This is a genomic window from Rhodococcus sp. 05-340-2, assembly GCF_002258915.1.
In the GTDB taxonomy this organism is placed as follows: Bacteria; Actinomycetota; Actinomycetes; order Mycobacteriales; family Mycobacteriaceae; genus Rhodococcoides.
The window spans coordinates 57,672-115,342 of sequence record NZ_NOYU01000015.1 but is presented as its reverse complement, the minus strand read 5'-3'; the positions used below and the strand labels follow the sequence as shown (position 1 = coordinate 115,342).

At 61.2% G+C, this 57,671-nt stretch carries 52 protein-coding genes (2 of these 52 cut by a window edge); 6 read left to right on the top strand and 46 right to left on the bottom strand.

The window, feature by feature from the left end:
* The 5 genes from CH271_RS09335 to CH271_RS09315 form a co-directional block, all read right to left on the bottom strand.
* Positions 1 to 5,573 carry the 5' end (the start) of a non-ribosomal peptide synthetase gene (locus tag CH271_RS09335; protein WP_254923896.1) on the bottom strand. The gene continues 6,040 nt to the left of window position 1, outside the view, so the window shows 5,573 of its 11,613 coding nt (coding positions 1-5,573); the start codon lies at positions 5,571 to 5,573; the stop codon falls past the left edge of the window.
* Positions 5,574 to 5,681: 108 nt separating this feature from the next.
* The gene (locus CH271_RS09330; protein ID WP_015586168.1) at positions 5,682 to 6,866 is read right to left on the bottom strand and encodes an NAD(P)/FAD-dependent oxidoreductase; all 1,185 of its coding nucleotides are present in this window, start codon (positions 6,864 to 6,866) and stop codon (positions 5,682 to 5,684) included.
* 346 nt (positions 6,867 to 7,212) lie between these two features.
* Positions 7,213 to 7,875, bottom strand: a complete 663-nt coding sequence (locus tag CH271_RS09325) for an FMN-binding negative transcriptional regulator (RefSeq protein ID WP_202902192.1) — start codon at positions 7,873 to 7,875, stop codon at positions 7,213 to 7,215.
* Entirely contained in the window at positions 7,872 to 9,146 is a 1,275-nt protein-coding gene (locus tag CH271_RS09320) for a lysine N(6)-hydroxylase/L-ornithine N(5)-oxygenase family protein (protein WP_015586166.1), read from the bottom strand. The genes CH271_RS09325 and CH271_RS09320 overlap by 4 nt, the downstream gene beginning before the upstream one ends.
* Before the next feature lie 4 nt (positions 9,147 to 9,150).
* A complete protein-coding gene (locus tag CH271_RS09315; RefSeq protein ID WP_015586165.1) occupies positions 9,151 to 9,462 on the bottom strand; it encodes an MbtH family protein in 312 nt (103 codons plus the stop codon).
* 203 nt (positions 9,463 to 9,665) lie between these two features.
* Between CH271_RS09315 and CH271_RS09310 the strand changes: the two genes are divergently transcribed.
* Complete coding sequence (locus tag CH271_RS09310; RefSeq protein WP_080730065.1) at positions 9,666 to 10,619, top strand: UbiA family prenyltransferase; 954 nt, start codon at positions 9,666 to 9,668, stop codon at positions 10,617 to 10,619.
* A gap of 12 nt (positions 10,620 to 10,631) precedes the next feature.
* Here CH271_RS09310 and CH271_RS29250 read toward each other — a convergent pair whose 3' ends face one another.
* The 20 genes from CH271_RS29250 to CH271_RS09210 form a co-directional block, all read right to left on the bottom strand.
* Positions 10,632 to 10,892 carry a helix-turn-helix domain-containing protein gene (locus CH271_RS29250; protein WP_080730074.1) on the bottom strand — a complete coding sequence of 87 codons (261 nt, stop codon included), beginning with the start codon at positions 10,890 to 10,892 and terminating at the stop codon, positions 10,632 to 10,634.
* 611 nt (positions 10,893 to 11,503) lie between these two features.
* Positions 11,504 to 12,070 (bottom strand): peptide deformylase, encoded by a 567-nt coding sequence (gene def, locus CH271_RS09300; RefSeq protein ID WP_015586162.1) that lies wholly within the window; start codon positions 12,068 to 12,070, stop codon positions 11,504 to 11,506.
* A gap of 145 nt (positions 12,071 to 12,215) precedes the next feature.
* Positions 12,216 to 12,383, bottom strand: a complete 168-nt coding sequence (locus CH271_RS28785; protein WP_155289036.1) for a hypothetical protein — start codon at positions 12,381 to 12,383, stop codon at positions 12,216 to 12,218.
* 25 nt (positions 12,384 to 12,408) lie between these two features.
* Complete coding sequence (locus CH271_RS09295) at positions 12,409 to 13,299, bottom strand: hypothetical protein (RefSeq protein ID WP_015586160.1); 891 nt, start codon at positions 13,297 to 13,299, stop codon at positions 12,409 to 12,411.
* 168 nt (positions 13,300 to 13,467) lie between these two features.
* Positions 13,468 to 13,776: a hypothetical protein gene (locus tag CH271_RS09290; protein WP_015586159.1), complete on the bottom strand. Its 309-nt coding sequence runs from the start codon at positions 13,774 to 13,776 to the stop codon at positions 13,468 to 13,470.
* A 36-nt stretch (positions 13,777 to 13,812) separates the two neighbouring features.
* Positions 13,813 to 14,244 carry a hypothetical protein gene (locus CH271_RS09285; RefSeq protein WP_015586158.1) on the bottom strand — a complete coding sequence of 144 codons (432 nt, stop codon included), beginning with the start codon at positions 14,242 to 14,244 and terminating at the stop codon, positions 13,813 to 13,815.
* A gap of 78 nt (positions 14,245 to 14,322) precedes the next feature.
* Positions 14,323 to 15,072, bottom strand: a complete 750-nt coding sequence (locus CH271_RS09280; protein WP_015586157.1) for a hypothetical protein — start codon at positions 15,070 to 15,072, stop codon at positions 14,323 to 14,325.
* Between the two features lie 76 nt (positions 15,073 to 15,148).
* A complete protein-coding gene (locus tag CH271_RS09275) occupies positions 15,149 to 15,928 on the bottom strand; it encodes a hypothetical protein (RefSeq protein ID WP_015586156.1) in 780 nt (259 codons plus the stop codon).
* The gene (locus CH271_RS09270) at positions 15,918 to 16,598 is read right to left on the bottom strand and encodes a hypothetical protein (RefSeq protein ID WP_052049379.1); all 681 of its coding nucleotides are present in this window, start codon (positions 16,596 to 16,598) and stop codon (positions 15,918 to 15,920) included. The genes CH271_RS09275 and CH271_RS09270 overlap by 11 nt, the downstream gene beginning before the upstream one ends.
* A 727-nt stretch (positions 16,599 to 17,325) precedes the next feature.
* Positions 17,326 to 17,658, bottom strand: a complete 333-nt coding sequence (locus CH271_RS09260; RefSeq protein WP_015586153.1) for a hypothetical protein — start codon at positions 17,656 to 17,658, stop codon at positions 17,326 to 17,328.
* Positions 17,659 to 17,698: 40 nt separating this feature from the next.
* Positions 17,699 to 19,948 carry an FtsK/SpoIIIE domain-containing protein gene (locus tag CH271_RS09255; protein WP_052049378.1) on the bottom strand — a complete coding sequence of 750 codons (2,250 nt, stop codon included), beginning with the start codon at positions 19,946 to 19,948 and terminating at the stop codon, positions 17,699 to 17,701.
* A complete protein-coding gene (locus CH271_RS28780) occupies positions 19,948 to 20,376 on the bottom strand; it encodes a hypothetical protein (protein WP_015586151.1) in 429 nt (142 codons plus the stop codon). Before CH271_RS28780 ends, CH271_RS09255 begins: the two co-directional genes overlap by 1 nt.
* A 666-nt stretch (positions 20,377 to 21,042) precedes the next feature.
* A complete protein-coding gene (locus CH271_RS29245) occupies positions 21,043 to 21,642 on the bottom strand; it encodes a hypothetical protein (protein ID WP_015586149.1) in 600 nt (199 codons plus the stop codon).
* Positions 21,642 to 23,108 carry a peptidoglycan DD-metalloendopeptidase family protein gene (locus CH271_RS09240; RefSeq protein ID WP_072692242.1) on the bottom strand — a complete coding sequence of 489 codons (1,467 nt, stop codon included), beginning with the start codon at positions 23,106 to 23,108 and terminating at the stop codon, positions 21,642 to 21,644. The genes CH271_RS29245 and CH271_RS09240 overlap by 1 nt, the downstream gene beginning before the upstream one ends.
* A 119-nt stretch (positions 23,109 to 23,227) precedes the next feature.
* The gene (locus tag CH271_RS09235) at positions 23,228 to 25,345 is read right to left on the bottom strand and encodes a hypothetical protein (protein WP_141214634.1); all 2,118 of its coding nucleotides are present in this window, start codon (positions 25,343 to 25,345) and stop codon (positions 23,228 to 23,230) included.
* Positions 25,346 to 25,395: 50 nt separating this feature from the next.
* Positions 25,396 to 27,921 carry an ATP-binding protein gene (locus CH271_RS09230; protein WP_015586146.1) on the bottom strand — a complete coding sequence of 842 codons (2,526 nt, stop codon included), beginning with the start codon at positions 27,919 to 27,921 and terminating at the stop codon, positions 25,396 to 25,398.
* Positions 27,921 to 28,652 carry a hypothetical protein gene (locus CH271_RS09225; protein WP_015586145.1) on the bottom strand — a complete coding sequence of 244 codons (732 nt, stop codon included), beginning with the start codon at positions 28,650 to 28,652 and terminating at the stop codon, positions 27,921 to 27,923. Before CH271_RS09225 ends, CH271_RS09230 begins: the two co-directional genes overlap by 1 nt.
* 61 nt (positions 28,653 to 28,713) lie before the next feature.
* Entirely contained in the window at positions 28,714 to 29,046 is a 333-nt protein-coding gene (locus CH271_RS09220; protein WP_015586144.1) for a hypothetical protein, read from the bottom strand.
* 33 nt (positions 29,047 to 29,079) lie between these two features.
* Positions 29,080 to 30,189, bottom strand: coding sequence for a conjugal transfer protein (locus tag CH271_RS09215; RefSeq protein ID WP_015586143.1), 1,110 nt, complete (start codon positions 30,187 to 30,189; stop codon positions 29,080 to 29,082).
* Positions 30,186 to 30,467 carry a hypothetical protein gene (locus tag CH271_RS09210; protein ID WP_015586142.1) on the bottom strand — a complete coding sequence of 94 codons (282 nt, stop codon included), beginning with the start codon at positions 30,465 to 30,467 and terminating at the stop codon, positions 30,186 to 30,188. The genes CH271_RS09215 and CH271_RS09210 overlap by 4 nt, the downstream gene beginning before the upstream one ends.
* Positions 30,468 to 30,801: 334 nt before the next feature.
* Here CH271_RS09210 and CH271_RS09205 point away from each other — a divergent pair, with 334 nt between their 5' ends.
* Genes CH271_RS09205 through CH271_RS09195 form a run of 3 tightly spaced genes read left to right on the top strand, consistent with a single transcriptional unit; the run spans position 30,802 to position 33,724 of the window.
* Positions 30,802 to 31,647: a hypothetical protein gene (locus CH271_RS09205; protein ID WP_015586141.1), complete on the top strand. Its 846-nt coding sequence runs from the start codon at positions 30,802 to 30,804 to the stop codon at positions 31,645 to 31,647.
* Positions 31,648 to 31,693: 46 nt separating this feature from the next.
* Entirely contained in the window at positions 31,694 to 33,124 is a 1,431-nt protein-coding gene (locus CH271_RS09200; RefSeq protein WP_015586140.1) for a cutinase family protein, read from the top strand.
* A 39-nt stretch (positions 33,125 to 33,163) separates the two neighbouring features.
* Positions 33,164 to 33,724, top strand: coding sequence for a hypothetical protein (locus CH271_RS09195; RefSeq protein WP_015586139.1), 561 nt, complete (start codon positions 33,164 to 33,166; stop codon positions 33,722 to 33,724).
* A 48-nt stretch (positions 33,725 to 33,772) separates the two neighbouring features.
* Here the strand turns inward: CH271_RS09195 and CH271_RS09190 are convergent, their stop codons facing one another.
* From CH271_RS09190 to CH271_RS09095, 20 genes are all read right to left on the bottom strand, one after another.
* On the bottom strand, positions 33,773 to 34,975 hold the full coding sequence (locus tag CH271_RS09190; RefSeq protein ID WP_032365006.1) for a phthiocerol/phthiodiolone dimycocerosyl transferase family protein: 1,203 nt from the start codon (positions 34,973 to 34,975) through the stop codon (positions 33,773 to 33,775).
* A gap of 129 nt (positions 34,976 to 35,104) precedes the next feature.
* Positions 35,105 to 36,409 carry an NtaA/DmoA family FMN-dependent monooxygenase gene (locus tag CH271_RS09185; protein ID WP_015586137.1) on the bottom strand — a complete coding sequence of 435 codons (1,305 nt, stop codon included), beginning with the start codon at positions 36,407 to 36,409 and terminating at the stop codon, positions 35,105 to 35,107.
* 106 nt (positions 36,410 to 36,515) lie between these two features.
* A complete protein-coding gene (locus CH271_RS09180; RefSeq protein WP_202902193.1) occupies positions 36,516 to 37,097 on the bottom strand; it encodes a TIGR00730 family Rossman fold protein in 582 nt (193 codons plus the stop codon).
* A gap of 14 nt (positions 37,098 to 37,111) precedes the next feature.
* Positions 37,112 to 38,428: an FAD-binding protein gene (locus CH271_RS09175; RefSeq protein WP_032365005.1), complete on the bottom strand. Its 1,317-nt coding sequence runs from the start codon at positions 38,426 to 38,428 to the stop codon at positions 37,112 to 37,114.
* The gene (gene fas4 / locus CH271_RS09170; protein ID WP_015586134.1) at positions 38,425 to 39,192 is read right to left on the bottom strand and encodes an adenylate dimethylallyltransferase Fas4; all 768 of its coding nucleotides are present in this window, start codon (positions 39,190 to 39,192) and stop codon (positions 38,425 to 38,427) included. The genes CH271_RS09175 and fas4 overlap by 4 nt, the downstream gene beginning before the upstream one ends.
* A 28-nt stretch (positions 39,193 to 39,220) precedes the next feature.
* A complete protein-coding gene (locus CH271_RS09165) occupies positions 39,221 to 40,159 on the bottom strand; it encodes a transketolase family protein (RefSeq protein WP_015586133.1) in 939 nt (312 codons plus the stop codon).
* Between the two features lie 6 nt (positions 40,160 to 40,165).
* Entirely contained in the window at positions 40,166 to 41,080 is a 915-nt protein-coding gene (locus CH271_RS09160; protein ID WP_080730063.1) for a 4Fe-4S domain-containing protein, read from the bottom strand.
* Positions 41,081 to 41,093: 13 nt separating this feature from the next.
* The gene (locus CH271_RS09155; protein WP_015586131.1) at positions 41,094 to 42,293 is read right to left on the bottom strand and encodes a cytochrome P450; all 1,200 of its coding nucleotides are present in this window, start codon (positions 42,291 to 42,293) and stop codon (positions 41,094 to 41,096) included.
* 95 nt (positions 42,294 to 42,388) lie between these two features.
* Positions 42,389 to 43,240, bottom strand: a complete 852-nt coding sequence (locus CH271_RS09150; RefSeq protein WP_032365004.1) for an SAM-dependent methyltransferase — start codon at positions 43,238 to 43,240, stop codon at positions 42,389 to 42,391.
* A 39-nt stretch (positions 43,241 to 43,279) separates the two neighbouring features.
* Entirely contained in the window at positions 43,280 to 44,131 is an 852-nt protein-coding gene (locus tag CH271_RS09145) for an SAM-dependent methyltransferase (protein WP_015586129.1), read from the bottom strand.
* A gap of 610 nt (positions 44,132 to 44,741) precedes the next feature.
* Positions 44,742 to 45,050, bottom strand: coding sequence for a helix-turn-helix transcriptional regulator (locus CH271_RS29565; protein WP_368665489.1), 309 nt, complete (start codon positions 45,048 to 45,050; stop codon positions 44,742 to 44,744).
* A gap of 874 nt (positions 45,051 to 45,924) precedes the next feature.
* Positions 45,925 to 47,085, bottom strand: coding sequence for a bifunctional glutamate N-acetyltransferase/amino-acid acetyltransferase ArgJ (argJ, locus tag CH271_RS09135; protein ID WP_032365003.1), 1,161 nt, complete (start codon positions 47,083 to 47,085; stop codon positions 45,925 to 45,927).
* A 32-nt stretch (positions 47,086 to 47,117) separates the two neighbouring features.
* Positions 47,118 to 48,584, bottom strand: coding sequence for a class I adenylate-forming enzyme family protein (locus CH271_RS09130; protein ID WP_032365002.1), 1,467 nt, complete (start codon positions 48,582 to 48,584; stop codon positions 47,118 to 47,120).
* Positions 48,577 to 49,320, bottom strand: coding sequence for a TauD/TfdA family dioxygenase (locus tag CH271_RS09125; protein WP_015586125.1), 744 nt, complete (start codon positions 49,318 to 49,320; stop codon positions 48,577 to 48,579). The genes CH271_RS09130 and CH271_RS09125 overlap by 8 nt, the downstream gene beginning before the upstream one ends.
* Positions 49,317 to 50,372 carry an asparagine synthase C-terminal domain-containing protein gene (locus CH271_RS09120; protein ID WP_033188359.1) on the bottom strand — a complete coding sequence of 352 codons (1,056 nt, stop codon included), beginning with the start codon at positions 50,370 to 50,372 and terminating at the stop codon, positions 49,317 to 49,319. Before CH271_RS09120 ends, CH271_RS09125 begins: the two co-directional genes overlap by 4 nt.
* Before the next feature lie 101 nt (positions 50,373 to 50,473).
* A complete protein-coding gene (locus CH271_RS09115) occupies positions 50,474 to 51,298 on the bottom strand; it encodes an enoyl-CoA hydratase/isomerase family protein (RefSeq protein WP_052047791.1) in 825 nt (274 codons plus the stop codon).
* Positions 51,295 to 51,873, bottom strand: a complete 579-nt coding sequence (locus tag CH271_RS09110) for a formyltransferase family protein (protein WP_032364999.1) — start codon at positions 51,871 to 51,873, stop codon at positions 51,295 to 51,297. Before CH271_RS09110 ends, CH271_RS09115 begins: the two co-directional genes overlap by 4 nt.
* Entirely contained in the window at positions 51,870 to 53,057 is a 1,188-nt protein-coding gene (locus tag CH271_RS09105; RefSeq protein WP_015586121.1) for an argininosuccinate synthase, read from the bottom strand. Before CH271_RS09105 ends, CH271_RS09110 begins: the two co-directional genes overlap by 4 nt.
* Entirely contained in the window at positions 53,054 to 54,571 is a 1,518-nt protein-coding gene (gene argH / locus CH271_RS09100) for an argininosuccinate lyase (protein WP_052047792.1), read from the bottom strand. The genes CH271_RS09105 and argH overlap by 4 nt, the downstream gene beginning before the upstream one ends.
* Positions 54,572 to 54,775: 204 nt before the next feature.
* Positions 54,776 to 55,399 carry a LysE family translocator gene (locus tag CH271_RS09095; RefSeq protein ID WP_032364998.1) on the bottom strand — a complete coding sequence of 208 codons (624 nt, stop codon included), beginning with the start codon at positions 55,397 to 55,399 and terminating at the stop codon, positions 54,776 to 54,778.
* A 75-nt stretch (positions 55,400 to 55,474) separates the two neighbouring features.
* On the opposite strand from CH271_RS09095, the gene CH271_RS09090 reads away from it, so the two are divergent.
* On the top strand, positions 55,475 to 56,437 hold the full coding sequence (locus CH271_RS09090; protein ID WP_015586118.1) for a LysR family transcriptional regulator ArgP: 963 nt from the start codon (positions 55,475 to 55,477) through the stop codon (positions 56,435 to 56,437).
* Positions 56,438 to 56,759: 322 nt separating this feature from the next.
* Here the strand turns inward: CH271_RS09090 and CH271_RS09085 are convergent, their stop codons facing one another.
* The gene (locus CH271_RS09085) at positions 56,760 to 57,398 is read right to left on the bottom strand and encodes a TetR/AcrR family transcriptional regulator (RefSeq protein WP_015586117.1); all 639 of its coding nucleotides are present in this window, start codon (positions 57,396 to 57,398) and stop codon (positions 56,760 to 56,762) included.
* Between the two features lie 98 nt (positions 57,399 to 57,496).
* Here CH271_RS09085 and CH271_RS09080 point away from each other — a divergent pair, with 98 nt between their 5' ends.
* Positions 57,497 to 57,671, top strand: partial view of an MMPL family transporter gene (locus CH271_RS09080; RefSeq protein ID WP_052069823.1) — the 5' portion only. 2,027 nt of this gene lie beyond the right edge of the window; the window shows 175 of its 2,202 coding nt (coding positions 1-175); the start codon lies at positions 57,497 to 57,499; its stop codon lies beyond the right edge, outside the window.

The window sequence follows — 57,671 nt, the reverse complement described above, 5'->3', positions numbered from 1 at the left end:
AACAACGCAGTGCCGGAGCCAGCGGCACCGATCGGCACTGCCCCTGTAGGGACTAGCGGTTCGGTCATCGAAACGTAGACGGTGCACTCGGTCGGGCCATAAGCATTGATCACGGCTCGCTCAGGCGTCACCCATCGCTCGATTAGCTGGGCTGGGCACGTCTCTCCCCCGAGTAGAAGTAGCGCGATCGACGGTAGCCCCTCGGGAGACAGCCGTGCCAACGCCGACGGTGTCTGGGTCAGCACCGTTACTTCTTCGTTTACGAGCAGGTTATGGAAATCGGAAGGAGAGTAGGCAACCTCTTCGGGAACCACGACCAGCCGTCCCCCGTGCAGAAGCGCGCCGCACATCTCCCAGACCGCGAAGTCGAATGCGTATGAATGGAACAGCGTCCATACGTGGTGGTGGGGTTCCAGAGTGCCGGTGGTCGGGTCCTCGACATTGGCGAGGCGCGCGATGTGGGTAGCGATGAGGTCATTGACGCCGCGGTGGGTGACCGAGACGCCTTTGGGTGTGCCTGTCGTTCCTGAGGTGTAGATGATGTACGCGAGGAGGTCAGCATTCGGCACCGGCAACGTCGTCGTCGGCTGTTCAGCGACCTTGGGATCCTCGACATCTATCAGTGGGACCCCGGACTTACTGACGCGACCAGCGAGGCTCACCGTGGTCAAAATCGCGGCCGGCGCAGCGTCTTGTAGAACGAATGCCAGGCGCTCGTCAGGGGTGTTGATGTCGATCGGCAAGTAAGCAGAACCCAGCTTCAGCACCGAAAGTATGGCTATCACAGTGTGTTCCGAACGTGGCAGCAACAGTGCAACAACGTCCTCTACTCCCACCCCACGCCCAGCCAACAAATGAGCCAACTGCGTCGATGTGTCGTCCAACTCCTGATACGTCCACGACCGACCCTCGAACACCACCGCTATGACGTCCGGCCGCACCCTCACCTGCTCGGCGAACAACTCCGGAATCGACACGCCAGCAACGGACTCCGTCACAGCCGACCTGTTACCCAGTACGTCCAGCTGCGTCAGCTCATCCTCACCCAGGATGTCGAACGAAGCCAAAGGACGATCCGGGCCCGCCGCCATCGCAATCAATAGCTGCTGCCACCGAGCCGCCATGCGCTTTACGGTCTCGGCGTTGAAGATGTCGGTGCGGTACTCGACGATTCCGCTGATCCCATCGGGCTGACCGTCCGCAGTGAACCGCTCGCGCAGGCTGAATGCCAGGTCCATTCGAGCGGCTCCGATGTCGACTGACGCCGTCTCCACGTCGAGACCCGGCACCGAGATGTCGGGGACCGGGTCGTTCTGCCAGGCGAACAGGATTTGGATCAACGGATGGTGAGCCTGCGTACGGACCGGATTGAGGCGCTCGACAAGCGCATCGAACGGCACATCTTGGTTCGCGAACGCGTCCAGGCTCCGCTCCCGTACCTCCTCCAACAAATCACCGAAGTTCATCTCGGCTGAAACCCGCGTACGCAACACCAGCGTGTTGACGAAAAACCCGACCATGCCGTCAAACTCGGTTCGCCCCCGCCCCGCCGTCGGCACCCCGAACGCCACATCCGCGCTCCCGCTCAAACGCGCCAACAGCACCGAAAGCGCCGCCGACATCACCATGAACGTCGTCGCATTGCGTTCCCGCGCGATCCGCTGCGCCAATTCATGGAAATCCGCGGGCAGGTCGACGACGACTCGACCCCCATTCGTGTCGGTCTCCGCCGGGTACGACCGGTCCGTGGGAAGCTCCAACCTGCTGGGTAGATCTTTCAGGGCGTGTTCCCAGAATTTCAACTGCCCGGCGAGCACGCTTTGCGAATCCGCTTCGTCACCCAGCAGAGCGTGTTGCCAAAGCGTGTAGTCGGCGTACTGGACGGGAAGTGGCGACCAGGAAGGCGACTCGCCCGCAGCGCGGACTCCGTAGGCGCTCCATAGGTCACGCAGGAGCGGAGGAAGTGACCCCCCGTCGACTGCAATGTGGTGCATGACCACGACCAGACGATGGTCAGTGGCAGACACGACAAACAGCGCCGCGCGGAAAGGAAGGTCTTCGGCTAGGTCGAAAGCATGCTGACCCCGAACACGCGCTGCGTCGGATATTTGAAGTTCCGTCCAGGTGGTGGCGTCAATGATGTCCCAGTCGAAGTCAGTCTCAGCTGCAAGGACACGCTGCTCCGGCACACCAGCCACCGCTGGAAACACTGTCCGCAGACTCTCGTGCCGCTCCACAACATCAGCGATCGCCGCGCGCAGCGCACAGACATCCAAAGAACCGGTAATCTGAATCAGTAGCGGTATGTTGTACGTCGCCGACTGCCCTTCCATCTGGTGGATGAACCACAGCCGACGCTGAGCGAACGACAACGGCAATCGCTTGGGACGAGCTACTGGGACCCATGCCACGCCGCCACCCGGCGATCCACCCACCAACCGTGCGAACCCCGATACCGTTGAGGCTTCCCAGAGCGCCTTCACGCCGATCGATGAATCAAACGACTCCTGCACGGCCGCGATCACTCGCATCGCCGATAGCGAATTTCCGCCGAGGTCGAAGAACGAGTCGTCCACCCCTACCCGCGGTAGGTCCAGCACACGCGCAAAGATTTCAGCCAAAATTCCCTCAACCAAGGTCGACGGATTTCGGTAGGATCCGCCTGCGAACTCTGGATTCGGCAATGCCTGCTTGTCTAACTTGCCGTTGACCGTAAGCGGTAGGTCATCGACGATCATCACCACTGTGGGGACCATGTACTCCGGTAGGTGCGCGGCCACATCACCACGCACCACAGCACCATTTACTTTTGGACCGGTCTCCGCAGGTACGACGTAGCCGATCAGCTGCTTGCCCGAACTCGAAGACCTCACCACGACCGCGGCGCGCTCCACCCCCGCGACACGGGAAAGAGCAGCCTCGACCTCACCCGGTTCAACACGAAAACCACGGATCTTCACCTGGTCGTCCGAGCGGCCCACATACTCCAGCTCGCCCTCGCGGTTCCACCGCACTACGTCACCCGTCCGGTACATCCGCGAGCCCGGCGGGCCGAGCGGAGAAGCAACAAACCGCGACGCCGTCAGCCCCATGCGTTTCAAGTAGCCCAGGCCGACACCATGACCTGCCACATACAACTCTCCGACTACTCCTACCGGCACGCGGCGGAGACCGGTATTCAATACGAAGAAGGCAAGGTCAGCAAGCGGACCGCCCACGGGACTGACATGGCTGTCGAGGTCAGAAGAAACGATCCTCCGGAACGATGCGTGGACGGTGGTCTCTGTGGTGCCGTACATGTTGATCAGGTGCGGCCAGGAATCCAGCTGATCTAGCCAAGGTCGCAACTTCGACGGTTCGAGAGCTTCGCCTGCGAAGACAATCGCTTCTAGACCGCTCAGCCGAGACTCGCCCGGCCGGCGCATGTCGACTGCCTGCAGAGCATAAAATGCTGACGGTGTCTGACTCAGAACGGATACGTTCTGGTCTCGCAGTAGTTGATGAAAGTCGTTGGCGGACTGGGCAATTTCTCCAGGTACGACAACCAGTCGGCCACCGTGTAGCAGCGCGCCCCACATCTCCCATACCGACACATCGAACGCGTAGGAGTGGAAGAGTGACCACACCTGGTTTGAGGACGGCACGAACCCCGGAGCCGTCGAGCTGAACAATCGCGTGACGCTCGCCTGGGTAACGGCAACCCCTTTGGGGACACCGGTGGTACCGGAGGTGTAGATGATGTACGCGACTTGGCCGGCCTCTGGCGCAGGCAGAGCCGTAACCGGCTGCACGGCAATCGCGTCGTCGTCGACATCCACAACTTCGATACCAAAACAGTCTACCCGGCAAGTCAGTTCGGCAGTGGTCACGAGGGCAGCTGGAGCGGCATCGCCCAAGATGAACGCCACCCGCTCATCGGGGTGCTTGATGTCAATGGGTACATAGGTTGCGCCCAGTTTCAACACTGCCAGGATCGCGATTACTGTCTTGTTGGAACGCGGGAGCATGAGAGCAACAACTTCTCCTCCGCGTACCCCACGAACGGCTAGTAGATGTGCCAGTTGCGTGGAGGCCTCGTCAACTTCCCTGTAAGTCCATACCTGATCCTCGAAAACCATGGCGTGCGCTTCCGGCGCTCGATTCGCCTGTGCTGCAAACAGTTCGGCTATGGATATACTGGCGGCAGTCTGAGAGTGCGCAGAACGATTGCCCAGGCGGTCAAGATGAGTGTGTTCGTTTCTGTCTAGTACGTCGATCGAGATGACTGGCTGGTCGATCACGGCGATCATCTCGGCGATGATTCGCCCAAGCCTGACGATCATGGTCTCGACCGATGCAGCGTCGTAGACATCAGAGCGGTACTCGACCACTCCGTCGATTCCCTGCGGCTCGCCGAACTCGGAGTACCGCTCCCGGAGACTGAAGGTCAAGTCCATCCGGGCCTGTCGAGAAATGGTGGGTACCGCCTCTGCCAGCACCCCCGGCAAGTCCAACTCCGTGGAGATCTGGTTCTGCCATCCGAGCATGACCTGGACCAGTGGGTGATGCGATTGTGACCGAGCAGGTTTGACGAGATCCACCAGCGCGTCGAACGGGACATCCTGGTGGGCCAATGCGTCCAAAACCGCGTCCCGTACTTTTTGCAAGAGGCGACGGAACGTCGAACTGGCAGACACATCAACGCGGAGCACTACTGTGTTGGCGAAGAAACCGACCATCTCCGCAAGATCAGCGTCACGTCGGCCCGTAGTTGGAACACCGAAAGCGACATCGGAGGTGCCGCTTAGTTCGGACAACAGCACCGCCAGCGCCGTCGAAATCACCATGAAGCCGGTAGAACGATGCTCCCGGGCCAACTGTCGCACCTGCTCTTGCATCGACACGGGCCATTCGATGGGGATTCGATTGCCTCGATAGTCGGCCACGACCGGATAAGGGCGGTCGGTTGGGAGCTCAAGCCGCCCCTCGTATCCGGCTAGCGTGTTCTTCCAGTAAAGGAGGTGCCGGCTCAGCGCACTGTCGGGGTCGGACTCGTCGCCGAGCGACTCACGCTGACGGAGCGTGTAATCCCGATATCGCAATGGCAACGGCACCCAGGCAGGCACCTCTACGCCCACATGGGCCCTGTACGCCAGCCCGACGTCGCGTACGAGGGGCGTGAGGGACTGGCCGTCTGACGCGATGTGATGCATCAGGAGCACCAATACATGCTGATCGGCCGATAGTCTGAAGAGCTGCGCTCGGAACGGAATCTCAAAGCTGAGGTCGAATTTGTATCCCACTGCCTGTGCGACTGCATCGTTCAACGCGTCTGTCGACCACCCTGACGCTTCGACTACGTCCCAGCCGAAGTCTGCGTCGGCCGAGCCAAGAACACGCTGCTCCGGCACACCCTCATGGGAGGGGAAAACAGTCCGCAAACTTTCGTGTCGACTCACGACATCGCCGATTGCCCTGCCCAGCGAATGAACACTGAGCTCACCAGTCAGGCGTAAGACCAGAGGAATATTGTAAGTTGACGACAATCCCTCCAACTGGTGGATAAACCACAGCCTACGCTGCGCAAAAGACAACGGGATCAATGCTCAACCCTTTCAGCGCCCAGCAAAACACTTCCTTGCGAACCACTCGGGTGACCACCCTCAGCGTTAGATTCAGACCCGAAATATTTCATCAGCAAGCTACAACAAGTCGACGAGCTCGGCCGACATAAATTCGCGCATCCCGATGGCCCCCGAAACCAAACCGAAGTACCGAGATGTAAGTTCGGGCGAATTGGCAATGGCATGCAGCATGCGCAACCGGGACTTCGTCGGTTGAAGCTTCGCCAGGGCGAGAGTACTCATGTACGGCTCCTCTAGAACAGCTCCTGTCGACAGTGCAAAGTGCACCATCGCCTCATCTACTGCGACCGAGTTCCCGACATCCACCCCGGAAATAGAATCGGTGAGCAGGTCGGCTTGAATCAGCGCATTGGTGATGCCGCGGGCGCTGATCGAGTCAAGGTGGTGAGCCGCATCCCCCGTCAATGCCCAGCCCGGACCGTGCGATTTACGGAAATAGTTGCGTTGGTCCCCCGTACCCCACCACCGATCCACTCGGTCGAGTGCCATAATTTGTTCGTATAAATCCGGCGCTGTCGATTCGATCGCGGACAAGTACGCCCTCTGCGGGTCCCGCCGAACGACCGAGAATTCGCTCTGCGGCAGGTAAGCTGCCACAATTGTCAGGTCGTCATGTGTTGGAATACGGGCTATCCAGCGGCCGACTCGCTCATGGAATCCGAATCCTGTTCGCAAGCCTTGCCAGAAGGTGTAGTACACGCAGCTTGCTATGGGTGCCGATCGGAGGATCGGTGCCTGAACAAGTTCCGCGACCTTTGATCGCATACCGTCGGCCCCAATAACCAATCGAGCAGACACCGATGTGGTCGAATTTCCACTCCGGAGGCGAACTCCGGCGACGCGTTCGTCGTGCCAAATCAATTCTAGGACCGACGTCCGATCCGAGAACTCCGCGCCCGCTGACACGGCAGCTCGAATGAGTAGATCGTCGAGTATGTACCGCCGTGGTGCGTAAGCGGCATTAACACCGTCCTTCGCCGGGGTAGCAGCGATCAGACTCAGTCCATCCACATCGTGACTAATAGTGCCCAAAGGCGGACAACCGGAGGCCACAACATCATCGAGCATCCCCCACTGTGCGAGTCTCACGACCCCAGGGTGCTGGATATACAACGTGGACATGGTGTCCGCCGGAAAGGAGGCCCTATCGACCAGCAGAACACTTCGCCCCTGTCTGGCTAACAGCAGTGCCACCGAAGCGCCGGCACATCGCGCCCCAACAACAACAACGTCGTAATCCATTACCAACCTTCTGGCTTTCTCTGGCGATGACACCGACTTGGTCACGTTCGCCGGTCGGCTCTTTTGCCGGATTTTGGTCCGGAAGCAATCCCCCGGAATCCCAACTTCATTCCGAAGGTAGAACGATTGACCTGCTCGACGAGTCGGAATGGCGGCGGACAAGGTGCGTGAGAGCAGTAGCACAATTTATAAACTCCGCTTGCATCCGTAAACCGATGAACAGACCAGGCCGAAATGGCTGAGCCGGTGCGAAATTGAAGGTTTACAAATGGCGGGCACGGAATGCTCTTTTGGCGCAAAAGGCTCCCGGGCCGTGGGTTCCGTCGGTGCGTCCGACATGTCCCCATCAGAAGTTGTTGTAGTCACCATGGCTGTACTCCCGCATGAACGAAGCTAGTTCTTTGCCTCGCCCGGCGTGGTTCGCGCTGAAGTGGTCCGCCACCCGTCGCCTGGTCTCGAGGTTCTGCTCCTGGCTGAGCTTGAACATGCCATCCGCCGATTCCACCTCAAAACTGAATGCACCCACAGCCGGACCGATCCTTCGGTAGTGGTCCAGCGAACTGTCCATCTCCCACCCGCTGCCGAATTTCTGCTCGTACGTACTGACTGTCAATTGAACGACCTTGAGCGTCTCCTCGAAATCGGCAACAGGTTGCAGCTTTCCTCGGAGATGTACCGAGACGTAGTTCCAGGTCGGTGCTACAGAATCGCGTTGGTAGACACTTGGGGTGACATACCCATGAGGCCCGGTGAAAATAAGTTGGGCATCCGCACCGTCGACGAGCGAGTCCCAGTGGGGATTGGCCCGGTTCATGTGCCCAAACAGTGTCGATCCTTCTAAGTCCTCGCTCTCTGAAGGGGCGCAGGGAGCACAGATGACTGGCAAATGGGTGGCGTACGGGGCCTTGGGGCCGTTTGAGATCAGAGCCGCAAAAGGGTACTGCGCAACCACGCGGCGCAGCCATGTCCGATCACTTGCCTTGTAGATCCGGGGGACGTACATGGTCATCTCCTGAGAATGGATTGGGCGATTTCACCGGATCTGACTGCAGTGTTGGACAGGAGACCAGCAGAAAGTCCATGGCTGTGTTCGGTACTGGCACCGTGCACATAGATACCGGCGCGCACCGCATCCGACGTCGTCACTCGGTAGTCGCGTCCCACGCTGAGCCGTCCCTGCTCGTCGTGCTTACATTCGCGCATCAGGCCCTGGAGTAGCGGTGCCGGGTCACTTGGCCGGTAGCCGGTGGCGTAGACGATCACGTCTGCTTCGATGGTATGGGTCAGACCGGTGGCCGAGGATGTGACCTCGACCCGTACGCCGTCTGTGTCCTCGTCGACGGATGTGACGCGCGAGGTGTTGATCATCCGTAACCGCTGTTTGCCCAGGACCTTCTCCTGGTAGCTCTTGAGATACAGCGACTGTGAAATATCGAGATCGACCACTGAGTAATTGGTGTTGGCGTGGTATTCGAGGAGCCTCTGCTTCTCGTCGGTCGGAGCGGAGAAGAACCGGTCAACTCCCTCCGGATCGAAAATTCCATTCGCATACGGGCTGTCATCGGCGACGCTGTAGCCGTAGCGGGACAGGACGGTGTGCACATTGGCGCGAGGGAAAGTCCGATGAAGGTAGTCAGCAACTTCGGCGGCACTTTGGCCAGAGCCCACGACGACAAAATTTTGAGGGACGTATGTAACTGCGGCTGCTCTGCCCAGCAGTTGGGAGCTGTGCCAGATCCGCTCAGATCTGTTGACACCATCGGGAAGTCGAGGCGTCAAACCCATTCCGATCACGATGTTCCGCGCCCGCTGAACAACGTCATCTGGGCCGACTACATCGACGTACTCCACCACGCCATTCTCGACTACTGGTCGGATGTCTTTGATCTCGGACCCGTACGAGACGTTTGACTGAAATTGGCTAGCTGCCCACTCCAGGTAGTCATGAAACTCCACCCGCAGTGGGTAGAGAGTTTTGCTGTTGATGAACTCAGCAATTCTCTCTTTCTCTCGGAGGTAGGACACAAACGTATACCGACTCATCGGATTGCGCATGGTGGCAAGGTCTTTGAGAAAAGAGACCTGCATGGTCGCATCCTCCATGAGCATCCCACGGTGCCAGCCGAAACGAGGCTGGAGCTCGTAGAACTTCATGCTGAACTTTGCCGGCACCGGTCCGGGCTGGATGGACTCTTGAAGAGCTATCGCGAGAGCGAGGTTGGAGGGTCCAAAACCGACCCCAACAACGTCCGCGACGGACGAGCCTGACTGTGCTCCCATCGAGCTACGACCTAATTTCGTTGTGGTAGGCATCGGCTGGGATGCCCTCAACCGAATTGGTCGTTCCCGGCCGCATAGTTGGTCCGACATTAGTTGTCTGGCTGCGGTTTTCGGCCTGAGCAATGGCGAGTGACTTGGGGCGCAAATCGGTCCAGTGGGTGTCGACGTACTCCAGACAAGCAGTCCGCTTGGCCTCGCCGAACACTCTTGACCAACCGGCCGGGACGTCGATAAAGACCGGCCAGAGAGAGTGCTGCCCCTCCTCGTTGGTGAGAACGAAATAGCTGCCGTCTTCATCGTCGAACGGATTGCTCATGGTCCTCGCTTACTCGGAGAGTTGCAGTACGCCTGCTGTGCATTTCGGTACCAGTCGAGTCTGCCTAGCAGCGAATACGTTGGTCCCCTTTGTGGCACGAAGGGAGTAGGTAATACCTCAGAAAACTACAACTTTGGATGTAGTTTTAGCGAAGACAAGTCCGGGCAGAAACCTTCGTGCACTGCGACAGCTAGGCTCCGGCTGTGTCAGATGGGTGGTCGTATCGGTGTGAGTCGGTCAAGCACGGCACACAGGTAGGTCGTCCTGGGGGCGCGTCGAGTCCCGCAAGAAATGCATGGTTGTGCTTCGTGGAGGCCAGACCGCAGGTCCAAGGTGTCTATCTGCTTCGATTCGCGGTTGGAATTGCCGGCGTATCAGCGACTGCAGGGCCTGTCGGTGTCGGACAATTAGCGGCCGGCGCGTTGACCTGGTGGGCCGTCGTGATATCGACGTACTTGTTCAATGGTGTGACTGACGTCCTTGAGGATGTGGCAAACGCGTCGCAGCGACCGATTGCGCGGGGGGAACTGGCAGTCCGTACAGCCCGGTGGGTCAGCGTGGCTACGGCGATCACAGCCCTGCTGATGGCTGCAGTTGCGGGGCGCGAGATGTGGTGCTGGACCTTCGCCTTCCTGACGCTTGGGTGGGTGTACTCGGCACCGCCACTGGCTGCCAAGCGTTGGAGTTTGTCTTCTTCTGTAGTGATATTCGGCCTCGGCTGGGCAAGTTATGCTGCCGGAGCGGCCGCCGGCGGCGGAGGATTTGGGCGTACGGAACAAGTCTTCTGCGCATCGATGGCAACATGGATGGCGTTGGTGGGAGCGGTCGTGAAGGACCTATCCGATGCCCACGGGGACGCCATTGGTGGGAGGCGCACTCTGGCAGCGCAACGTGGACTCAGCTCTGCACGGCGGCTGGCCATATTCGGAACGACTGTCGTTGGAGTATGCGCACCGATCGCCTCACTGCTATGGGCACCGCTCGCACTGTTCGGAACATTGCCGTTGACTGCTGGAGCTCTCTGGGTGATGGCGCTATGCGCGCGGGCGAACGACTATGACCTGAAGGCACGGCGCTGCGGGTACCGCGCTTTCATGGCCACCCAGTACGCAGCAAACCTCGCGATGCTCGGCACCCTCCTGGTGCGCGCGGTATGAAATTGCGGGCCGCTAGATGCGGCTGCCGAATAGCCTGTGCAACGCGTCCATACGGGACGACGCCCCAAGTTTCAGATAGGCGTTGGACAGATGCCGCTTGACTGTGAGCTCTGAAATATTCAGAGTGCGAGCGATCTGCCGGTTGGTCATCGCGAACGCCACAGCCTCCAAGACTTCAAGCTCCCGGTTGGTCAAAGATGCGTCTGACGCGGCCTCAAGCACTCGAAGTTGCCTGTCCCTCAAATGGCCTCGGGTCTCCTCGTAGCTGAGCATGCCCGTGTGAAGGCGGCCACCGGCAGCAAGGCGAAAAGCGGCGTTGATGCGTCTCCAGACCCCAGGTCGGTGTGTCAAGGGTGCCTCTTTGGCGGCCAGCTCTATTGCAGGCTCAAGGGATGACCACAGAATCTCCACAGCTCGCACGGACTCCGAAGCCGGTATTGCCTGTAGGGCTCGATGCGAGCCGAGCAACCGGGTGTACTCGTCTGGAATCGCCGACCGAGTAGTCGAAGACGTGGGAAGGCCTAATGCATCTACGCACTCGTTGAGGATTGCCAGTGCTTGGCGGCGGCACTGTGACCACACCCCCGGATTGATCCCGAGGGGACTATTCTCGCGTAGCAAAGTGGTTCTGTACGCCGTCACTACCTCTGGAATCGCGGCCCGTAGCGACGCCGCAGCCATTGCGTAAGGCATATGTTCCCCGAACTCCTGTTCCCTAGCCCAGGATACAAGACCATATGGTCCGTTGCCGTGCAATAGCGAGCCATGGATGCGTTGAGGGTTCGACCTACTGTTTCGTGTAGATGAATGTCAGGCTTCGTGAAGGTCTTGACGTCACCGGGTGGGTAGGCGGAGCAGAGCGGTCACTGCTTCCGGAGCAGAATCTATCGTGTTGGCCAATCGTTGCTGTACTGCTCAGAGACCGTCTCGTGGTCACGATAGAGCTGTTTACGTTTGCGCTTCGAGAGGCGGTCGCCGAAAACGATACCGTTGATGTGATCGGTTTCGTGTTGGAAACAACGCCCGAGCGTGCCGCCTGCGTTGAGTTCGATCTGGTTACCGTACTGGTCCTGTCCTCGACAGATAGAGAACTCTGGCCGTGCGAGGTCGGTGTATGCGCCGGGGAGGGACAAGCATCCTTCACCGAAATCGATGAGGTGTCGATCGTTTCCTTCGGCGAGTTCGACTACCGGATTGCAGACGACACCAGTTCGCCGTGTCCCGGTCTCGTCACTGCAATCGTAGATGAACACCGCAAGGTCGATGCCTACCTGCTGAGCGGCGAGGCCGGCACCGTCCGCAGCAGTATTGGTCGCGAACATATCGGCAAGCAGACTTTGCAGATCAGGACCGAAGTCGGTCACCGGTCGAGCCGATGTGTGCAGGACAGGGTCGCCCCATCGGACGATTGGTCGAGCATTGCCGAGGCGCAGAAGTTCAGAGACAGGCATGACTCGTATGCTCCACCCTGGCTACGTTAGAAGCAACCGATGAGGTTTGTTTTGGGCGCGTATCACGTTTTGTGGCCGTCATCATGGTGCGGAGTGGCTCGACGAGAGCATCCGATCGCGCAGGGCCCATGACAAGTGACCGTCTCTATTCCGATTCTTCGCCGGTGTCGATGGCTCCGTCGATGGGTCCGGTCTGGGGGTCTTCGGCTTGGACGGCGCGAAAGTCGGCGCGCGGCATGATGTCTGGATGAAATTGCCATGGTGCGCGGCGTTCTCGTCGGTGTGGTGGCGGTGAGGCCTTTTCGGTGGGCATGTCTGTTTGTTCCTTTCGCTGATGGTCAGTCCGTGTCGATGTCTTCGAGTTGCACGACGAGCCTTTCCCTGACCCTCTGACCTGGTCGCTCGTAGGGGACGAAGTGCGAGTTGACGACTCGGTAGCGGGTGCCCCGTGGGAGGAGGTGGCTCGTGTCGTCGCCCTTGTCCGATGCTCCGAGGTACAGCCCTCGTGTTGTTTGGATCTCGAATACGGCGTCCGTCGGATGGCTGTGTGCGTCGAGTTCGTGGATCGAGTGGCGGGCGCCGGTGAAGCGGTCGAAAGCTATGACCGAGCCGGGTGAGAGGGTCTCGGGTAGCTCGGATGGATGGATGACGGCGTGGGGCAAGCTCACAACGGTGTAGACCAGGTGTCCACGTCCGGACTCACGCTCGTATCGCTGGATTGCGCGGTCGACTCTCTGGATGTGGCGGCGCTGGTCGTCGTCGAGCCGAACTGCATCACCGTTGACATCGGACAATGCGTCGTTGGTGCGTTTCCAATTTTCTGGATCTCCGATCAGTGTGCTCATCGCACGGTGCTGGGCTCGGGGAACGCTCTGCTCGACAGTCCTTTTGGTGGCTGATCGCGCATTGCGCTGGCGGGCGCTGAGGCTTCGACGGAGTTCGATCGCGGCCGGCAGCGAACGTCTTTTTCGTTCGTTCGTGATCGGCGCGGCGGTGTTGCGGGGGAAGGCGCGTTCGAGGTCGCGGCGCGCGCGTGTCAGACCGGGCAGTCCTTCGATGTCGGTATCGAGGCCGCGGGCATGCTCGCGATTCGCGGCTCGGTCGGCGAAGGATGCGTGCGGGAGCACCACCCCTTGCTTCTTCTCCAGCTCTCCGCTGGATCCTCGATCGGGGTCGAACGCGCCCCCGTCTGGGGTGACGCGGTTACGACTACGGCGCGCGGAGGACATCGGACCTCACCCGGAGGGGGTCTTGCGGTCCCGGATACAGAGTCGGTACTGCGGCCCCGCGGGGGGCGGCGGTACCGACTCGACCTGCAGCGCCGCCGAAGTATTCGACAGCGCTGCAGCAAGTGCACGCTCGGCGGACGCCTCCACCGAGCAGTGCGACAGCTTGGGTCATCGTCCCGGCCGGCCGGGCAGGTCGGTTCCGGTTCCTATCGTCCATGCGACATCGACGACGTCGGACAGGGTCCGGCTCAGGTGGCCACAACTCGTGCATACGCCGGGCAGCTTCTGTGAAATCAGATCGAAGAAGTGCTCGTCGCACGCGAGGTGGGCCATGAGCTGTCCGCCGGCGCAGCAATCTTTCATGGCCACCGCCCACCATGCGCCCCGCGGTCCCGCTCCCCCGTCCCTGGGTTCCAGCGCGCAGACGTCGCAGGCCAGCTCGATATGGGTGATCGCGTCGGTTCGGTCGGTGCTCATCGCACAGCCCCCTCTGGTTGTCGACGGGATGTCATGTCAGCTCGCCATGGCGTCGTGCTCGCCGTGCTCGTTGTGGTGATCACTCCGGTGTTCCTCCGACGCCGGTGCGGCATGGTTCTGCTGCCCACTGTCGTGCCCGTGGGGTTCGCCGCCGGTGGCGGCGGTTTCTGCCGGCGGGGTCTGCGTGGGTTCTTTCTTGCTGGTGGCCGGTTTTGCGACTCCCTTCAGTGATGGCCGGACGTAGCCGCCCTTCTTCAGTTGGGCGGTGGTGAAGCCTGCAGCTTTGGCGGCGTCGTAGGCCACGATGAATTCGGCGGTCGAGTCGACATGTTCGGCCTGCGCTTTGGCGACTGCTTCGGCCTTCTGCCGGCTGTTCTCGGCTGCTTCGACAAGGTTGCGCATTGCGGTGAACTGCGGGCCGAGGATCTCGCGGGTGGTTGCATCGGCCTGGTCGGCGGTCTTGGGCATGAGATTCCTTCTTTCATGTTGTGTGCGAGGGACTTTCATTTCCTCTTGGGGAGGAGATTTGTGTGGCCGATCGTGTGGTCAGTTCGCCGGTTCGGTCTCGCCCGCAGTTGTCACCGCGGTGTTGCCGAGACCGCAGAGTTGCGTGGCCGCGACAGCATCACCGCGGGTGATGGGCAAGGCGTATGTCTGCGCCACACGAAGATATTTCGCCGCAAATGCACATGCGAGGTCGTCGTTGCTCGGATGCCACTGAGAAAGCCCACGTTGGGCTCGATGTTCAACTGCCTGCGCGCTGGCGACGATGATGTTGGTCTGTACGTCGCTGACAAAGCGTTGCTGCTGTTCGGGTGCCCATGCAGCAGCACCCAACGCCCACGCCGCGTCCAGCGGGTAGACGTAATCGCTTGCTGCAGCATCTTTCTCAGATGCTGCATCGAATTCGACGGTGACACCGGTGTATGGATCATTCAACACGCCCTGTGCCACAACGCAATTGTCCGTTCCGGCAGCGAATGTGACGGCCTCGAGCTCCGCTGCCAATGCGATGTTCCTGGTGTCGCATCCGTGATCGCTGCCTGGCGGCCGCACGAGAAGTTCCGCCAAGCGCTGACCGTCGGGCCACCTGGCCGTGCTGTCGATATCGTCGACGACGGGCAGGGCGTCGAGAAGGCTCGCAACGGTGATGACGTCGTGGAAGACCTGGGGTGGTGGTGGCGCAGTGTCGGCCTCGTGGTGATCCGTCGTGATCACCACGGCAGCCGCGGCCGCCACAGCGACCATCACGGCTGCGGCAATGGCTGTCCATGCGGTCTGATGTGTCTTCGCCATGATGGCAATCACCTCTTCGGGAGCTGTCGAGTTCGGGGAGGGAAGAAAAAGCAGGACGCAACTGCGCGCAGGCGGATCAGGATGCGACGAGAGTGAGCGCGGTGCCGAGTGCGAGGTACGGGCCCAGCGCGATATGCGACCGTGCAGGCTCGGATCTGATCGCTCGAAGGACCCGCACGACTATCACTCCGACGAAAGCCGTCAGGATCGAGAACACCAGCGCCGCACCGAGGGATGTCCAGCCGACGTAGCCTAGGACCATCGCGAGCGAGACCACCAGTCGCGCATCGCCGATACCGATTCCGCCGCGCAGAAGCACTGCAAGCGCGAAGAACAATATGCCGGCGGCCAGGCCGGCCAGAAGGGCGCGACCGACCGCGCCCCAGGTGCCGTGAACGACACCGGTGAGCAAGATCATTGCTGCAGTTCCGCTGGCGGCCAGATACGCAAGAGCAGTCGGAATCCGTTGCACGCGTTGGTCGATCCACGCAATCCAGGGCACTACCAGAGCCAAGAACAGCATTGCCGCCGGCGGCGCACTCGTCGGAGTACTGACGAAAGCGGAGATGACGCCCCACACGACACCGGAGACGATGACGGGAATTTTCGTCCCCAGCGCCGCCTCGTCGACGGAGATCTCGACCCGTGCACACACCGCGATGACGGTGGTCCGCAGCGCGGCCGACAGAGCTACCCCGACGATCACTGCTATCGCGACAATCGAGACGCGGCCGACAGTCGCAGCAGTTGATGCCTGAGTGCTGGCCCAGGATGCCGACGACGCCTCGATCAAGGCCCATAGGACGCCTGCCGCCAGAGCGACCACGACACTTCTGACGTAGTCGCTACGCAACATCGGCTTCTCGTTCACCATCGGAGCGAGCGGCGTGCACGGCCATCCGGGCACGGTAGCGGACCTTCTTTTTCACCGCTGAGTCGAGATCGATTCCGAGTACGTCGGCCAGGTGCTCGGTTGACCACCGCCGACGGAGCGAAATTCCTACGATCTCGGCTTGCTCTGCAAGAGTGAGCGGCAGTCTCCATTCGCCGCACAGGCGACGGTAGACGGCCGCCTCGTCCACGCCGCGGATGCCTCGGGGCGAATGTGGACGTGCTCGGGGGTCGTCGATTTCGTCATCGTCCCAAGCAAGAGGCGTCGCCCATCCCTGCTCACGGGCTGCATTCCGGACCTGCTCGTCGGGGCCGGGTGTCATGGAGATCTGGTCGTAGACGTCGTTGATGACGGACCAGAGTTCACTGGGGACAACTTGATCCGATGGCAACGTCGAAAGCTTGGGCACCGACAGCCCGGTCAGTTCGGACAGCGCTTGCACCGAGTAGCCCATCGCGACGAGGGCCCGGATCCGTCGCTGAGCTCCGACACCTAAGGTCATCGCCCGTCCCCGGGTGGGGTGGAAGGTGACGTCGAGAATAGCTTTCGAGATGCTTGCGGTGGTCTCGAAGCATTTGTGGTTGGCGACTGTCTCCACATCACTGAGGCTGAGCTTCGTGAGATCGAGGATCATTTGGTCGGGCATACCGCCGAGCCGCAACGACAGCAGGTGGCGGCGGGCGGGTCCGGAGGGTACCGACGAGGCACTCCCGCGGCGGGATGTTCTGTTAGATCCCGCCGCGGGAGTGGAGCGACGTCGCGCACGCGCAGCGTCACTGCCGTCGCTCGTCGGGCCGAAGGAACCACCCCTCGACGTCGTCGAGCGACTCCATGAACCGGTATTCCGGTCAGGATTCATTGTATTGCTATCGGGCACTGCATCACACAGTGCGGGGGAAAGATTGTTTTGCGTACGCGAAACCACGTCGACGTCAGTCATGGTGCATCCCTTTTCAGTTGATGCGGTTGGTCAGACCGCACATCAGATGTTGGGGACACTACCTCGCGGGAGTGCATCGCGTCCAGACCGTCGGGTCGTTTTTCTTCGGTGATGAGAGTTCCTCGGTCGTACAGTCCGCCTGCCGCGACGCCGGTATAGCTATCTGCCTCGGCTCTTGTGCGGCATGCGACGAAGGCCGCGAGCGGGCAGGTCTCGCACGATTCGAGGAGATGCGCTGCAGCGACGGTTGCTTTCCGGCGCCGTTCGAGACGTGGGATCCGTGACTGCAGCAGCTCTGCGACCGCCGTTTCGCGGGCGGCCCAGTTGCTGTCTCGGACACACTGACCGAGCGGCATCGTGAACGATTCTCTGCTCGCGATCGCGCGTAGTTCTGCGCGGCGACCACTGGTGGCTTTCGTTCTCATCCCCGGTCTCCTCGGTGCAGTCGAGCCTGTCGGGCTGAGTAGGCCGAGCGGCCGGCGCTGATCGCGACGGCACCGAGGGCGACGACGACGGCGAGAGCGATGATCAGTCGTCGACCGTCGAGCCCGGCACCGTCCGATGCTGGGATCTGCACCATCGGGGATGCCTCGCTGGCGATCAGAATGGAGTGCTCGACCAGCCAGGCGATTGCCGTCGACCACCACAGGCCTGCGGATCCGAGAGCCATGGTGGCTGCGAGTGGGGCGATCCAGATCAGCGCCATCTGATCGTCGTCGGAGAGGGCTTTGCTGTTGTTGCCGTGTTGGGACATGTGGTTGTTCCTCTTCTGATCGTGTGTGTCGCAGAGTGATTCAGGTGGCGAGGGCAAGGGGGCGACGAACTTGAACAGTCGCGTCGAGAGGAATGTCGAGCACCCCCTCGTCGTCGCCGTCGCCACGCCAGGTCAGCCCGACCATGTCGTCACCCGACTCGTCTCCGTAGATGTCGGGTTCGTTGTCGACGACGACCCAGATCCCGGCGTCCTCGTCGAGGAGAACTAGGTCGCCGGCAACGAGGTCGACCGGAGCAGTGTCTTCGGATTCGCCGTAGCCCTCCCAGTCGTCGACGTCGGTACCGGCGTCGGGGACCACCTGCAGGTGCGGGCGGTCCTTGTGCATCGGAGAGCCCGGGACGCCGGACACGGCTTTTTCTTTCGGCGTCTGCGCGTCGGGCTTGGGCTGGCGAACGGTGGGGGTGTCGAGATTGAGCATTGCCATCGGCGACGATGCGCGACGAGCTGAATCACTGTCCGCGCGCGTCTTTCGCCTGGCGACGGGATCGAGATTGGGATGGTCCGACGCGCGCGCCCAGGGCGCGCCGGAGACGTGATGGAAACGGATCTCTTCGTCGCCGTCCACGGTGCCGCCGGGATCCGGGTCGAGGATCACCAACCGCTCGTGCCGCACTTCGAGAGGACGCAGGCGGTCCAGCACCGCTGCGTCGTCGGCCCCGGGCTCAGTCTTGCGGGGGTCGGGAGTGAAGTAGGTCTGAATTTCGACCGCTTGGTTGTGGTCGTTGACACTGGTCGCCCGCCCACGACATCCGCGCGGGATACCGACTCCAGTGGTTGCCGATTCCCACATCATCAACGCGCCCTGCGGACTCAGACGGCCCATCGATACGCGCTGGCGAAAGTTGTCTCGCATGTCGCCGCCGAAGTACTCGGCATCGGGTCGCTGCGTTCCCAGCACCATGTGGCACTTCGCTGTGCGGCCTTTTCGTCCGATCGACGCCACTTCCTGGAGGGTCTTCGGCTTGGTGGGATCACCCTTACCTTTGATGCTCGAGTACCAGTTGAGCAGGTTGCCTCGGAAGTCGGCGTACTCGTCGATGAACAGAACGACGGGCTCAAAGTCGGCCTCGGTAGCTTCTCCGTTGACGATCAGCGAGTACCGGGTTTCCATGAGATTCCAGAACCGATAGATGACCGCGACCTGGTGCTCCATGTGGCTGGCGACGATCTGTACATTCGGCCAGTCCTGGAAGCCCAAGAACTCGACCCCTTTTCCGTCGACGACCCATACCGGCCAACCGTGCGCGGTGAGCTGTGTCAGCAGGGTGTGTGCGGTGACGGTCTTTCCGGTTCCGGATGCACCGACGAGCATGAAGTGTGGGTCGATCGCCGGCCGCCACACCATGGGGTTGCCGTCCTCGTCCTCGCCGTACGAAATCGCGACCGAGTCGTAGTCGGAGTGCGCGAGGTCGCCGAGATCGGTCGTGGATTCCGCGTCGCCGAGGCCGGCCGGGTTGTAGAGCTTCTTCGGAAAGGTCGGGCGCACCTCGAAACGCACCCAGTCCGTTTCGAGGTTCCAGCGAGCACGCCACCGACCGGGCAGATTGACGCTCACTACTCGTTGTACTCGGGCCCGATAGCCCTCGGACTCGAGTCGATGTCCGACCTCATGGGTGGCTTCGACAGCTACAAGATCCCCGGTGCTCGGGTCCGTCTCGTGTCTGGTGATCTTTCCGGTCGGCCCTAGCAGCGCGAGAATCGTGCGCGTGGCTTTGACGAGTTCGGGCGAGACATGCGTCTCGGAGACGGACCGTGTGTCCGGGACGAGAACGAGACGGCGTTTGCGTGTGTTGTGCTTCTGGATCCGGTACCGGCCCCAGCTCTGCTGGGAGAGCAATTCGACGACGCGGGGCTCCCACTGTTCGTCGAGAAGGAGCGCGGCCGACTGGTAGCGGACGGTGATTCTGCCCGGACGGCCGGGCCACTGGCCGCTCCACCGAGTCGCCGTCAGGACATCACGGGTCGGCGGTGACGCGGTCAGCCGGCAGAGCTGCTCGATCGCACGATCGGTCTCTTCGGCTCGGATCGTGGCGCGATAGCCGTTGTAGCTGACGGCCGCGCCCGCGCCGACGCCGAGTGCTGCTCCACCCCATGCGATCGCTGTGTCGAGGTTCAGGATCGGGCCCAGTGCTGCCGACACGACTCCACCGGCAACGTAGAGCACACAGTTGCGGATCCACGGATTGTTCTGGGGGTCGAGCGAGGGTGCATCACGTAGCGACCGGTATCCGTCGAGGGGTGCCTGAGTCGGGTTGGGTAGCGCGCACATCATGCATCCCGGGTGATCGTGATCAGGATCCCGTCACCGGAAGTTGGGCGCATCGTTGCGGTCAAGGCCACGCTGCGTCGGCCGACTTCGTTGTTGAGATGGGTCGGGTTGTAGTCGAGGGTGAAACGGCACGCGGCGTGAGGCTGGCAGTGCGCAGCGCGGAGAGCCGCATCGACAAGTCTGATCAATCGTTCGTCTTCGGTGTCGACGAGCAGGTTGCTCGAATTCCACTCGACGACGAGCGACCAGACCTCGTCGGTGGTTGCGAGGGTCACGATCCGGTTGGTGGGATCGTCGAGCCTGAGGGTCTCGATCCGAGCGAAGTTCGGCAGCGCTCCTCGATCGATGACAGGACTCAGGGGGCCGGCCGTAGATCGACTGCTCCTCGAACGTGCCCTCGCTACGTGTAGTCGTGTCGGTGCGCTCATGGGGACTCCCTGTCTCGTCGTGCCTTCTCGAGAACAGGTAGATCCAGGTGCGTCGACTTCTGTGACAGCCGCGGTGAATCTTTTTCCGACAACCTTTCATCTCGCGCTGCAGCGCATGCGTTCATGGCCCCATCAGTGGCGCACCGATCGGTCACCAGTGCTCTATCGGTGAGGGTGCGATTGGGGACGGGCAAGTCGCGTTCCGTGTTGCGACTGACCGTCGCGGGAACAGCTATGTGCGCTCGACACCCCTTGACATGGGGGGTACGCTGCAAACGGCGATGCGAAGCGAGTAAGGCTTGCAGCGACCTTCCCACATCCGGGGCATATAACCACCAATTCGCGGCAGCATCGGCGCCTCATCAACTGCTCATCGGATGCGGTTCGATTCCTCTCTTACGCACCCTCGGGCAACGTCCATCCGCCAACCCCAGCGTCGGCGTGACTGCCACGAGATTCGGTATACGCAAGCCACCCCGACCGGCCTGGGGTGGGGCTCCTCCTCGCGGATCCGCGAGCTAAGGGCCGACGGAAGCCGGTTGTCACGTAGCGCGACAGGGCTATGAACGGCGGCACCGATCACGGGAAATAGTGCGTTCCATGTTGCCTGTACAGGGCGATCGGTTCAGTGGCCGGCGACCCTCTCCGGGTCATGTGCGGCGAGGGTCAGAAATCGAGAGTGTCCACACTCCACCCGGCTGCGGTCGGCACTGCCGATACCCACACGGTCGTGGTGGAGTCGACGGGGACCGTGGCATCCGAGGTGACGGCCGATTGCGTTATCTCCGCGACTCGATAGATGCGCTCGGCGGTATCTGCCGGGCATCCGGAGCAGCCGATCGAGACGGTTGCGGTGATTTCGGCGTCTTCTTTCTTCCACTGTTCCCACTGGGCACCGGGGCCTCGCTCGGTCGTTGCAGGGGTGGAGAGTTTTGCAGCGAGGTTGTCGGTGAACCATCGGCGGGCGCGTAGAAACGCGTCGGTCGAGCTCGTGTCGGTGCTGGGGTACCAGGTGAAGGCGGTCGTCAGTGCTTGACGGATTGCGGTCTCCGCGTCTGTGGCGGCGCTGCTGATCGGAGCGGGTACAGCGGTTGTCTCGGTTGGCTGTGTGTTGATTTCGGGTAGCGACGGCGCGGTTGGCGCGCTCGTTGTCTCCGGTGCCGATTCCGGCTCATCGGTGGCGGGTGAGCTGCAGGACCAGGCGATGGTCACCACGGCTACAACGACGAGGAGGACGGCTATAAGACGTCGGCCGGCAAGGGACATCAGATCCTCCGGGCTTTCATTCCAGCCATGAGTGGAGCTTGTTTGACGACGTCTCCGGTGGTGGGGGCGTGGATCATCTGACCGCCGCCGATGTAGATACCGACGTGCCCAGGGCCGTTCGCCTCGAATGATCCGAAGACGAGATCACCGGGCATCGCTTGATCGATCGGGATCTCCGAACCCACTCCCCATTGGGCCTCGGATGTGCGGGGCAGGGTGATGTGCTTGCCCGCGAAGTAGGCGAAACTGGTCAGTCCTGAGCAGTCGAATCCTCCTCGGGAGGGGCCGTTGATATCTCCGCCGCCCCAGACGTAGGGGGTTCCGAGGTACTGGCGTGCAGCCTCGACGACATTGTCTCCGTCAGCTCCGGTCGGCACGAACCGGCCTGTGGAACCTTCGGATGTGTACTGCGCTTGGCCGGCCAGAATCTTCGCCACATAGGGCTGTGTTTGTGTGGTGTAGTCACCGCCGGATGGCATTCCACCGGCTGCGAGCACCGCGGCGGGGCCCGCGTTGTAGGCGGCAATCGTCAGTGCAGTTGGGTCGCCCTTCACTTTTCTCGCGGCGATGGCTGCGGTGATATCTCCGTTGATGGCGCACATGAAGTGGGCTTGTGAGATCACTGCATCTCCGATGGAGTTCGGGTCGGCTCGCCCGTCTCCGTCGTAATCCTTGCCCCACGTTGCCCAGGTTCCCGGCATGAATTGTGCGGGCCCCAACGCTCCGGTGCTCGATACCGGAGCGGACGGGCCGTAGCGGAAACCGTTCTCGGCGGAGAGTTGGGATGCGATCAGGGGAGCACCCACGCCTGGGCACACGGCTCCTGCTTTGCGGATCCACGGCTCGAACTCCGGCGGCACGGATCCGGTTCGGAGATCTCCGCCGGCCGTGCCGAAGCCACAATCGACAGCGGTACCGGCGCCGGTCGGTGAATCAGCGCCGGACGATTGGGGGCTTCCCGCCTGACCGAGTTTGCTCATCGGGTCGATAGCGGTTCCGCCCTGTAAACGGCCGCCTTCCCAGTACTCGAAGTGCAGATGTGGTCCGGTGGAGCCGCCGGCGTTGCCGATGTCGGCGATGTGGTCGCCGACCTTGACCTGTTGTCCCTCCTTGACGAGGACGCCGTTGGGATACATGTGCCCGTACACGGTGGAGACCGGTTTTCCGTCGACGATCGAGTCGAGGACGATCCACATTCCGAAGCCTTGAGCGGGTCCGGCTTTGACCACAGTGCCGTCGAGGGCTGCGTAGATCGGGGTGCCGATCGGGCCCGCGAAGTCGACGCCTTGGTGCATCGTGCCCCACCGCTGCCCGAAGGGGGACGTCATCGTGGTCGTGCCATCGCGGGTCGGCTTGCCGATGGGACCGGACGGGGTCAACGGCGATGCATCATCACCACCGGTACCGGACGAGACCGTGGGGGCACAACCGCTGGAACCTGACGATGTGACGAGTACGACGACCATCAATGGAATGACGACGAGTACACCGAGAGCGGCGATACCGACCGCCAGGGCGAGTTTCCACCATCGACGTGGCGCTTTCGAGTTCGGCGACACCGCTGTCTCAGGCGGGGCCACCAAGGTCATCGCCGTGCGCCTGACGCAGCTCGATGGAGGATTTCCGTCGGATTCGTGGTGGCACCTGGTTGGACGGTCGGTCGGGCACGACGCGGAGCACTCGACGGCCGCGTGGACCGGTCGGGAAGCAGAAGCGGCGAGCCCTCATCGGTGGAGTACTCACGGAATCGTCCGCCTCCAGGGCCGGTCACCGTGGCGCGGCTGGCCCGAACTTCTCGGTTTCCTGGAGTCGACAGTGCGGGAGCGGTGGCCACCGGCCGCTTGATACCGGGTGCGTTCGTTGTCTTGTCGCCGTGAGAGCGGACCGCCGATCGGTCTCCGACGGGGCTGGAGACCGGAGTGTGGGAGTGACCGGAGCCGACGACCGACTGCGTCGGGGGAAGGTCGATGTTGATCGGTTTGCGAAGGCTGGGGTGGGTTTCGGAAGCATTGGTGGTGTCGGTGGCCGCCTGGGTAGCTTTGGCGTCGCTCCGTCGACCGACGACCTTCTTGACGCCCGCGGTTGCAATCTTCCCGGCCGAGTAGACCACGGCAGCAGTTCCAAGTGTGGCTGCGCTGCTGGCGGCTGCCGTCCCGTCGACGAGAGCTTTACTCGCCTTGGCGGTTCGGGCCGTTGCATGGCTGGCTGTCTTGGCCAGTCCCTTTCCACCTTGATAGGCCTGGCGGGCCACTTGTCCGGCGTAGGCAGCTTGGGCGAGGGGGCTGGTCGGTGTCTTGGTCGATATCGCGGTGGGCGCGGCTCCTGGTCTGCTTCCGAGCTTGCGTGCGAGGGCGTCGGAAGCTTTGCGTAGTCCTTTCACTGCGCGGCGGTAGAGAATGATGCCCGCGATCAGAACGATGTCGGTCAGGATGAATTTCATCATCAGCGGAGAGTCGCCGTCTCCTCTGAACAACTGTCCGATCACGATCATGTATCCGACGAGGAACACCACCGCGAAGATAACGATGACCATCGACATCAGCACCGCGGCGAGGGTTTTCCACAATGCTCCGCGGCCGGATCCGGGCAGAATTCCAACGACGGTCACCACAATTCCCTTGACGGCCGATGCGAGGGCGGTGAGTACCGCGAGGATGAGGGTGAACGCCAGAATTGTGGCGAATCCGAGCAGGATGACACCGGCCAGTAGCATCGCGACCCCGGACCCGACCTGTCCCGGTCCGGGGTGATCGGCGAAGTCCTTCATCTGTTTTGCGCCTTCGCCGCCGCAGCCTTTGATGTTGTCTTTGAGGGTGTCTCGTGTGTTGCCGTCTGCTTTTTCGTGGCCGGCGTCCCAGGCTTGAGTGCAACGTTCTCCGTCGGGCGAGCCGTCGATGACTCGGCCGAAGTTCAGCAGTTGGGTGGGTTGCCTGATGAACGTGTCGGCCATCTGTTCCGAGATCTGGTCGATGAGTTCGTCGGAACTCGACGTCGTGTCTCCCTTGTTGGCCAGGCCTGCCGCAAGCTGCACGCCGGCGTCGCGCGCCTGCATGATCAGGCCGTCTTGTCCTGCGACCCGTTCGACTGGATTGGACAGGATCCCCACTGCCGCAGCGGCGATCGCTGCTGCCATCAGGAGTTCGTACACTCCCGTCGTCCACCGTCCGCGAATGACCCACCACGCTCCGATGCCTGCAGCAGCGGTGAGAAGAAGGCCCGTGAGCTGGAACTGATCGGTGACCGTTTGCATGGCATCGCCGATCGAACGGAACGGCGCAGTCAACAATTCGAGCCACTCGAACCGCAAGGCGTAGGTGACGAACCAAATCGCGAAGCCGGTCACCCCGCGGTACACCTCGTACTCGAGCATGATGAAGGTGGAGAACACGGTGTACATCGGGTGCCCGACCGAGCCTTCGTCGATGGACATGAAGTAGTCCCAGACCAGAATTCCGTGAGAGTCACGGACTTCCATCCAGCTGAATGTGCTGTTGGTGGGCAGGGTTTCACCCGGGTCGGCATGAGCCGGTGACGCCAGGGCGATCGCCAGCAGACCGATCATGTGCCAGACAGCGACACCTGTGACGATCGCGCGGCGGATTCGAGATGCCACTACCCACTTGAAGACAGGGCCGAGGAAGCGAGCGAGAACACTGCACCACGACCGCGGGATCCACGACCACAGCACGAGCTCGAGAACCATCTTGACGCCGCCGCCAATCGAACCTGGCCGGCGCACAACTCGTTTCGACATCACCATGTCGCCAACTCCGCAGCGCGCTCGGTAGTCGATTCTTTCGGAGTCGTACTCGCCGCTTGGTATCTCGCTTCCGATGCCGGAAGTAAGACCTTGATGCGGCCGACGTTGCCGGCGGGATCGCGCATGTAGCCCTCTCCGCGGCGATGCGGTGCGACGTATCCGTCTTTGCCTTCGACGGGCGATGTGTTCTCCATCAGCTCTTTGAGCAGTCCGAGATCGTCTTCCCCGACGCCGAGCCACTTCAACGATTTTTGCGCTAGTCGTCGATCCGTCTGCCGGAACACGAGCCGGGTGGGGATGAGCCCTCGCAGCGTCTCGGAGCCGAAGTCTGCTTCGGGGTCGTGCGATCCGAGCATCACCGCGGCGTCGTGTTTGCGGCCGTCTCGAATGAAGTCGATGATGATCTCGACACCTTCGCTCGAGCGCGTCAGGTGATGGCATTCGTCGAGCAGGAAGACCGCGAGGGTGTTGGGGTCCGCGAAGCAAATGCCGCGGGCGATCTGCGCGATGAGGGTGTACATCATTCGCCCTACCCGCTTCTGGAGCGACATCTGCTTGAACAGATGCTCGTTCTCCACTTCTCGCTCCGAGGGCAATTCCAGTGTGTGAGTGCGGAAGACGATGGCTCCTGCGCGTGGATTGAACGGCTCTAGGTCCGGCCGAAACAGCGCTGCTGCATAGGATTTGGTCGCGTAGACCTTCAACTTTCCGGCAAGCTCGGCAGCTCCGTCGAGGGTGCAGTCCTTCTCGAGGTGCGAAACCAGGCCTGGGGTAGTGAAATTGCCGAAGCGAGCGCGGTATTCCGGCTCGAGCACTTGAGACAGCAGTACCCCCAAACGGTCGTCGGGCTGAAGTTGCAACAGCGGCAACAGAATAGACACCGCAACTTCCCCTCCTCGTGCGGGCGAGAACAGCCGAAGAGGGTCCATCGTGACGTCCGGTGCTGCGGTATCGACGACCACCGCGTCGGTGATCGCTTCGGCCCACAGTGCGTATTCGCCCAGAGGGGTCCGGTCGACCACGATGACTTGGCCGCCGCGGTCGACGACCTGGTTACCGGTTGTTTTCAAGTAGCCGGACTTGCCTGATCCCAAGTTGCCACACACTCCCACCGAACCCGAAACGTCACGTGACGCTTTCTTGGCGATGTCGTGGTGCACGACGCCAGTGCGGGCCGAGGAAATGTTGAGTGCGATCAGCGGGCCGTCTCCGTCGCCGAGATCGTTGCGGGTGACCGGTACGTACGCGGCGAAATGTTCGGATGTGGTGATCTGCGCGAACTCGTTGCAGATCGCCGGCGTCGGCACGCCGGGTGTCATTGCCCAGAACAGCTCCTCCTGGAATCCGATCGGTGACTGCAACCTGTAGGTCGAACCCTCGAACTCCTTCGCCAGCTCGCGCTGATATGCGATGGCCGTCTCTTCGTCCGCGGCGGCGACACAGAAGACGGTGGTGGATTGCACTTCCATCTCCATTGCGTCCGCCTCCAGAAGCGCGTTGTATTCCGCGAGGGCGACGGCAGCGTCGTCGAGGACGCTGCCGGTGCTCAATTCGTCTTCTCGCTGGGTGTATTGATCGTTCATCTGCACCAAGGCGCGGCGGTTCTTCTTCAGAACCTCCGATGCAGCGGAGTTCTTGAACCGAATTGCCCAGTCGACATCGACGCCGCCCAGGTTGTCCGCGAGGGTCAGGTACTCCGAGCCTGGAAACAGCGTGCCGCCCGAAGGAGTGGCGGCGAGCACCAGGAAGCACTGATAGCTGGCCGGCGGTGGCGTTACCTCCCACGGCTGGTCGACTTTGAGCACACGCGACAAGGTCGGCGCCTTGGCCCGCCAGCCCGATTCGGGGCGATCGCTTTGAGCCCCTTCGTCGAGCCGCGCGGCAGTGAAGGATCCTCGAGCAGTGCCTGCCGGATGATCTAGAGCGGTGGGCATGTCGGTATCGAGGCCGAGGCCGCGCTGCAGAGCATGTTGGTGCAGCCACACCATCTGGGAGGGGGTTGCGGGGGTCGCATCGTAGAAGGCAGGGATGGCCGCGGCGATCTGCGCGGCCTGAGCTGCGCGGCGTTCTCTCTCCTCGACGGGAATCGACGAGGGCGGCATCCCCAGCAGATCGGCCACCGAGGACCATGCGGCGGACGTTGCGGCCTTGACGGTGTCACCGAAGCCGTGGTTGGCCAGGGGGATGGACAGCCAGTAGATTCGCTGGCCGGGTCGGATCTCCTCCAGGCGGTCGATCGTGGCGTCGCATTCGTCTGCCCACGCGGGATGGAGATCGAGATCGACACCCCGTTCCATGCGCTCGACGATGGTCATTGGGTCCAGACTGACCGCGACACTGAGCAGGAGAGATTCGCCAGGAAGAGCGCGCAGCAACATCTTGTGCATCGCCCGCGCGGTCTGTCGGTCTTCGATCGGCCGGTACCCGTACGGGATTCCGGTCAGGACGTAGTCCGCCCAGACGACTCCGGAGCGGGTCCAGCGCAAGTTCGAGGTGACGAGCCGGTTCGGTTGTTGCATTACGCCTTCTCTCGGGTCGGGGTGGGGGCCGCTGCAGCCATGGCAAGCAGCTGCTGAACGCTGCTCGCCGGTGCCAGGTTGGCGACGCCGAACGCTTCGGCCAGGGCTGGACTCTGCGAGCGCTGGCGTTCGCCGTCCGATCGCGGCCGGGCTGGCGCTGGTGCGATCTTTCGCTCCGGCCGCGGTTGGGTCAGAGGTCTGAATGCTGGTGCGGCCGGCGCTGCGTTGTCGTCGAGCTCCACCGGTGCCGCGGCGTTCTCTACTCGATCGCTGGATGCTCTGATGACTGCTGGTTCACTGATAGCAGCGTCGTGGCTTGGCGGGGTGTCGAGGATGATCACCGACCCCAGTACCGCGTGAGGGCGTTTGATCCGGATCGGCTCGCCATTGATCCTCGACGGTGACATCGCCCCGGTAGCCGCGCGCCCGACACCCCGGACTACTGAGATCGGATTCCGTGCTCCCTGCGGCAGCCTCCCCAACGCCCACAGGGTGCCGCCGGTGACACCGAGGAAGATGACACCGTTGGTGATGACACTGCCCTGCGCCCACAGCGACTGGGTCAGCCACAGCAGTCCGCCTGCAATACCCGCGCCGACGAACTGGGTCAGGGTGTAGGGGCCACCGGGGATCTTTCGGCCGTCTGGCGCTTTGCCGATCAGCTGCGGAAAATTGCGCGCTTTGGTGAACATCTTGACCACGCTCCGCGAGGAGGCCTGCTGTTCGGTCATGGTCGGTCACACTCCTGCGGGGGTCGTTGAATCGAGGTGTTCGTGAGTTGGCCGAGCAGTGTCAGATGAACGCCGCGATCGGATCGGGCACCACGACGACCTCGCTGCTTTGTGGCGAGGCGGAGCCGGGAAGCTCGTCGCCGACACTGTCTTTGACGGCGGTGATGTTCCACATCACCCAGATCAGTGCCCCGCCGACCACGATCGCCACCAGTGTTTTGGCAATGGCGAAGTGACTTTTGAAAGCAATCGCGGCGATGAACCCGGCGACGCCGACGCCCACGAGAGTGCGGATGAGGCCCTGCACCTCCGCACCTTTGTTGTTGGCCCATTCGATGATTCCTTCGGCGACGACGGTCGACGACGGATCGGCCAGGATCGAGGTAATGGTCATTGTTCGTACCTTTCGGATAGGGGGAGCAGAGCGTCAGTTCGGTTGAACGGGCGCTGCGGGAACGGAGGAGGTAGTGCTGGCACCAGTCGAGGTCGGCACCGCAATGGTTGGGGTTGCTGCGCTGAGTCCGGTCGAGTTCGCGAGCAACGGCATCGGGTCGAGCGCGGATACTTCCCACCGGCCACCCCGGGCGATCGCTGTCAGCGGGTATTGCACGGTCGAGGTCTGCGCTCGGTCCGTGGCTGTGACGGTCGCGGTGGCGAGCACCCGTACCGTCGCACCATCTGCCGGGGATCCGGACGCACCCGCCGAGAAGTCGGTGTCCGAGACGAGGTCGGTGATCTGGACACTGGTGTACGGCGCGGGGGTGACGGCACGGATCGGTGTGCCGGGTGAGGTGTAGCGAGAAATTTCTCCGGCACCGGCAACCATTGCCGAGAGGAACTGGCTGATCGACTGGGTGAGCGAGTGATCGAGGCCGACTCGGAATCGGTAGCCGAGTGTGAGGTCACCGCCGGTTGCCGGGGCCGCCACAGCAGCAGGGACTGCTGCAGCCCGCGCGTCGTCTCCCACGAACACGACAGGGACCGAGAAGTATCGACGTTCCGGCTTCGTCGCCGGGTCTGCCCCGATCGGAACCACCGAGACCGACACAACGATCGCGTAGTTCTGGCCGGCCGCCTGTAGCGGTCCTCCTTGCGATGTCGATCCTGTGGGACCCTGATTTCGCGCCGGCGGGTCGATTGCTTTCACGCTCGCGATTCGAGGTTCGGACGCGGTATAGCTCGCCTGAGCCGGAAGCGACATGCCGTCGGTGCGGACGAAGCGCGCGAGGGCTTTCTCGTCTCCTCGCTTGGATTGCAACCACGTCAACACGAAGTCCTGCGCGAGGTCGGTCGCTGCTGCTTCGCGGGCTGTGTCGATGACCGTCTGAGGGTTTGCCTTGCTCTGGATCGGCGTCGTGGACCCGACGCCGGCCAAGACGAGAACCAGTGCCACCACTCCGGAGCCGATCGCCGCGAACAGACCCCACTTCATCGCCTTGGTCGCGACCGCTTGCTTGCCGGCCCACTGATGAAGCTCGGTGGCCGGCGCAGCTTCTGTCGGCTTGTTCGAGCCCTTCTTACGGAGATGGATCTTCATGAGATCTCCTCGTGCCGAGACGGCTCGACCGTGGCGGGTACGAAGCCCTCGTCGACCAATCGCAGAGCGCCTCGACCCCGGGTCGCCATCATCCGTTCGAGCGCTGCCCGCGCCTGCTCGGCCGGCTCACCGAGCACGACCTCGCGGACGCGGCTGGCGATCTCTGCGCTGAGCGGATTGTCGCCGAGTTGCGCCGCGAGGCCGCGGATCTCTTCGGACACCGAGTGCACGCGAGCGGTGTCCGAGAGCAATGCGGCCGACGGATCGTGGTCGTCCATCCGGGGTCCTCCTGTCGGTAGCCCGCCGTGTACGGGCTTCTGAGAACAGGTAGATCCCTTCGCGGGCGGGTCTGTGACAGAGGCGACCGGAAATTTCTCGAACTTTTTTTCACCGCCCCGCTGCGATTCGTCGGGCTGTTATCACCGTCGCCGTGTAACCGCAGGTCACAGCGGTCTATGTCGAACGCGGGGCGCTGCCGTTTTCTGGTTCCGCCGGACCCGGCGGGTATAACAGCTCCGCCTTTTCGAGTAAGAATCCGCAGCTCAGCGGATATAAGGCGCTGTTTGTGTCAGAGGCGATCGAACTTCAGTTGCCTCTATCAGGAGCGCCCCAGTGACCTCGCCGCAGCCTTCCTCGCATTCCTCCACCCCACTCGGATACAGCACATCGCTGTTTACGACGATCAACGCCGAGTGGACCAATCTCTGTGTCGACGCTCTCGCAGGCCGCGAAGTCCGCACGTGGGCCGATCGACACCCCGCATGGTCGTCCGCTCGCTCCGTGGCCGACATCGCTGAGCTTGCCGCTCAGGACAGTGACGCCACCCTGTCCCTTCTGCTCACCGAGCACAGTGCAGGCAGCGCCCTCGCCGGCACAGTTTTGGTCCGGTTGATGCTCCCCAAGCTGGTCCGAATCCATCGCTACGCGCGGCTGGACGGAACCGATCACAGCCGCGAAGAACGTGCCTCGCGTACCATCGCCGCGTTCTACGAGGTGATCGCTTCGCACCGTCCCGGCGGCACTGGGATTGCCGGGGCACTCTCGCTTCGGACGCTGGGTCTGATCACCAAGACCTGCGAATCTGCGGTGGAAACGCCGGCCGAACCCGACCAGCTCCACCGGGTTGCCGACGGATCCGATGACCGCACGACCAGCAATCCGGGGGAGGTATCGGCACGGGAATTGCATTCGGTTCTTGCATGGGCAGTGCAGTCCAAGACCATCACTGCCGACGAGCACTCACTTCTGATCCGTGCATATCTCGTCACCGAAGGTGCCGATCTCGCATCGCTCGCCGTCGAGGAGAACTGCTCACCGGCAGCCCTTCGACAGCGCTTGAGCCGCGCTGTCGCGCGAGTCCGCGACGGAGTAGCAGCACGCACCGGCAACACTCCCTCGCCGGGAAAGCGGACGTTCTTCTACACCCGATCACACCATGAGTCCGCCTTGGCGAGCTGAAGTCCACCTGCACCAACCCCGCTCTCACCTACAAAGGACGCACATCATGACCGCATCTCGTACACGCAAGAGGATCGTTGTCAGCGCAGTCGGGCTCGCCGTCGCTGCCAGCATCGTCGTCATTCCCTCCGCCATTGCCGATCCGCAAGCCGGTGCTCCGGCATGCCCGGACAACATCTTGGTGGCCATACCCGGCACCACGGAAACCAACGAGCAGGCCGATCCGAATGTGCCGGTCGGAATGCTCCGCAACGTCGTGGACCCACTCGACTCCGAGTTCTCATCCCAGGAACTGCAGACATACACAGTTCCCTACGTCGCGACGATCGTGAACGACAAGGCCCAGACCTACGGAACCAGTAAGAAGGAAGCGATCGATCGCGCATCGCAACACATCTCCGAGAAGGCAGCCGAATGCCCGAGCACCAAGTTCGGGCTGACCGGCTTCTCCCAAGGGGCCGACGCCGCGGGAGATCTAGCCAGCAAGATCGGAAACGGCGAGGGCCCGGTGAGCGCCGATCGCATCTTTGCCGTGGGCCTGATGGCCGACCCCGGCCAGAGCCCGACCGCCGGCGTTCAACTCGGAACCAAGACCACCGGCAACGGCTTCGTCGGTGCGCGACCCAAGGGATTCGGAGCTCTCAACAACGTCACCGCCAGCGTGTGCGATCCCGACGACACGTACTGCAACACCCCCGACGACGCCATCGCCACACAGTTCATCGGGCAACTCGGATCGAAGATCGACGCCACCGATCCCGCGTCTTCGGTCGCCGGAGTCGTCACCACGCTTCTCGGTCTCGACGGCCAACCCCTGACCGACACGCTCGGCAAACTGAACACCGCAGTGACCACAGGCAACATGCTCACCGTGCCGCAGCTCGCACTCGACCTCGCCGGCAACGTCTCAACACTGAGCGCAAAGGTCGCAGAAATGACCATCCCCGGGGCAGACATCGCCCCGATGGCCACCACCGTCTCGCAGCTCACCGATGCAATCCACCGCGGTGACATGTTCGCCGTTCCGGCACTGCTGGCGACCCTCACACCCCAAGTCATCAGCTTCGCGAGCCAATTCAGTTCGATGATCGGGACCGTGGTGTCCAAGCTGCCTATCAACGAGTACATCGCGATCGGCACCACCGCAGCGCGGATCTCCACCAACGCCGCGGCCCAGAACTATGTGGCTCTACCGGCCGATCTCGGCAAACTCGTGGGCCAGGTCAACAACGCGGTCCGCAAGACCCTCCGCGCACTCCCCCTCGACGAGTTCCCCCTTTTGAACCGGCTGGCCGATAATCTCACCCCAGGCCGCGTGCTCGACGAGGTGCTCAACTACGCCACCTCGCTCGCCACCGATTCGCACAACTCCTACGCGAACGAACCGATGGCCGACAACGGTCGAACCGGAGCGGACGAGCTCACCAACCTCTTCCGCACCCGCATCACCAACCCCACGGCACAGATTGCTTCGTAGCCGACCCACCTCCCTACTCGAACACAAGGAACCGTCACGATGCTGACAGAGCTGGACGACCCCGACACCGACATCGCTGTCCGCATCGACGTGCACGACGCTGGGGGTACCAAAACGTGGCACCCCCAGCGCGACGGTCATCTCCTCCTGAACGCCGATCCCGCGGCGTCGACGCACCTCGCACACACCCTCGCCGACACCCTCAGCGGCCACTCTCCGCACGTATGGATGATCACTGGCCCGTCCAGAACCCCCACGTTCTCGACCACCGCGGACACCGACCCGGACCCTGTCGACATCATGGATTCCGTTTGGCGATTCACAACCCAACGCAAAACTCTGATCGACAACGGTCAAGCCACAACCCACGACTTCACCCCCGCATACCTCGTCATCGACTCCCTCGAAGGCGTCGTAGACACCCTCCGCCTCACCTGCAACCGCAGTCTCCAACTCCTGTCCGTCCTCGCTCACCGCGGACACCGCGCCAACGTCTACCTCGCCACGATCACCGATCTCAACGCCCCACGCATCTCCGAAGCGTTGCGGAATTTCGCTGAGCCTCGTCTGCGAGACCGGGACTGTCTGAATAACGGTTGATCCGCTGACCTTGCGTGGCGCGGCCTCACGGAACCGGTGCCTGGTCAATCACGCCACGGAACGAAGGTGGGATTCGAGCGTTCTGATCCGTTCCCGGCCTCGGCCGATGTCGTAGCGGGAAGCTCCGTGCGGCAAAGCAAACTCGATGTTCAGTCGACCGCCATACCCATGGACGATGTAAACAGGAAAGGAAAACCCAGCTGGCGCGGGCCGGCAGTCCTCGAGTTTGAGTCCTGCGGGCGATCGCAATGGTGGAACCGTGCCTCCATTGGTGCAACGAACCTCGTTGGGTTCAGGCAACAGCACTGCCATCTTCGCGGCTGTCAGGGCTTCACTTTGGAGGTGGCCGGCGGCGAGATCGATGTGCAATTCCTCATTTAAACTGCGAGCCAGATCCACGATTTCTACGGACTCGGCCGTAGCCCGATAGACGGGGAAGCCGACAATATTTGTTCCCGCGGTGGAATCCACTGCAGGTGTGACGTGAGGCCTGAGGTCCACAATAAAATGGTAGGCGATGTCGGCGAGCCGAACACTTCTCAGATCTGACTCGGTCCGCATGATAGCGGCAGATACTAGGCCGTTTACCGTAACTCCATGGTGACGTCCGAAGTCGATGAGCCCGGTCGTGACTCGCCTGCTCAAACGACAACGCAGTTGGGTCATCGCACGATGTGGCTCGGTATAGCCAGCCGTCGGCGGCCTGTTTAATGCCGACTCTAATGGTTCGTCATTGCCGACATCGGGTGTGTCGATTCCTCTCTCGGAGAACAGCTTTTCCAGCGACTCGGGATAGCCATGAACAACCGCGTCAGGGGTCTTTCCTTCCACAATGTCGGTGTAGAAAGACCACAGATCGCTGAGCAAATCTACAGAATGGCGACCGTCGGCTATGCAGTGGTGGGTTAGTAAAGTCACACTCGCGCAGGCGGAATCGCCGACGACGTGTAGCCCGGAAAGGGCGCGGCCCGCACTGAGGTTCACCCCGCTCAGCGGCTGACCGGGATCCCCTGTGTGCACGCTGAGGCCGGGCAGCGGACCGGATGGTTTGACGATCATATGGTCTCCATCGATCGTCTCCACGTGCGCAGCCAACACAGGATACGAGCGTCGCAATGTCGCAAATGCCGCCGAGAGCCCCGATATGTTCAAATCGCCGCGAGCCCGCACCGAATACCCGATGAAAACTCCCAAGTCGACGTAGAGCGCCTCACTGGGAGCGAGCCCCCGAATAGAGTAATCCACAGTCACCACAAATTCCTGTCACTTAAATTGCTGTTCGATAGGGGACGTGCAGCTCGATGATCACGAGCCCGGCACCACCAGGAGCGTTTCTGATCATGGGATGGCCTCGGGAGATGGCGCGAACGAGCACCAAAACTAGAACTCACGAAGGTTGTCACGTAGATACACCGACGAATATCCCACCCGCGTTCGCCCAATTCGTTGTAAAGCTGGCACGAGGCCGTCGGTAATCTCAGCGATGAATCGGCGGGTGAGCGAGTTCGACCCGGTATAAATCAAGAATCCGTCACCGCCTACCTCGTCGACGATCTCCCCCATGCGCTCCGCTACGTGATCAGGCGTCCCCACCAGTTCGATAGACGGAGCGAGGTAATCAATGGTCAGCTCGCGCAGAGTTTTACCGCTACCGTGCTGCAGGAAGCTCTCCAGTGATGACTGCTCGCCATTGGTTGTCAAGTCTTGCGGAGGTACTTCGTCGAGCGGAAACTGAGAGAAGTCGATGTCGGTGACGAAAGACAGTTGCAAAAGAATGTTTTCGATGGCCCGGTCGCTGGTCATTCTCCGTTTATTCGCGGCCTGAGCCTCATCCATAGTGGCACCGAGTACTGGCATCGCGATGAAGAGAACCTTGATGTCGTCAGGGTCTCGACCGTGTGCCTGCGCCCGGTTACGGACATCGTCACGAAACTCCCGCATCGTCTCCACGGTGTTGACGTTGGCAACAATCGAGTCGGCGTACTTCGCGGCGAAGTCGCGGCCCTTGGGGGATCCGCCAGCTTGGACGAAAACTGGTTGCCCATTGGGTGGGTGCACCGTGTTGAGCGGACCCGCCGAACGGAAATGCTCCCCAGTGTGGTTCACTGCCCGAACAGTGCCGGGCGCAACATAAGTCCCTGACTCGCGGTCACGGACGATGTTGTCTCGATCCCAGGAATTCCATAGATCTCGGACAAGGTCGACGTACTCATGTGCTACCTCGTAGCGCTTGTCGTGCGGCAGCAGACGATCCATGCCGAAGTTGCGCGCGGCCTGATCTTGACCGGTGGTGACGATGTTCCATCCAAAGCGCCCACCAGCGATGTGGTCGACCGTAGAGACAGTGCGTGCCAGCATGTATGGGGGATAGAAGGCCGTCGACATCGTAGCGATTACGCCTATGCGGTCGGTCGCGGCCGCGATCACCGACGCCAACGGCACTGGGTCGTGTTTCGGCACCCACAGGGCGTGTTTCAGGTACGCATCGAAGGATCGCCCGTATGCATCGGGTACCGACACCGTGTCCTCGAACATCATGTAGTCGAATCCTGCGCGCTCTAGCGACTTCGCCATCTCGACATAGAATCGGCCATCCCATGGCTCTTCAGGCGGCGAGAAGTCGCCGGTGAAATCGTTAGCAAAGAAACCGACAAACCAGCCTAGGTGAAATTTTCGTACAGACATCGACGTGCCTCCAAATTTCGTATACGGACGAACTGGGTGGAACGTGAGCGATATAGAATGCACCGAGGACGGAGCAGATCTACCGGCCAGGCAGAAGTCCCACTAATTAGGGTGAGCGAATGGCCGCGATAGCCCCCTCGATGTCTTTGCAGACGATTACGCGAGACCGGGTTGCGGGGGTGATAAATCCTTCGACGGCAGCGTGCTCGATGTAGGAGAGCAAGGGGCGGTAATACTCGTTGTCGTTCAGCAGTACACAGGGTTTATTGTGAAGCCCCAGGTGTGACCACGTAAGGACCTCGAAGAACTCTTCTGCGGTTCCGACACCGCCGGGGAGGGCAATGAATGCGTCACCGAGTTCGGCCATGAGAGCTTTGCGTTGGTGCATGTCATGGACGACGTGTAGTTCTGTCAGTCCATGATGCGCAGCCTCGGGTATCGCAGTGAAGCTCTCAGGGATCACGCCAACGACGGTTCCGCCGGAGTCCAAGGCCGCGTTCGCGAGGGTGCCCATGAGGCCGACTCGGGCGCCACCATAAACGAGGCGCAGCTTCGATCTAGCAATCGCACGCCCCATCCCCTCTGCGAGCTGTCCATATTTGGTCCCGCGCCCTGGCATAGCTCCGCAGAAGACCGTGACGCTCTTGGGGGTCGGGCGGGCCTGTGCCGAGACCGTAGTCGCGGGCATTGGTCGAAGGTTCATCAGTCGAATGACATTCTGTATCCAGGGGCGAGGATCCTGTATGGGTCGAAGCGACGCTTAGCCCGTGCGATGGCCTGCCATCGCGAACCGAAGTGCGTACACCAATCTCCCGGTGACATGGGGACAGCATTGACTGCGTAGGCCACCCCGCCTACATCCCGAGCCTGTTCATAGAGCAGGCGGTTGCTGGCAATCATTCGGGCTTCGGCCCCTGGGGATGCTGTTCGAAGTACGGCCAACATGAAGAATGTGTCGCAGTGAGGAATCGGAATGAACGGTGCGGTGATCGGTGTTGTTGGAATCGGGTAAACCATGATCAGCCCGGAGTTTCCTAGGTCATCCGTCAATGAGGAGCTGGTAGTTTCGATGAACTGCTCGATCTTGTCTGCCGGGATCAGCAGGCTGGCCCATGGATGTGGATAGAACCACTCACCTGTGTGCCGAAGATCAAGCTCCTGATCCGCCATACGGTTGATAAAGTCACCATAATCTACGTCCGAGTTGTATTCGGCGCACGAATCGTATTGGAGCGATGACAACAGCGCATCGTCGTCTGGCCTTCGTGGTGGGGTGAAGTACTTGGCTAGGTCCAGTCGATAACGTAAGTGGCCGTCGGCATCGACACGAATTCGTCCTTGTACATGGTCGAATAGTCTGTTGGACATGGCGCGGAGTTGGTCGCCAAGGAATACGCCGAGGTTGGAATACTGCAATTTGTACTGTCGAACCGACTCGTGAGCAGCGGTCAGACGGATTGTCGCGTTGACGATTACGCCGAATTGACCGAGGCCGCCGCGCACGGCGTCGAAAAGTTCACTGTTCGATACGGCGGAGCATTCCCGAAAATCTCCCGATCCGGTAACTACAGCAAGAGAGTCCACGTTGTCGGTTTGCAAGCCAAAGCCGTGACTCGATCCCCCGAAGCCGCCGACCGAAAGCGTTCCGCCGACGGTGGTCCCGAGATAGTCGGTGAGTACCGGAGGGGTTTGCTGGCGGCTGAGCGTGGCAGCGACCACGTCGCTCCATCGCACACCCGCATCGATCGTGGCCTGCCCCGATCGAACGTCGTGGACGGTGTTGAACCTTTTCATGTCCAGCACGACTCCGCCATCTGCCTGGCATTGCCCGTAAGTCGAGTGTCCGGATCCGCGCACCGCGAGCGATAGGTTCCGCGCCGCGGTGTAGCGCAGGGCTTCCTGCACGTCGGCCACGGTCCGTGGCACGACAACGACGGACGGTTTCGCATGGATGCAGTTTCCGAAATCAGCCCCGGCGGATGTCAGGTGCACGTCGTCGGTGTGCCAGATCCCGCTCATCTGGCGGTCACACCTGGGGCACCGAAGGTTCTTAAAAATATTTCCTGCTGAAGGACGCCGTGCTCGACATACCGGCCACCCATTGATGCCGCCAGTTCGTCGAGCACCTCCGTGGTGAGGTCTCGGTTGGCCAACTCCTCTGGTGTTACGGAATGCGTGGCGCACCAGTCGAGTACACAGTCCAGACCCGCAACCGAGGCTATGAAGTTGTGCTGATCGCCTAGAACCCACGCTTCCGCCAGTTCGGTGAGTAAATTCCTGCCCGTTGAATCTCCCCGTAACATTTGTCGTGCCCTTGCGCACTGCTGGGCAAAGTAGTGTTGCCTATCAGGAATAGGCATAACATTCACGACAGCTGGGAACGGTAGGTTGGATATCGTTTGCGCGAATCGAAGAATGAGCGATATCGAACCGCCCTCCATTACCACCGCTTCGCCGCGATCAACGTACGAGGTCAGTACTTTTATCAGCCGGTCAAAGGCCTCGTCCGGATCGAAGTTGCCCTGATGTATGGTCCGGTTGTCGAGCCAAACGCGGTTGAGCCCTTCCACTTTCGCGTCGAACGCTCGACCACTGGTGACCAGGAGATCGGAGTAACACTGGATACGGTCGGCAACAACAATCGGAGCCGAGTGACTCAATGCCAACTTGCTCGCTTCGGCGCTCTTTCCAATTCCGGTGGCACCGACGATTGCGTATACGCCGGGTTCCCATCGCACCCGATCAAACCTTGCTTGCGTCTGTGCCATGGTTGATTCCTTCATCCCGATTCCTTTCTCTCGCGGGTCGTGCTCAGCCGAGGAAGGAATTGATCGAATTACTCAGGGAACGGGCGTCAAGTCCGTGAATGTGGTCGTGGTCGTCGGGGGTTCCGTAGTGGCGATCTTCCATCTCACGTCGAACGCCCAGGGAGAGCAGCCGATGGGGATGGCTGACGAGACTGGACGAGACTTGGTGCGCCGAGGTGCCTGCCAGATAGGGCTCGACCAACACGACGTTCGGACGGTTCACGGCTTGCACCGCGGCACACAGGCCCGTGGCGTCGAAGGGGCGAATCGTCGCCGCGTAGAGGATGGTTACGTCGAGCATGGAGGTTGCCGACAGCACCGCATCTAAACAGGGCCCGACTGCGAGGACGACTCCGCGGGTGCCGTACTTGATAGGTGTGAACGATGTCCCTCGGACCGCATGGGGGTAACGGTTGACCTGACTCGACAGCCGTAGGTAGACCCGTCCATCGCCTGGTAGCGATTCGAGGAGAAGATCGGCGGCCTCCTGTGGATGGCCTGGCACGTGAACTGTCCAGTTGGGCATCGAATCGATGACGGTGATATCGCCCGGGGTGAAATGGGAGAAGGCGAACTCCGACAAGTCGTAGGAGGCTCCCCAACTGACCAGGACTGCGCCGACATCTTGCTGGGCGAAGTTCAGCTTTATTTGTTCAAGAGGCCGCTCGACGAGAAAGGCGGCGACTGTGTGTACCACGGGTCGCATGCCACACATGGCGAGCCCGCCGGCTACCCCCATCATCAGCTGTTCCCTGATCCCTACGTTGATCACGCGGTTGGGATCTGCGATCGCGGCCGCTTTGAAGAGGTGGGCTCCGATGTCGGCCAGCACAACTACGGCGCGGGGGTCTGTTTCCAATGCACCAGACATGGTCGTTCCGAATGCGGTCCACATGTCAGTGTGGTTGAAGGACTTTGGTTCTTGCGTGTCTGCGGAATTCATGGCGATTCATCTCTGCTGAATGGACGAACGGGCCGATTGCCGAGTCACGGTGGCGACCACCGCGAGCGGTCTGTCGTTGTGATCTCGATTCAGTGCCGCAGCGATCTCCTCATGGTCAGCACCGTTGATGTTGATTGTGTCCCAACCCTCACCGTCGAACCGTTTATCGATTCCATGCGGCCAACCCATACTTGCCGTGCCGTTGTCCAGGACGATGACCGTCAGTTGGTTCAAGCGCGCGCGTCCTGCAAAAGCCATCGCCTCGTGGTTGCTGCCCTCATCGAACTCTCCATCGCCGATGAGCACGAAGACTCTCGGTGCGTGACGATTTTGTATACGGAGTCCCATCGCGACGCCCACTGCGAGCGGCAAGCCATGGCCGAGCGAGCCACCCGACATTTCTACACCCGAGATTTTGGTTCGATCCGGCGCGAAGCCGAGTGGTGAGTTCTTTGTCGCCCAGGTATCGAGGAGCTCTGGTCGGAGGAACCCTTTGGCCGCAAGTACCGCGTAGTAGGCCATCGGGCCGTGACCTTTGGACAGCAAGAAGCGGTCCCTGTCGTCGTCGTCGGGGCTCTCGGGGGATACGTTGAGGATTTCGTCGTAGAGTACCCACAGCACGTCCATCGTCGATGAGGATGAGAACGAGTGCCTTTCGTCTCCCCGCATACGGGAGATCAGAGCAGGCAGATCGTCATAGCTGAATTCGGTTGGCTCTTGTCGCATCGCATTCTCTTCGAAGCGGATAGCAGTAGCTGGGCAGGAACGTGCAGCCGCGCGTACCAGCGAATGGTTGTCTGGGGAAGGTTTGTCCACGAGCAATGTGACTGTGCCGTCGTTACTCTGCTCGAAGACCTCGGGCGCGACGAGCACGCACTGACCGGAGCCGAAACACCTCCGCTCGTTCACGACGACTTTCATGACCGCTCGCTTCTCACCACGTCAGCTGTAGTTCTTCGAGGCCGAGAACAATGCTGGCGGAGCGGAGCCGAACGTCGTGCGAGGGTGAGAGGGCTAGGTCGGGAAAGCGCCTCAGTACCGCCGGCACGGCCGTGCGCAGGGTCATCCGAGCGAGTGAATGCCCAAGACAGAAATGGACGCCATGCCCGAAGGCGAGGTGACCGGCTACTCCCCTGGTGATATCGAGGTCGTCGGGTCTGTCCGTCAGATTGCTGTCGCGATTAGCGGCCAATAGGGACGGGATGACGAAAGATCCTGCCGGAATGGTCACCCCGGCGATTTGCACCTCGGTTACTGCCATGCGCGGTGGCTGCGAATGGGCGACCGACAACCACCGCAATAATTCCTCAATTCCGGAATTGACGCAGTTCGGGTCCTCGATCATCATGGCGGCTTGTTCCGGGTGATGCAAAAGGGCCAGTACACTGAGGCCGATCATGCTTGCTGTGGTCTCGTGTCCACCGAGCATGATCAGACTGATGATGCTGATAAGTTCGTCGGTGCTGAGGTTGTCGCCAATCTTGCGCGCCAGAATTCCCAACAAGTCGTCACCGGGTTGTTCCTGCGCACGGGTAACCAGGGTGGCCATGTATCGACGGTCTTCTCGCTGGGCAACCGCTCGTTGTTCTGCAGATGCCGACAGATCCAGGAGGCGTGCTGTTCGATCTCGCAATTCGTCGCGATCGGCATAGGGCACTCCCAACAGCTCACACAGTACGAGCAAAGAGACTGGTAGCGCGTAACGGTCCATAAGGTCGGCGGGTTGCCCGGCTTGCTCGAGACCATCCAATGCACTGTCCACTATCTCTGCGATGCGCGGCTGCAGGCGACTGAGCCGGTGCACTGAGAACTCCGCAGCAAGGATATGACGCAAGCGGGTGTGGTCGGGGGGATCGAGTCCGATGAGGTTACCGGCGCGCATGGCGGCTAGTTCATCTTCAATCACATCGCCGCCGCTGGGTATTGCGAACATTGGCGTGTGGGCGTTGCTGAACCGGTTTGAGTCTGCGAAGATTCGCCGGACGTCTTCGTAACGGCAGACGAGAAAAGCCGGGGCCCCGTAGAGTTCTCCTACTGGGATAACACCGTCGCGGTCACGGACCTGGGCGAGCTCTTCGGTCGGGTTCAGGCCGTTGCGTCGCATTTCTAAAGGTAAATCAGCCGTTCCGGCCATACCGGAATCCCTTCGATTGTTTGTAGAAGGACGAAGTGGCGCGCCGATGCCGAGGATCGCTGGCGCGTGGATAACTCGGATATCTCAGGCCACCGCTACAGACGCTCGCACGCGATAACCAAGTAGTCGATGCTGCGTTCGCGGAAGCCCTGGAGGAATGGTTCCTCGACACCTGTGCGCAACGCTGCCTGGTTGCGCAGGTCCCAGTACGGGATGGCTTCGTCGGTGTATCGCTGAACGTGATACGGCACCAGACCATTTGCTGCCAGAGTTTGGAAATAAGTACTGCGGGTGTGCATAGCGCACTGATATTCTTCGTCGATCAACCGTGATGCCTCGGAACGCTCAGCAACTACGTCGTTGCGGCACCAGGTGACTGCGACATAGCGGCCGCCGGGGCGCAGCAACCGGGCGAACTCGGTGAACGCCTCCCCTAGGTCGACACACATCGTGGTTTCGTTGGAGACGATGTAATCGAAGGTGTTGTCCTCGAAGGGGGCCTGAACCATGTTTGCGAAGTGGAATTGCACACGGTCCGAGCTCCCGCGTTCACGGGCCAACTTCTCTGCGAACTCGACATGGTGAGCGCAGTAGTTCACCCCGTCTACCCGGCAGCCGAATCGATCAGCGATTGTGAAGGTCGTTCCGCCTCGCCCCGATCCCGCGTCCATGACACGAGAGCTCGGTGAGACCTCCCCTAATGCATCGACGATAAGGTTGATTTCCAGCGACTCCATCCGGTGAAGTTCGCGCAGGATCAGTGACTCCCGCAGCTCCGCAGGTGCAGCGAGTACAGAGTGATCGTAGTCACCGATTCCGTAGTGGTGGTGGTACAAGCCGTCTTCAGTGCCCAGCAGCAGGTTGATATCGTCGGATTTTTTGGCATCCCAGTAGCGGCGCTGCTGTACGTCATGCTGGCCGAGGACTGCCACGTCGAGGTTCGGCATTTCAGGCTCCTTCAAGTTTGTGGTTTCCGGGTGGATGTCTCAGATGCGTTCGGCCGCAATCACTAGGTAGTTCAGTGAACCGTCGCTGTAGCCGCTGAGGAACGCATCCTCAACGCCGGTGCGGAGTTTGCTGTTGTTGCGTAGCTCCCAGTACGGCATAGCTTCGTGTGTGTACTGAGCCACGCGGTACGGAATCAGGCCGTTTGCCGCGAAGGCCTTGAAGTAAGTGCTTCGGCGGTGCATTCGGCATACGTAATGTTCATCGATCTGCCTTGTCGCGTCCGAGCGTGGGTCGACTGCGTCGTTGCGGCACCAGGTGGTCATTACGTAGCGACCGCCCCGTCGCAGTAGGCGGGAGAACTCGGCCATTGCTTCGTACGCGTCGGCGTACATCGTCGTCTCGTTTGAGACCACGAAATCGAAAGTGTGATCAGGAAATGGTGCCTGCAGCATGTTCCCGAGGTGGAATTGAACGCGGCTATCCCAACCGCGTTTGCGTGCGATCTGCTCGGCGAACGCGACGTGATGTTCGCAAAAATTGACGCCGTCGATTCGGCTCTCCGTCGCTCCAGCGAGACGAAAAGATGTTCCCCCGCGACCTGACCCGGCATCCATGCCGCGAGAGTTGGGCGGCAAAGGACCGAGGGCGTCGAGGATCAGTCCGACTTGATCATTCTCCATTCGATGCAACTCTCGCAAAATCGCGTTCTCTCGCTCCTCACCTACGGAATCCAGAATAGAGCGGTCGAAATCGCCAATCGCGTAGTGATGGTGGTAAAGATCATCATCAGCGCCCAGTAGGAGATTGATGTCATCGGTTGTTTTAGCGTCCCAGTGAGCTTTCAACTCACGTTCATAGCTATCGCGCGCATATTGATCTGCCGAGATCATCACAGTCTCCTTCTTCGGTTCTCCCCATCATTTCTGTATCTCAAGTCGACATGTCGAATGAACCATTGCGACCTGCAAGGTCGGCGACTTGATGATGTCTTCGACGCTACTTATCGAAATTAATTGCGGAAATACCTCCACAGCTCTTCGTCGCGAAGCGACAAAACTTTGGCACCGTGCGACAAGTGGGGTCGAAGTCCCCTACGGGGTCCAGTGCAGGTAGGCACCCATCTGCGCCGGCCGTGAGGAGACCATGGAAGCCGCAACCGGCCAACGATCAAGTCCTCGGAGTCGGGCCCTCCAAAGTCGACAACGACTACAGCCACGTCTACCGCGAGAACCCGCAGATCAATCGTCTTATGCCGTGAAGGCGATGCCCCGATCGGCGCGAGTGCGCGCGGACGTGACGGAGTTGCGTGGTAGCTACCGTGGACGGATAGCCGGACCGTCACTACCTCGAGCAAGGTCAAGAATTTTGTCTTGATGAATCCGTCACCCGGTCGTGTACTTGTTGCCCAGCGAGTTCGATCACGTCGACGCGGCGCGCCGGTACGAGAACCTTCGTTCCGGTCTTGACCACTCGGAATTGATCGGTGGATGTGTTCTCGAATTAGCTGGGTTCCGCGTAAAACCTTCTGAATTCCGAAGGCGAGCAACCCTTCAACTCGCGAAATAGCCGAGAAAGTCTCGACTGGTCACTAAGCCCCCACCGCGCACTGATGTCGCCTATCGGTATCTGTTGTAAGCTTGGGTCGATCAAATCGGCAGCGCACCTTTCAATGCGCTCATATGCTATATAAGCGGACAGAGTTCGCTCCTCTCGCTCGAAAGCGCGATGCAGCTGACGAACCGATACATGTAGTTTGCGCGCGAGTAGGTCGGGATTGAGCGTGGGATCAGAAAGATTCTTCTCGATCATCAAGCGCGCCGTCGCTACGAGGCCGGATTGCTGGTCAGGCGGTGCGTGGCCATGGGGCGGGTGCATTCCTTCCCACGCCAGTAATCGAACGGCTGAGATGACATTATGAGCCGTGAACGTGTTCAGCATTCCAATTTCTCTCGAAGTAGAATGTAAAGTATCTGAGAGTATTTTCCCCGTACCTTCAGCGTTTGGCACAACGCGAAGACCTCGACCCGAGGCGGCGTCGAAGTCTTCTCTTGAGCCCACCCTCTGCCGTAACGTGACTACCGCTAAACAGCTGGCACGGGTTACAGTCATTGTATAACTGTAATCGCTATAGTATAGGCCAATGCCTCCACTCTTCAGCGATATTTGGACGCCGTTCTGCGACAGAATTACTTCGCCCGATAAGACGTATTGAATCCTCACGGAGAATCGTGGATCGGCTTCGAGATCAACCTGTCGACGAGTAATTTCTCCTGGTCCGCACCGAATCGACGCTAAGCTGTCCCCATCGACTATTCGCGCAGTGAGTCGTGTCATACACTGTCGTTCAGGCGCGTGACACGCGGTTCCGTACACGGTGTACAGCTCGTGACTACGCTCTTCGCTAGATGCGTGGTCGGAAGTTTTGATCAGAGTTGTGGCATTGCGGTCGTTATGGGCATTGTCTCGGAACCTTTTTGAAGGTTCTCTATCGGTTGCAGCCATTTTCGCCCCCCGGCGCGAATCGTGTTCGGTCTTTAATTTGCTCATGTCCAGAGTCCGGCAGAACCGGCAACATCAACGGCCACAGGCGACGTGCTGTAACGGCTTCGACAGGTCGAGGCGTCGAGGCCGGATGCCCACTCCACGTTACTGCGGCCTGTTGGTGAAGTGATTGGAGTGATCTCTATGTGGTGTAGTCCGCGTTTATTCGAATGTATTCATCGGTGAGGTCGCAACCGAACACTCTCCAGGTGTCGGTGCCGATTCCGAGGTCTACGTTGATCTCGACGGTGGCAGTTGCAAGGTGTTCACGAACCACCTCGACGGTGTCGTGCTGGTCGAGTGACGAGCTCGGATACACATCGATGTCCGCGAATGCGACTCGGATTCTGTCGGGTTCTATGTCCACCTCGTTGCTACATTTTCCGATAGCCATGAGAACTCGACCCCAGTTGGGGTCTTCACCGTGGATCATCGTCTTGACCAAGGGAGAGTTGATGATCGACTTCCCGACCACGCGCGCTTGGCGCTCGCTCGATGCACCCGAGACCGTAGTGACGATCAGCTTGGTCGCACCTTCGCCGTCGCTGGCAATCATTTTCACCAGATCCGTGCACACTTCCTCGAGAGCCTGCTCGAACTCGGTATCGGGTACCGGGCCGGCGGCACCATTGGCGAAGACCGCCGCTGTGTCGCTGGTGGAGGTGTCGGTGTCGATCGAGACCGAGTTGTAGGTGCGGTCGACAACGTCACGAAAGATTCGGTTGAGCGTGTCCTGGGGGACGTCGGCGTCGGTGAAGACAAACGACAGCATGGTCGCCATGTCCGGTTCTATCATCCCGACGCCCTTCGCGATTCCAACGATGGTGCTGGTGCCGACGGCTCGTTCGGAGACCTTGGCGCGGGTGTCGGTGGTCATGATCGCTCGGGCCACCGCGTGCGCGTCGAGTGGTGTTCCCTGGCCGAGCCCGTCGAGTCCGGCGCGGATGGTGTCCATCGGATATTGCACTCCGATGACTCCGGTGGAGGCCATTATCAGGGCATCGGGTTCGATTCCTACGGTTCGTGCGACGGATGCGCGTATCTCGCTGGCGTTGCGGAGCCCTTCCGCGCCGGTCGCGACGTTGGCGTTCTTCGCCAACACGAGGACCCCGCGCGGACTGGTCTGCTCGATCGAGGTCTTGCTCAAGGTGACGCAGGGGCCCGCGAACAGTGACTTCGTGAAAACGACCGACGAGGTGCACGGCCTGTCGGAGATGACCATGGAGAAGTCGTCTTTACCTTCGTCTGCCAGTCCTAAATGGGTTGTCCAGCAGTGAAACCCTTGTGGGGACGCGGCGCTCATGTCTGCCCTTTCTGATCCGTGTGATGTCGAACTCAGGACGCTCTGCACCATGCCAGCAATGCGCGCCGGTCGGGCTTGCCGACAGACGTTTTCGGCCAGTCGGACATCAGAGTGATCTTTCCGATGAGACCGCAGCTGTTCATCACTTCGGTGACGCGAAGGTGGATTCGTCCGAGGTCTGCCCCGGTGGGTGCCAGGCGGCACAGTACTGTCGTCGGTGTGTCTGCTCCTGTGGCCGTTGGGGCGAAGACGACGACCTCGTCGACCTCGTCGAGTGCGGTGATCTCGTCGACCAGGACGCCTGCCGAACAGAGTTGACCGTGGTTGTTTGTCCATACGTCATCGATGCGGCCCAGGACGTTGATGGCACCGTTGTCGTGGACCATCACCGCGTCCCCGCTTCGATACCAGCCGTCCGTGAATGCGCTCTGTGTACGGTCCGGGTGTCCCCAGTAGCCTTCGGCTCGGTGCGCTCGGCGGAATTCGGGCTCGCCCACTCGATAGGTATCTGCGTCGATTCCGTGGATGGGGCGCACTCGCATCTCCACCCCGGGTAGGGGCCGCAGTTCGGCCGCGCTCTGCAACTGTGGCCGCAGATCTGCGCACATGATGCCGCACTCGGTGGCCCCGTAGAGCCTGCGTAGGTGGACCCCGCACCGCTGGTGGATCAGTCGCGCAGTGGTCGGCGTCAGGAGAGCCCCGCCCGTCAGTGCGGTGGTCAGGTGTTCACCCATTCGCTCCGATGCCGCCGGTGACGCTGCGATCGCGTCGTAGTGCGAGGGAAGGGCGCTCATATAGGTACCGTTCCAGTCGCAAATCGCTCTCGCGTGGGCAGAGGCCGGGAGACCGGCGTCGAGGTGCACCGTGGGTGCTCCCGAGAGCAAGCCCGCGAGAACGTGAACGTCCATCCCGTGCGCGAAATCGAGGGGGTGGATGTTGATGATCACATCGTCGGCTGTCAGACCGAGCTGCTGGCACCAGTCGGTGCGGTCGGCGAACAGCGATTCCTCGGTCCAGTACACCCATTTCGGCTCACCACTCGATCCGGATGTTTCGAGGATTCTTCCTCGCACGGTGTCGTGCTCGGTCACGTCGCATTGACGCGTTGGGTTGCAGTATCGGAGCTTTCGGGTTGCTGCATCGAACACGGAGGCCAGTTCGGGCAGGTCGGGGTCGATGTCGTGGTCGGTAATGGCGTGCCAGCGGCGGCCCAGTGCGCTCAGTCGGTCCCATGCTGGATGCCGCGTCCGGCTCGCCAGGTGCACGCCGCCGGCGGCCATCGTTCCCAGTAGTGCTGCAACGAAGTCTGCGGCCCCGGGGTGATGATCGACGACGACCACGTCGCCTTCGTCGATCACCGGTGCCAGTGCATCACGCCATGCCATCGCCGCGGCCGACAGCTCCCCGAACGTCGTATGGCGTCGTCCCTGGTGAAGTGCGTCCTGATCCTGTTGGGGCATGCTGTTCAGTGCGGCGAGGAACCCTCGCGCGTCAGACATTGATCTGTCCTCGGAACAAGTGTCTGACGCTGCCCGGTTCGATCGTTGTCCGCCCGTGCAGAACCTGTTCGTTGTCGAGGACGAGAAGATCACCCGGGGCCCAGTCGTGCGAGTAGAAGCTGGTACTGCCCCGCAGGTAGGAGTCGAGCCGTGCGAAGACGGCCCGGCTGTCTTCTTCGGTCGAGCCCGCCAGACGGACCGACCATCCTGCGGGGGTGGTCCGTTCCTCGGTGAACGGGAGTGCCACGTTCAACCGCGTTGTCCCCGTTGCTGATCGCACTGCAGGTGGAATCGACAGCCAGCGGTGCGCGACGTCGGGAAAGTGGGATTGGTCGGTGACGTAGTACTCCCAATCCACGTCGGTCACCGTGCTCAGGTCCGGTGGGAGTGTTGCATCGAGTAGATCCGATTGCAGACAGAGTTCTGTGCGTCCGGATCCTGTGGGCTGATCGACTGCATTGCAATACAGCGCAATGTATTTGGGACAGGTCCCGACAAGTGTGCCGTCGGTGTGCAGAGGCAGGGCACTGCGCCCGGTGACGACGCGGTCCGGTAGCGGGCTTGCGTCGAGATCGAGCAGACCTGCGCTTCCGGTGCCGAACCGATGTGTGGCGAGAGTCCCGAGCCCCTGCACGAAGACCTCGAAGTCGCTTCTGCCGAAGTCGACGTCGCCGACCAGAGCGAATCCATCCCGGGTGGCCACTGCCGCGAGATCTCCGGGATCGGTGGCCGTCACCGCTGCTCACCGCCGACCGCAACATCGTGGTTTCCCAGAGGGACCTCATCGAGGGTCTGTGCCCGGATTTGGGCACAGACGGCAGCCAGTTGTTCTCCGAGCGCGCCGTCCAACCCTGCTGACAAACCCGCCCCTTGGTGGATTGCGACTTTTCTCCCGAACGCAGTCTCACGGGGCAGTTGGTAGGCCGCGAGCTCGCGGAGGTAGTACTTTTCGATGCCGTCGACGGTCTTCAGCTGAGCGGGGACACTCTGTTGAAGGTGCAGTAGAGCAGGACTCCAGTACGGGTGGTACATGCGCGGCCCTGGGGTGAATTGGCCGGTCACCATCATTCCTGATGCGCTGGCGTCGTCGATACGTTCGTTCAGATCGCCGGCGACTGCGCCCATACCGAAATCGCTTCCGGCGTTGAGCAGATCGCTGCCGAGTCCGGTCACGAGGTCGGCACCACATGCTCGCGCCAACTCGAAGGCCACTGTCACCAGCAGATGCACGGTGATGACTTCTGCATCATCGGATTGAGTGTGCTGCATGCACGGGTAGATCGCCGCTGTCGATTCCTGTGCGGTGACGTCGATGACGTCGAGCGGCAGACCGACGTGGCGCGCTGTTCGAGAGGCACCGTCGATTTCGTCACCCCAGGGTGTGCGGAGGGTCAGTGCACGGACGTCGGCACCGGCCCTCCACAAGTAGGAGGCGAGGAGTCCGGAGTCGACACCACCGGAGAGCAGTAAGCGAATGGGACGACCCGACGATGCGATTTCCGTTGCTGCAGTGCGTAATCCATGGTCGAGCCACCCCATGGCCTGTTCGAGCGAACACCCTGGGACACCGCCCGACGGCGACGATCGGGGGACAGCGCGGTGCACCGACAACTCTCCGTCGGCGGAGCAGACCAGAGTCGTCCCGGGGCGAAGTGCCGTGGTGGTTCCTGCGCGGTGACCGACACTCGCGGCGGTCGCCGCGAATTGCGCTCCCACCGCCCATGTCCGTGCATCATCGGTGCGGGAGAGAAAGACTCGGCATTCGCCGTGCAGCGGCGTCGTGATCATGACTGTTCCGTCGTTGCGGTTCAGAACGGGGCCGGTATGTCCGCCAACACGGCGGATGCGGCCGCTGTGCGAAAAGACGACCCACCCATGATCGGTTGGGGTCATGGGTTGTCTCCGACAATTGTGCGCATCTTCTGTTGGGCCGCATCGCCTGCAGCGAACCCCGCTCGGTGGCCGGCTATTGCTGCAATACGGGCTCGTTCCATGTCGAGCAGCAGATCGTGGTTGACGAACGCCTTGGTGCGGGCAAACGGCACCGATTGGTACTCGGCCAGTGCCTGTGCTCGGGTGCATCCTGCAGCGAGCGGGTCACTATGGGCTGCAACGAGTTCATCGAGGAGGCCGTCGGAGAGTGCGGTGGTACCGAGCCATCGATCGCACCCGATGATCATTCGATTCGCCACGGCAGGCCCTACTCGGCGTTGCAGGAGCGGAGCTCCGAGTATGCAGGAGATACCCAACTTGAGCTCGGGCATACGGAGGTCCGACGTCGACGTTCCGATGCGCCAGTCGGCGCACAGTGCCAACTGAAGACCGATGCCGATGCAGTATTTGTCGATGACTGCCACGGTCGGTTTCGAGATCGACAGAACTGCTCGATACATGTCCACGCAGGCGTCGATCCATCGGTTGACCTCGGAGCCTCCCGTGAAGTCCTTGACTTCGTTGAAGTCACCGCCGACACCGAAGGATCGACCGTCTCCCCCGTACAGAACCAGCCCCTCGACATCCGGGGTGTCCCCTAGCTGCCAGACCAACTCGGTGATGCCGCGCATCTTGTCTGTGGAGAACGTGTTGTGTCCTTCACCGTCGAATTCGATGATCGCCAAGGGGCCGTTGCGAACTGCAGTACCGCCATGGGCTTCGGGCGACCTGGGCCGATCGTGGGGCTCGTGGGTGGCGGAGGGTGAGTGCAGTGTTCTCACGCTTCGACCAGCTCCCCACGCTTTCGGCGGTCTGCGTCGAGGGCGCGGCGTGTGTAGAGACGTTGTCCCCATTGTTCGCTGTGATCGGCGCTGATAGCGGTGCCGTTGCATATTGTGGTGACGATTCGATGGAATTGAGCCAGTGCGGCGGCGGCGGTGCGTTCGCTCAAGCTCGTCTCGGATTCGCCTGGGACGATGTCGAATCGGTCGACTGCGATGATCGGACCGCCATCTACCTTCGGGGTGATGATGTGGCAGGTGGCCCCGAATTGCGTCTGGTTGTCGTCGATCGCGTAGCGATATCCGCCGATCCCTCGGTAGTTCGGGGTCGCCGGGTGGAAGTTCACGGCCAGTTCCCGCACTCGATCGAGTGTGGCCTCGGACAGGATGAAGTCCGATTTGAAGGACAGAAGCAGGTCGCACCCGTGCCACTGATCGAACGATCGAGTTACTGGATCGCCGTAGTCCCAGGCAAACCAGTCGACGTCGGCGAATCTGCGGCGGAGAAAGTCGTGGGCGAGTTCGCCCCACCGTGATCCGTCGGAGATGAGCAGAACAGAGCGGGTGTCTTTCATCGAGTGACAACTCCTTCGGTGAGTGGGAGAGCCCAGCAGTACGCGAATCCGGCACCTGCTTCGTGTAGAAAGGTGTCTGCCTCTTCGTAATCGGCCAGAGCCGAGCTGTATCGGCCGTATTTCGGGGACGTCCGGCCGATGCATCGAGCGGAGCCCTTGTACAGCTCGACGGTCACTGTGCCCGTCACGCGGTGAGCCAGACGGGCGCAGTAAGCATCGAGTGCTGCACGCAGATCGGTGAACCAGTAGCCGTAGTAGACCAACTCTGCGTACTGGTCGGCGATGGACCGCTTGTGGTGGAGCGTCTCTCGGTCCAGTACGAGTGCTTCGAGATCGGTTCGTGCAGCGAGAAGAACTGTTGCAGCGGGTGCTTCGTAGATTCCGCGGCTCTTGAATCCGACGATGCGGCTCTCGAGAATTTCGGTACGCCCGATACCGTTCGCGGCCGCTGTGTCCCCGAGTTCGCTGACCAGGTCGATCAGGTCGAGCTTGCGGCCGTCGAGAGCGACGGGGATGCCTGCTTCGAACTCGATCGTGATCGTTGTTGGACGATCCGGTGCCTGCACCGGCGCGGTCGTGATCTGCCATGCATCGGGCGGTGGAGCGTGGTCGATGAGGTCGAGATCCCCGCACTCGATGCTGGTGCCCCAGATATTGGTGTCGATGCTGTACGGCGTCGTCTTGCTGACACCCACATCGATACCGTGACGATCGGCGTAGGCAATTTCGCTACCGCGGGAGGTCATTTCCCAATCGATGACAGGTGCGAGGATGTCGAGCTCGGGAGCCAACGCCCGCACGGAGGTGTAGAACCGGACCTGATCGTTTCCCTTGCCCGTGGCACCGTGAGCGACTGCGGATGCACCGCGTTCGCGAGCGATGCTGACCAGCCGCTCGGCGATCAACGGTCGAGACAACGGTGCAGCCAGAAGATATTTTCCCTCGTATGCAGCGCCGGCGGCGAGAGCCGGGATTGCATAGTCGTGGAGGAACAGGTCTCGGACGTCTTCGACGATAACTTCCGACGCGCCGGCCGCGGTTGCGCGCTTCGAGACGGCCTCGAGGTCCTCGATTTGGCCGAGGTTCGCGCAGTACGCGATGACCTCGGTCTGATAGCGCTCTTTGAGCCAGTGCACGGCAACGGATGTGTCCAATCCGCCGGAATATGCCAGGACGATGCTCATACCCCGACCTCCATCGCGAGTTCGGGCACGCTCACGCCGCCGACGACGGATCGCGCTGCTCGTAGGCATTCCGCCTTCGCCTCCCAGAGGCGGGTTCTGGCTTGCCGGATTTCGGCGAGTCTGTCGGTCACGTCGGCCAGGCCTTGCTCCTGCTGTTCGGAGACCCGCGTCGGTCCGGTGGATCCGGCAGAGATGTAGCTGCGCAGTGTGTGGAGCGGATCGCATATCTGCTTCATGTCGACCTCACTGATGTCGATGTCGTGTTCCTCGCGGAGGAAAGTGGTGGTGAACGCGACGTTGCGCAGGGTGTGACCGGCTGCGAGGGCGGCGTTGACGAGGTCACCGGTGATGCGGTGGGCTGTGCGGAAAGGAACGTCGAACCGAGAGACCAAGATGTTGGCGATCTCTGTCGCGGTCGAGAAGTTGTCCCAGCACAGGGCTCTGCCGCGAGCACCGTCGAACGCGGTGTGCAGGTTCTGGCGTCGGCACAGGCGAATGGTGTCGAGGTACGTATCGAGGGCGCCCCAGTAAACCGGTTTGTCCTCCTGCAGGTCGCAGCTGTACCCGAGACCGACCGACTTCTCCATCACCAGCAGTTGCACCAGCGCACCCACCGCGCGACCGGACTTCCCTCGCGCCAGTTCTGCAACCACCGGATTCTTCTTCTGCGGCATGATCGAGCTACCGGTCGCGAACGAATCGTGCACTTCGGCGAGAGCGTATTCGTTCGAGCTCCAGGTGACGATCTCTTCCTGCATGCGAGATAGATTCACAGCACCGCTGGCAGCTGCGCCCGCTACTTCGACTGTCCAGTCCCTCGTCGACGTCGCATCGAGCGCATTGACCATCGGTGCATCGAACCCGAGAAGCCGGGAGGTGTAATCGCGGTCCAGGGCGAATGTAGTTCCGGCGAGCGCACACGCGCCGAGCGGATTGATGTTGATGCGCTTCCAGGCATCCATCAGTCGGGAGGCATCACGCAGCAAGGCCTGTGCGTGCGCAGCCTTCCAAAATGCTACCGAAATCGGTTGCGCTGCCTGCGAATGCGTGTAGCCGGGTAGAACTGCTTCTCGTTCCGACTCGGGGCACCCGAGCAGATCCTGCACGAACATGAGCAGTTCTTCGCTGGCATCGAGCAGCCACTCGCGGGTGACCATGCGTGCGTCGGTCTGCACCTGATCGTTTCGGGACCGTGCGGTGTGCATGCGGCCGCCGACGGGTCCGATCCGTTCGATGAGCATGAATTCGGTGTTGAGGTGCACATCTTCTTGTCGGACGTCGAGCTGCAATCCACCGTCGGCTCGGCTGCTCTCCATGTCGAGCAGCCCAGCGAGAAGCGCTTTGGTGTCGGGTTCGGTGTTGATTCCCGCGCGACCGAGCATCAGAACATGAGCGATGTTCTGCCACAGGTCGTGTTCGAGCATTCTGCTGTCTACCGATGCTGTCTCTGTGTAGCGAAGTACATCGTCGGTGATATCGGTGGAGAATCTTCCACCCCAGAGCTTTTCGCTCATTGATCGGTACCCCTCTGTGTGCGTGATGGTTCGGTTTCGGTACAGGAAAGTTCGGGTTAGGGCACGGCAAAGCCAAGACCTGGCGGGATTGGACGGCCCGGGGCGCGGACCCGGGCCAAGGCGTCGTTACACAATCAAGTCAGGTCGGGCTCGGGTCGAGTAGTTGAAAGAGCGAAGGGAGAAGGGCTCGGACGGCGGGGGTGTTTACTCGAAGGCCAGCCGGACGCCGAATCCCACCAGAACAACACCCAGTCCACGCTCGAGCCACGCCCCCAAGCGGCCCTTCTCCAAGAACCGGCGAGCGGACGAGGCAAGAAGTGCGTACGAGGACAGACATATCAGCGCCACCACGAACTCGATCGACATGAGCAGCATGGACCAAACGAAAACGTTCCCGTCGCGCGGAATGAACTGCGGCAGCACCGCCAGGTAGAACGCACCCATTTTCGGATTCAACAGGTCCGCGACGAAACCGGTCATGAACGCTCGCGACCACTTCGGCTGGTGCGCGTTGTAAGTCGCGGCATCGACGTCGGTGAAGCTGCCCTTGCGCTGCCAGATACTCTGAATTCCTAGAAACACCAGGTAGGCGGCACCTGCGATACGTACCGCGTCGAATGCCCCGGGGACGCTGGTGAGCAAGGACGCCAACCCCACGGCCGCAGCGATGCCCCAGGCCATCGACCCCGTCGCCGCACCCAAAGCTACGGCGATGCCGTGACGCACACCGCCGGTAAGCGAGTGCTTGACCGCCAACATGACGTCAGGACCTGGGATTATTCCGAAGACGATAGCGACGGGGAGATAGGCCAGAACGGGGTTGTTCACGGCAAGAACGGTACGACCGCTCCAGCATCGATGCACGTTTCCTAAGTATCGCTGATCTAGGTTTAGTATTTGTGGATGTACAACCACGATCAGCTCGCCACACTTGCCGCGATCTGCGATTCAGGGTCGTTCGAGGGAGCTGCAACGGCGTTGCACATCTCGTCTTCTGCAGTCAGCCAACGCATTACCGCGCTCGAACGAGCGTCGGGGGCCGCGCTGCTACAGCGAACCAGGCCGGTACTACCCACCAGAAACGGGCAAGCCCTGCTCCGACTCGCGCGGCAGATCGAAGTCCTCACCGTCGACGCCGACGCTGAGCTACGCGGCGGCTCAACGACAACGAATACTGCTGCACCGCTGCGCTTTTCACTTGCTATCAATGCCGATTCGGTCTCGACGTGGTTCCAACCGGTGATGAAAGCGATAGCCGTCGACCGACGGATACTGCTGGACCTCCACATCGAAGATCAGGACCATACAGACGCTCTACTGCGTCAAGGCGCGGTCATGGCCGCCGTGACGACCTCACGCACCGCAGCACCTGGCTGTACGGTCGAACCGCTCGGAGCCATGGTCTATTGGCCCGCGTGCGCACCCTCACTCATTCGCGACGCCGACTCCGACGGTTGCGATCCCAGCCGCCTCCCGATGCTGCGATTCGACAAAAAGGACGACCTGCAACACGCCTATCTACGCAAGATCAAGGCGCACCGTGAGCCCCCGATCCACTACCTCCCATCGAACCGCGAATTCCTGACTGCAGCTCGACTCGGACTCGGGTGGGGCGTGCTACCGGAAGGACAAATCGCACGCGACCTCGCCGACGGGACACTCGTTCACCTCGACCCCGACCACAACGTCACCATTCCCCTGTATTGGCAACGATGGCACCTGCCATCCGAAACCCTCGACAGAATCACAGGCTGGGTACGCGATGCTGCACATAACGCATTGATCGACACACCCAAAGAACGAAAAACAGCGAACCGTCCCCCAGGTCATGCGGTGACCGGCGCGGCAACACCGGAACCTGCGTGAGTCCGGCGGTCATCGGTCCAGCTGTGACGGCTAATTGCACACCCTGATTGGACCAAAGTTGCGGCGATGCACGCCGGTCGCATGGTCCGCCGCCGGGTGCGCGCCTAAGGTCGCCGATCGCTGACCGAGCATACGACGCGGGGCGTTGAGCCTCGACCGAATGCTCCACCACGCATCGAAGTATCGATCGGCGCGGATCCCATAGTGTACGAAAAGCAGTGATTGCTGGCAGCACAACTGAAAAACGTCAAAACAGCTACTGCTGCAGCTTTTTTCAGACTGGGAGTACGCACGGCCTGCGGCGGCGCGGGTCTCTGTTCCGTCAGGGTGAGGCGAGTGCCTCGGACAGGTAACGAATCAGTGCCGCCTTGAGCTCGGTCACGAGCTGGTCCTTCTTGTTAGTTTTTTCTGCGGCGATGACGGGCATCATTCCGCGGGTGATCTGCAAGGCCACCAGCGCGTGGAGGTCGATGCGTTCGCTGGACAGGGTCGGTGCGAGTGCGGCCAAGGTCTGGGCGACCCTCTGGGAGAGTTCGCTCTGCAATGGTACGACTGCGGTATACAGGGCAGGCTGGGTATCTGCTCGCGAGAACAGTTGCAGGAAAGCCGGATTGGCCGCATTGAAGGCGACCATATTGTCGACGGCCCGGTCGATGAACTGCGGTAGAGATTCCACGAAGCCGTCCGGTCGCGGATCGACCGCGGCCGATTGGGCGTCGGTCAACTCCACGACGTAGCGTTCCGCCAATGCTGCGGCGATGTCTTCCTTGTTTCTGAAGAACTGGTACAGCGAACCCGGTGACATGCCCGATTTGCTGGCGATAGCGTTCGTGGTCGCTGCGTCGAACCCGACTTCTCCGAACAACTCCTCCGCACCGTCGAGGATCGCAGCGATGCGCTTGAGTCCGCGATCCTGACGCTTGGGTGCAGGAGAGGTAGTTGGCGTCGAGGTATTCGGCATGTGAACTCCAGGCTTTCCGGTAGACAAGACGAGCTTTCGCTCGTATTCTCGCAAATCACGAGCAATCGCTCGTATCCACGGTAGCAGGGGGACCCGCGATGCCCACCCGATTCGCCACAACTCGACCCGGCCTCACCCTCGTAGTGGCCGGCGTCCTCTTCCTCGTGCTCGCAGCAGTCGCTGCCGGTGCGATGAATGCACTGTCCCTGAACAGGTTCGAGGCGACCAACGCCCCGTCTGCGGCAGCCGAGGCGCTGCTCAACGACACCTTTC

What these genes read in the sequence shown, in the direction of transcription:
- CH271_RS09150 (WP_032365004.1), bottom strand. Translation starts at nt 43,240, where the DNA reads ATGCCGAACCTCGACGTGGCAGTCCTCGGCCAGCATGACGTACAGCAG.
- CH271_RS09090 (WP_015586118.1), top strand. Translation starts at nt 55,475, where the DNA reads ATGTACAACCACGATCAGCTCGCCACACTTGCCGCGATCTGCGATTCA.
- CH271_RS09325 (WP_202902192.1), bottom strand. Translation starts at nt 7,875, where the DNA reads ATGACCATGTACGTCCCCCGGATCTACAAGGCAAGTGATCGGACATGG.
- CH271_RS09175 (WP_032365005.1), bottom strand. Translation starts at nt 38,428, where the DNA reads ATGAGCGGGATCTGGCACACCGACGACGTGCACCTGACATCCGCCGGG.
- CH271_RS09130 (WP_032365002.1), bottom strand. Translation starts at nt 48,584, where the DNA reads ATGTCTGACGCGCGAGGGTTCCTCGCCGCACTGAACAGCATGCCCCAA.
- CH271_RS09260 (WP_015586153.1), bottom strand. Translation starts at nt 17,658, where the DNA reads ATGTCCCAACACGGCAACAACAGCAAAGCCCTCTCCGACGACGATCAG.
- CH271_RS09110 (WP_032364999.1), bottom strand. Translation starts at nt 51,873, where the DNA reads ATGAAAGACACCCGCTCTGTTCTGCTCATCTCCGACGGATCACGGTGG.
- CH271_RS09290 (WP_015586159.1), bottom strand. Translation starts at nt 13,776, where the DNA reads ATGAGCACCGACCGAACCGACGCGATCACCCATATCGAGCTGGCCTGC.
- CH271_RS09180 (WP_202902193.1), bottom strand. Translation starts at nt 37,097, where the DNA reads ATGCCCGCGACTACGGTCTCGGCACAGGCCCGCCCGACCCCCAAGAGC.
- CH271_RS09145 (WP_015586129.1), bottom strand. Translation starts at nt 44,131, where the DNA reads ATGATCTCGGCAGATCAATATGCGCGCGATAGCTATGAACGTGAGTTG.
- argJ (WP_032365003.1), bottom strand. Translation starts at nt 47,085, where the DNA reads ATGAGCGCCGCGTCCCCACAAGGGTTTCACTGCTGGACAACCCATTTA.
- argH (WP_052047792.1), bottom strand. Translation starts at nt 54,571, where the DNA reads ATGAGCGAAAAGCTCTGGGGTGGAAGATTCTCCACCGATATCACCGAC.
- CH271_RS28785 (WP_155289036.1), bottom strand. Translation starts at nt 12,383, where the DNA reads ATGCCCACCGAAAAGGCCTCACCGCCACCACACCGACGAGAACGCCGC.
- CH271_RS09315 (WP_015586165.1), bottom strand. Translation starts at nt 9,462, where the DNA reads ATGAGCAATCCGTTCGACGATGAAGACGGCAGCTATTTCGTTCTCACC.
- CH271_RS09285 (WP_015586158.1), bottom strand. Translation starts at nt 14,244, where the DNA reads ATGCCCAAGACCGCCGACCAGGCCGATGCAACCACCCGCGAGATCCTC.
- CH271_RS09240 (WP_072692242.1), bottom strand. Translation starts at nt 23,108, where the DNA reads ATGGTCGTCGTACTCGTCACATCGTCAGGTTCCAGCGGTTGTGCCCCC.
- CH271_RS09185 (WP_015586137.1), bottom strand. Translation starts at nt 36,409, where the DNA reads ATGTCTGTACGAAAATTTCACCTAGGCTGGTTTGTCGGTTTCTTTGCT.
- def (WP_015586162.1), bottom strand. Translation starts at nt 12,070, where the DNA reads ATGCCTGTCTCTGAACTTCTGCGCCTCGGCAATGCTCGACCAATCGTC.
- CH271_RS09225 (WP_015586145.1), bottom strand. Translation starts at nt 28,652, where the DNA reads ATGACCGAACAGCAGGCCTCCTCGCGGAGCGTGGTCAAGATGTTCACC.
- CH271_RS09160 (WP_080730063.1), bottom strand. Translation starts at nt 41,080, where the DNA reads ATGAAAGTCGTCGTGAACGAGCGGAGGTGTTTCGGCTCCGGTCAGTGC.
- CH271_RS09255 (WP_052049378.1), bottom strand. Translation starts at nt 19,948, where the DNA reads ATGTGCGCGCTACCCAACCCGACTCAGGCACCCCTCGACGGATACCGG.
- CH271_RS09270 (WP_052049379.1), bottom strand. Translation starts at nt 16,598, where the DNA reads ATGATCCTCGATCTCACGAAGCTCAGCCTCAGTGATGTGGAGACAGTC.
- CH271_RS28780 (WP_015586151.1), bottom strand. Translation starts at nt 20,376, where the DNA reads ATGAGCGCACCGACACGACTACACGTAGCGAGGGCACGTTCGAGGAGC.
- CH271_RS09085 (WP_015586117.1), bottom strand. Translation starts at nt 57,398, where the DNA reads ATGCCGAATACCTCGACGCCAACTACCTCTCCTGCACCCAAGCGTCAG.
- CH271_RS09280 (WP_015586157.1), bottom strand. Translation starts at nt 15,072, where the DNA reads ATGGCGAAGACACATCAGACCGCATGGACAGCCATTGCCGCAGCCGTG.
- CH271_RS09210 (WP_015586142.1), bottom strand. Translation starts at nt 30,467, where the DNA reads ATGGACGACCACGATCCGTCGGCCGCATTGCTCTCGGACACCGCTCGC.
- CH271_RS29250 (WP_080730074.1), bottom strand. Translation starts at nt 10,892, where the DNA reads ATGCTCAGCTACGAGGAGACCCGAGGCCATTTGAGGGACAGGCAACTT.
- CH271_RS09330 (WP_015586168.1), bottom strand. Translation starts at nt 6,866, where the DNA reads ATGGATTACGACGTTGTTGTTGTTGGGGCGCGATGTGCCGGCGCTTCG.
- fas4 (WP_015586134.1), bottom strand. Translation starts at nt 39,192, where the DNA reads ATGAAGGAATCAACCATGGCACAGACGCAAGCAAGGTTTGATCGGGTG.
- CH271_RS09235 (WP_141214634.1), bottom strand. Translation starts at nt 25,345, where the DNA reads ATGGTTCTCGAGCTCGTGCTGTGGTCGTGGATCCCGCGGTCGTGGTGC.
- CH271_RS09195 (WP_015586139.1), top strand. Translation starts at nt 33,164, where the DNA reads ATGCTGACAGAGCTGGACGACCCCGACACCGACATCGCTGTCCGCATC.
- CH271_RS09295 (WP_015586160.1), bottom strand. Translation starts at nt 13,299, where the DNA reads ATGTCCTCCGCGCGCCGTAGTCGTAACCGCGTCACCCCAGACGGGGGC.
- CH271_RS09165 (WP_015586133.1), bottom strand. Translation starts at nt 40,159, where the DNA reads ATGAATTCCGCAGACACGCAAGAACCAAAGTCCTTCAACCACACTGAC.
- CH271_RS09320 (WP_015586166.1), bottom strand. Translation starts at nt 9,146, where the DNA reads ATGGGAGCACAGTCAGGCTCGTCCGTCGCGGACGTTGTTGGGGTCGGT.
- CH271_RS09120 (WP_033188359.1), bottom strand. Translation starts at nt 50,372, where the DNA reads ATGATCACGACGCCGCTGCACGGCGAATGCCGAGTCTTTCTCTCCCGC.
- CH271_RS09215 (WP_015586143.1), bottom strand. Translation starts at nt 30,189, where the DNA reads ATGAAGATCCATCTCCGTAAGAAGGGCTCGAACAAGCCGACAGAAGCT.
- CH271_RS09200 (WP_015586140.1), top strand. Translation starts at nt 31,694, where the DNA reads ATGACCGCATCTCGTACACGCAAGAGGATCGTTGTCAGCGCAGTCGGG.
- CH271_RS09220 (WP_015586144.1), bottom strand. Translation starts at nt 29,046, where the DNA reads ATGACCATTACCTCGATCCTGGCCGATCCGTCGTCGACCGTCGTCGCC.
- CH271_RS09230 (WP_015586146.1), bottom strand. Translation starts at nt 27,921, where the DNA reads ATGCAACAACCGAACCGGCTCGTCACCTCGAACTTGCGCTGGACCCGC.
- CH271_RS09275 (WP_015586156.1), bottom strand. Translation starts at nt 15,928, where the DNA reads ATGTTGCGTAGCGACTACGTCAGAAGTGTCGTGGTCGCTCTGGCGGCA.
- CH271_RS09105 (WP_015586121.1), bottom strand. Translation starts at nt 53,057, where the DNA reads ATGAGCATCGTCCTGGCATATTCCGGCGGATTGGACACATCCGTTGCC.
- CH271_RS29565 (WP_368665489.1), bottom strand. Translation starts at nt 45,050, where the DNA reads ATGATCGAGAAGAATCTTTCTGATCCCACGCTCAATCCCGACCTACTC.
- CH271_RS09155 (WP_015586131.1), bottom strand. Translation starts at nt 42,293, where the DNA reads ATGGCCGGAACGGCTGATTTACCTTTAGAAATGCGACGCAACGGCCTG.
- CH271_RS29245 (WP_015586149.1), bottom strand. Translation starts at nt 21,642, where the DNA reads ATGTCCCTTGCCGGCCGACGTCTTATAGCCGTCCTCCTCGTCGTTGTA.